The organism is Leuconostoc aquikimchii, from assembly GCF_040838325.1.
GTDB classification, from domain to species: Bacteria; Bacillota; Bacilli; order Lactobacillales; family Lactobacillaceae; genus Leuconostoc; species Leuconostoc aquikimchii.
Genome location: NZ_JBFPER010000001.1, coordinates 346,028 through 403,698 on the forward strand (window position 1 = coordinate 346,028; position 57,671 = coordinate 403,698).

Below are 57,671 nucleotides of genomic sequence, written 5' to 3' on the forward strand. Positions count from 1 at the left end.
GGGCGTCAGTACTATGCTGATTTTTTGATTGAACAAAACGAATTGGATAAGGCAGCACAAATATTAGAAGAGGGTTTGTTAGCATTACGTAAGCGTGTTGATTTGTTTTGGGTGCCGGATTTGAGTGAAATTTTGGCTAGTGTCGAGCAAAAACGTGGCAATGAGCTTTCTGCTAAACGTCACTTGCACTATGCCAGAGTTGCAGCATATTTGTCAAATCGTCAAACAGCAGAAGAACATTTGTTAGCTTTAGATACTGTTGAATTTTAATTGAAATTATATGTGTCAAAAAGTCGCCCATTTTTTATAAAAAATGGGCGACTTTTTTACGTAGCATTACAATTAATGATGGCTGCTAATATAATCTGTTAAAAATTATCCACGAACGACTAATACATCAACATTTGCTGTGCGGGTCACAAATTCAGTAACAGAACCAATAACTAATCGTTCTACGGCGTTCAAACCAGTGGCACCGATAACGATAATATCAGCGTTAACCTCATTTGGCACATCTTTAGCAATCAATGCTTTTGGTGAACCGTATTCAATCAAATAGTCAACATTTTTTACACCAGCATCAATTGCTTGTTGCTTGTACTTATCAAGAGTTTTACGAGTTTCATCAGAGACAGCTTCGACCATTGTATCATCAAAACTGGCTACATTCTGAAAAGCACGCGTATCAATGACATTCAAAATTGATAAAATACCATTGTCACCGGCATCTGTTGTCAATTCAATGGCGCGAACAAGTGCTGCTTCTGATTCTTTTGAACCATCCATCGGCACCAAAATATTGTTGTAGTTTGCTGTCATAAGAGTTCTCCTTTGTATTGTTTATAACTTAAGTATACCGCTTACATGACAAAATTACTATAGCTTTTAATAGTATCATTACTAGACAAAAAAACGTCCACCAAGGTGGACGCGCGGGATATACCCGAGACACTCAAGATACCGTTAATCGTTACGCAGGTTTTCCTCGGAATTGTCGAGGTGGATGGTTCATAAGGCTTGTTAGATTACCGAATGAAAGGGCTTATCTTTCAAGTCAAAAATTCCCATCCGAGAAATAAAAGTTGTAAGGAAAAAGCTGATGATGTAACAATGCGTATATCAGAGGAATCTATTATATATTATAACGCGAAAATTTAGTAACGACCAGTCTTGACATTTTCCATCTAGTACATATTGCGCTATGTCGATGCTAAGTGTCATTATTGTAGGCCCTTTTTTTGTTGTGACTTTAAAGAATGATATATATCGTTGAATGATTGTTCGATTTTTGAGTTACCTTTGGATTGAAAATACGAGGTAGTTTGAATACTATCGGGTAAATATTGTTGTGGGACCCAGTCGTTATCAAAATCATGCGGATAAATATAAGAGGTACCATGACCTAGATCAGTTGCACCTTGATAATGTGCGTCTTTCAAATGTTTAGGAATATCTGAAACTTTTCCAGAACGAACATCGCTAATTGCCATATCCATCGCTTGGTACGCGGCATTCGATTTTGGGGACAGTGCAAGTTCAATTATTGCATTTGCTAAAGGAATTCGTGCTTCAGGGAACCCGAGGGTTTGAGCTGCCTGAATGGCTAGTATGGCATGTTGTACGGCAACTGGATTAGCTAAACCAATATCTTCATAGGCGATAACAGTTAGGCGGCGTGCCAAAATTTGTAAATCACCGGATTCAATGATTCGTGCAGCATAATGTAATGCGGCATCGACATCAGAACCGCGAATAGATTTTTGGAATGCTGAAATAACATCATAATGCGCATCACCATCTTTGTCAGCAGACATTGCTTTGCGCTGTACCGTTTCTTCGATAATTGGTAGTGTTATATGAATCATATTATCTGATTTATTGGGCAACGTTGATAGCACGGCCAATTCTAAACCATTTAGCGCACTACGGAGATCGCCATTTGTTGCTCGAGATAATTGTATCATCGCATTTTCATCAAGTGTGACGTTGTAATTACCGAGCCCTTTTTCCTTGTCAACTAATGCGCGTTGAACAGCAATTTTTATGTCATCTTCAGTGAGTGGCATGACTTGGAAAATTTGAGTTCGCGATCGAATCGCTGGTGTCACGTTAATATACGGATTCTCTGTAGTAGCGCCAATTAAAATAATGGCACCAGATTCCAAATGAGGCAACAAAAAGTCCTGCTTAACTTTATTTAATCGATGAATTTCATCCAGTAGTAAAACGACTGTGCCGGACATTTTAGCTTCTTCGGCAACAATTTGAAGTTCTTTTTGGCTGTCTGTAGCAGCATTCAACATGCGAAACGCATATTTTGAAGAACCAGCAATGGCTGATGCAATTGAAGTTTTTCCGGTTCCTGGCGGACCATACAAAATCATTGAACTTAGGCGCTTAGCATCAACCATACGTCGAATAATTTTTCCGCTACCAACTAAATGTGGTTGGCCGACAATGCCTTCAATTGTAGTTGGGCGCATACGATATGCGAGAGGTTGTTGCATAATATTACCTAGTGGTAGCAATTATTACTGACATGACTAAACGTAATTTGGTAAACAGACCGTTTGACGTTTAGTCAGTAACAATGCGAGCGCATTCCTTTTTTTAGATATAGTTTTGCGTTAATTAGTTTAAATAAATGTTGTCGATATCGACAGCGGTATCTGCTGCTAATAAAATAGCAATCGGATCGTCTTGAAATGAGACATCTGATGTATGAGATAGTAGTGTGAATGGATGCTTTGTGCGTGTTGCAATAGCGACGTAAGCAGAGAAATTATCCCCAGCAATACTTTGATCAATTAAAACTTTACCCATACTATGAGACCTCAAAGCAGTTTCAAATTGGGATTGAATGTGTGTATTTCCAAGTTGCGAAGCTTTAACAGCAACTACCACGCGTTCACGAAAAGTCCCAAGGTAACGTCGTTGTTCATCGGGATTGATTTGTGATTGACCACCAAGCTGTTCTTTTTGTAAGCGTTCATTGATATCCATGATTTATTCTCCGATACGTTGTAATAATTCTATTATACGATATATTTAAATGGCAACACAAACAAAAGAAAAAACGCCACCAAACGGTGACGTTTTCAACCAAATGAATTAAGTTATTAACCCAAACGGTTGTAATATTCGACGATTAATGATTCGTTAATGTCAGCATCTAATTCTTCACGTTCTGGCAAGCGAACTAATGAACCTTCAAGCTTTTCAGCATCAAATGAAACGAATTGTGGATGACCCACAACTGATTCAACAGCTACTTGGATAGGGACAATAGTTTTTGACTTGTCACGAACTGAGATAACTTGACCAGGTGTTACGCTGAATGAAGGAATATCAACACGTTTGCTGTCGACCATGATATGACCATGGTTAACTAATTGACGCGCTTGTTGGCGTGTTGTTGCCAAACCAAGACGATAAACGAGTGAATCCAAACGTTGTTCCAATAAAATCATAAAGTTAGTACCATGTGTACCCTTACGAATCTTACCAGCTTTGTTAAACAATGAATGGAATTGACGTTCTGTCAAACCGTAAGTGAAACGCAACTTTTGCTTTTCACGCAATTGTGTGCCATATTCAGAAATTTTAGCGCGACGGCCAGAACCATGATCACCAGGTGCGTATGCACGACGTGATAATTCTTTACCAGTACCAGACAATGAAACTCCTAAGCGACGCGAAATGCGCCACTTTGGACCTGTATAACGTGACATATATATGTCCTCCAAAATGTAGTTTGTCGTACATTTGAGGGGTAAGTACCAGATGCGTGCAGCGCCGAACTTGACGTTTCTCAGAGCCAGTAGCTATGGCCTTACTAACGATTTGGGGCGTTGTTGACGCGCTTCTTTACTTACTGCTACTCAATTAACAACTTCTTTTAATATTAACAGAAACAGACATGATAAGCAAGTTATTAAGAAAGATGTAAACGATTTGAGATTTGGCAAAATACATTGTGATACTCAGCATGACATCTAATCACGTGATAGAATGAGGATATCAATTAAAAATGGGAAAAAACACATGAATTTGACTATCTTAGCAATTATTTTGGGTATTGTTGTCATCGCGTATTTAGCAATATTTGTTATGCAGCGTACAACAGTAAAAAAAGTGAACACGTATCAATCTAAAAAAGAACAATTAGCCTCCTTAAAGGTTCGTGATGAGTTGATTGAAGGTCGAAAGTTAGCACTAACAGGACAATCTTTGAAACAATATCAAAGTTTGGAAAGTAGTTTTAATGATGTTAAAAATAATAAATTTTTGAAAATTGACCAACAAGCAAATCTTGTTTTATTTGAGGCACGTGGCATTAACTTTATTAAAACAAGGCATGAATTAGCACGTTTAGAAGAGATGGTTGTAGATACCGAGCATACCATTAATTCTGTTCGTAGTGGGTTAACAGAACTGAAGAAAGTTAATGAAGCACATCGCGAAGCAATCAATGATTTGAAAAAGAAATATGATGATTTACGTAAGCGATTGTTGGCAGAAAACTTTAAGTTTGGCCCAGCAAATTCAGGACTAGATAAATTTCTGAAGCAGCTTGAAGGGGATTATGATGAATTCACACGTTTAACAAAGAACGGTGATCATGCAACGGCGTCAGATATTTATGAGCAGTTAGCTATGGAAACAACGCAAATGGAAAACATGATGGCTGACATCCCAGCGTTATTTGAAAAGCTAGACACCGTGTATGTTGAGCAATTAAATGAATTATTACAAGGACATGCAGACCTCATTGAACAGGGTTATGTATTTCCAAATGATACATTGACGCAAGAACTTGAGGCAATTGATGCACAACGGCAACAAGTGTTGAAATTACTTGGCGAGCTCAAATTAAAAGAAGTTTCAGAACAAAATAGTTATATTAGTCGTCGTATTGATACATTGTACGACACGATGGAAACAGAAGTAAATGCCCGGAAACAAGTGATTCAAAACACTGATCAATTATCATCAAATTTGTTGCGTGTACGCGAACAAAATGGGCAATTATCAAGAGCATTAGATCAGTTAGGACAAAGATTCCAATTTAATCATAAAGAACTCGAAACACGACGGACGTTATTAGAACAAATCAATGCGACTGAAGAACAAGTTAAACATAACGATGACTTGATTGAATCTGCTGAAATGTCCTTTAGTGAATTGCGTGCAAAACAAGATGGCCAATTGAAGCGTTTTTCTGAAATTGAAGCTCAGCAAGTTGAAATTTGGGAAAAAATATCAGGACTTGAAAAAGCGCAACATTCTGCGCGACAATTAGGGGGACAATATCAACAAGAAATTGAGAGCATTAAGCAAGCAGTTGAACGTATGAATTTACCAGGATTACCAGAAAACTACATAGAATATTTCTTTGCAGTATCTAATGAATTGGATAGACTAGCTAAATCGTTGCAAGCGCATTTAATCGATATGGATGAGGTGCAAAGGCAACTGAATATTGTTTCGGCTGATATTGATACTTTGAAAGAGAAAACAGAAACGCTTGTCGATCAAGCAGCCTTAACGGAACAGTTACTTCAGTACGCTAATCGTTATCGTACAACCAGCGATCGTGTTGCCGCTGCTAGTGAACAAGCGCGGATGTTTTACGAACGAGATTACACCTTTGATAAAGCGATGGATGTTTTGGGACCAGCATTAGATAGTGTGGAACCTGGTATTTATGAAAAATTAGTTGATTCGTATATGCGCCGTAAGACGTCGTTGTTATAAAATAGTTAAAAAACCAACGTTTTGAAGTGATCCTAAGAATTAGATTAAAATCTAATATCAGAGGTACTTCAATCGCTGGTTTTTTAATACATAGAGGGGTTCAAAATGAACACAATTGATAATTATAAGGAAATAGTGACAGAACGCTTATTATTGCGACCTGTTTTACTAGTAGATGCCTCGCAAATGTATCTTTGGATGAGTGATGAAGATACTGTTAAGTGGTTAACAGGAACATTACTTACTAGCGTGAAAGCTGTTGAAGATCAGGCGATTAAATCTTATTTTTGGCACGATATTACAAATACACAAAAATATGGCATTGCATTACGAGAAACAAACGAATTGATTGGCAGTATAGATTTTCGGCAAAATGTTTTAAAAAATAATGCTGAGATTGGTTATGTATTAACGCCAGTACAACGCGGTCAAGGTTTCGTTCATGAGGCGGTTGTTAATTTGCTGAATATTGGTTTTAATCAACTTAATTTAGATGACATTTGGATTAGTCATGACATTGACAATACTAGCAGTCGTCATGTGCCTGAACGTTTGGGATTTGTGCAATCCGACCAGCACGACAGAGAACACATGATTTGGCATATGTCGTCTGAACGTTACAACGAGGGAAAATAAAAAGATTGGTTGAATATGTGTTATGAACTTCATAACACGTTTTCAACCAATCTTTTTTTATGATAACTTAGAATGACGGATGCCGTAGGCGAAATACCATATGATACCAAGAACCACCCAAAGGGCGAATAGCTCAAGTGTTTCAGACGGTAGCTGTGTCATTAAGAGTAAGCTAATCACACCAGCAATAAATGGTATTACGGGGTAACCAGGAACTTTGAAACCTTCATGTGATAAATCTGTTCGACGGCGTAAAAACAAGATACCAAAATTGATAAACATAAAGGCCAGTAGTGTCCCTGCATTGATTAAGCTAGCTAAAGTGTTTAGTGGAATTAAGCCAGCAAAGATGGATTCAATAATGATGGCGACAATTAAAGCATTTACCGGTAAATGTGAGTGGGTTGAAATTTTACCCAACGACTTTGGCAAAAGACCATCACGACCAAATGAATAGGTTAAGCGCGAAGAGGCATAAATCAATGCTAATATGGCAGTAAACATACCAATCAAAGCACCAACCGTAATGACGACAGAAAATTGTGTTTGATGTATTGCTTGCAAAGCGAATGCAGCAGGATCATCAACGCCCAGTCTTTTATAATTGACGATACCAGTTAAGACGATTGAGAATAAAACATACAGCAAGGCTGAGATAATAACTGTGCCGATAATACCGCGAGCCATTGTTTTTTGTGGGTTTTTAACTTCGGCAGCATGTGCTGCAATTGTGTCAAAACCAAGAAAGGCGAAAATAATACTAGCGGTCGCTGCGGAAAGACCACCAAGACCACCAATGCCAGTTTGAAATTCTTTTGGATAAAACGGAACATAATTAGCGTGTTTGATGAAAAATGACCCACCAATAATGAATAGCACAAGAATAGCAACTTTTAAAATAACAGCGCCATTTTCAATTTTTTTAGATGCGTTTAATCCGCGCGATAGTATAACTGTCACCAGTAATATGATCAGGATGGCGAAAATATTAATAATGCCGCCTTCCATAGGACCAGACATTAAAGCCTTAGGCATATGAATATTAAATATCGTTAGCAGATTACCCAGATAGGCAGAAAAGCCAGTTGCGATGGCTGAAACGGCTAAAAAATATTCTAAAATTAAAGACCAACCAAGTAACCAACCGATAATTTCGCCATAAATGACTGTGCCATAAGAATAGGCAGATCCAGCTACAGGCATTGCTGATGAAAATTCAGCAAAAGACATACCTGATAAGCCTGAAAATATTGCAGCGATCAGAAAAGCGATAGATACAGCAGGACCGGCGTGTTGTGCCGCCTCATGGCCAGGTAGTATAAATATTCCGGTACCAATCACTGTACCAACACCTAGACCAATCAAGTCACGTGTTGTTAACACACGTGTCATGTGAGAATCAGCCTGTATATAGGTATTAACAGATTCACGTTTAAATGCTCTTGTAAAGATAGACATAAAGTTTCTCCCATGTTATTTTAATTAAGCCATAACTATTATTCTAACAATTTAGCACATGAATGTCTAACTTTGAATGCCAAGATACGTTACAATAGAAAAGATAAGGAATATAGGATATATGAAAGACAATAAAGTATTTGTAATTACAGGTGCAACTGGGGTTGGTAAAACAACGATTGCACGATATTTACAAGATAATTATCGTATGCCGCGGGTTATTACACACACGACACGATCACCACGTGACAGAGAAGTAGATGGTGTATCATATTATTTTGAAGATGATTTAACGTTTGAACAACGGCACTATTTAGAGCGGGTAAAATACGCTGGATCACAGTATGGTTCTTCATATGAGGCGCTTGAACGTGCTTGGGAAAAAAATCCTTACATCACAATAGTGCTAGACACGGCAGGTGCAATAACTTATGCTCGTGAACTTAGGGAACATGTCGTGATTATTTTTGTAACGGTGACGCATCCTGAAGTATTAGTTGAACGTGTGCAAGTGCGCGGTGATGATCCAACGGCTGTTAAACAACGTATAGCGTCACCTGAGTTTTTGCGTGATGTTTTGTTACCGACTGAGTTAAAAAATAAGGCATACGAATTAGCTAATGATGACTGGTCAAAAACAAAAGTAAGACTTGATCTCCTTGTAAATGACATCATGAATGGCCGCAGTTTACCTCAAAAAAAGTAATCAGGATTTCATACATATGAAATGATCTATTTTTGTTGGCAACAGGTGTTTTATTATTGACAAAGAGATTAAAAACCATTATAATTATCTCATATATTAGTTGAAGGTTTTTAACAAATGGCAAACATAATCAATACAATTACAGATGAATTTTACTTTTGGTATTTGGGTTAGATATCCATATACCAAAGGTAATTTGTATTGGTATTCGGATAGTAAAACTGCCGAATGCCGTAGTGAGTTCACTTGTAGAACAAACGCACATTCGGTTAATGCCGAATGTGCGTTTTTGTGAAAACGGGGTTTATAGAGGAGAAAAAAATATGCCTAGAGCAAAAAAAGCTTTGTTAACAGCGTTCAATCGCAATCTGGATCTTGTGCAGCCAAGTGCAATTCGGGCGTTTGACAATGAAGTGAGTGATATTCCTGATATTTTGAAGTTAACGTTAGGGGAACCAGACTTTAATGTACCAGAGCACATTAAGCAAGCTGCAATCACATCTATTATTGAAAATGATTCTCATTACGCTGCTTCAAATGGCACGATTGCGTTACGTCAAGCCATTACAGGTTTTTTAGAAAATCGTTACGGATTAAAATATGATGCATCACGTGAAATAATCGTTACAGTAGGTGCCACGGAAGCCATTTATACTGTGTTGACATCACTATTAAATAAAGGGGACAAAGTCATATTGCCGACCCCGATATTTCCACTATATATACCAGTGACGTTGGTTGGTGGCGGGGAACCAGTATTTATTGATACATCAAGTAATGATTTTGTTCTAAGTCCAGAAATGCTCAAAGCGGCCATTCAAAAGTATGGTGATAGGATTAAGGCTATTGTATTAAATTTCCCCTCAAATCCCACTGGTGTGACATACAGTGAAGAGGAAGTGAAGGCACTTGCAGATGTCTTGCGTGAAACGAATATTGTTGTTATTTCTGATGAAATTTATTCAGAGTTAACCTATGAAACAACACACGTTTCAATGGCAAAATACTTACCTGAACAAACAATTGTGCTAAATGGTGTGTCTAAATCGCATGCAATGACAGGTTACCGTATTGGTTTTCTAGCTGGGCCAGCAGAGTTAGTGTCTAAGTTTAGCTTAATTCATCAATTTACAATTACAACACCTACTAATTCAGCGATGGCCGCAGCCACTGAGGCGCTAGGCAGTAATTTAGGACAACAAGATACATTACAAATGAAGGCAGAATATAAAGTGAGACGTGATTTTGTTTATCAAAGTATGACTGACCTTGGGTTTCAAATACCTAAACCAGATGGTGCATTTTATATTTTTGCTAAAATTCCAACAGGCTATAATCAAGATGATTTTGAATTTGCCCGTGATTTGGCACATAAAAACAAATTGGCGGTGATTCCAGGTGCGTCGTTTGGCCCTGGAGGAGAAGGTTATATTCGTTTAAGTTATGCTGATTCAATGGCTAATTTAAACGAAGCCATGACACGTTTAGCACGATATATGGCGGAAAATAAACATGATTAAAATTTTGATAACAACTGTACAAGACGAATAGAAGTCAGTTATTGATTGATATGCTGAACAGCATGATTGCACTGAACCATGTTTTAGATAGCATTAAGCATAAGGTATCTGAGACACGAGATTTAAACACGCGCATTTTGCGCATACATAATTAAGGTAGAAAATATGACGATTAGTGCAGCAAAAGTGATTCCGGTTCAGAAACATTATGGCGTACGTATTAAAAAGTTTATTGTCGCTGTTTTAAATGGCACGAGTTTAGGAATTGTGATGACGTTAATTCCAGGTGCCTTGGTTAATCAGTTACTTCTGCTCTTTTCCGGCACACCTCTTGCGACAAATGTTAGCTTCATGACAACGTTAATACAGAGTATGTTGCCAATTGTGGCAGGGTTTTCTGTTGGTCAAATTTTCAAGTTGTCTGCTATAGATTCTGGATCAATAGCTTTGGCAATATTTGTCTCGTCTGGCGCGGTGACACAGACTAAAGCAGGTTTGGTTATTAGCGGAACAGGTGTTATTTTAAATATTTTATTAATAGCTGTGGTTGCCACCGCACTAGTTAAAGCAACCGGGAACATGTTTGGCCACTTAAAAATCTTGCTACAACCGTTGATGGTATTACTCATTGCAGGCGGTTTTGGACTAATAACGTTAACGCCATTAAAAGCAGTTCAAACTTTGATTGGGGAAACCGTTGCCTATGCGACAGACTTAACCCCGCTACTATTAGGAGCATTTTTGGGTGGTATTTTTGCATTCTTAATTGTGTCGCCCCTGTCTTCGGTGGGGATTGCTATGGCAATTAATTTAACGGGTGTCGGATCTGGGGCAGCTAATGCCGGCATTGTTGTTGCTAGTTTTACTTTGGCTGCTATGGGATCAAGGGTAAACCCGATTGGCGCAACTTTGGCACATTTTATTGGGTCGCCAAAAATTCAGATGGCCAATATGCTAACCAAACCGAAATTGTTTATACCAACGACAATTGGGGCTATGATCATGGGGATGGTGGCAACTATTCTTAATATGACGGGCACACCATTTTCAGCAGGTTTTGGTTTTTCCGGATTAATCGGGCCATTAACTGCGTATACGACATCAGACAAATCGCTTACAGCAATAGTTAGTGTGATTCTGACGTTTGTTATTTTACCTCTTGTTCTTTCTTTTTTACTTAAATGGCTCTTTATGACCAAAATAAAGTTAATACGATCAGAGGATTTAAAGATAACAGGACTATAGAAAAGGATAAGAAAGCGTAAAGTGGGAATAAAAAAGAAGAACGAGAGTAAGAATGTCAGGAGGAGTAAGGGGATAAAAGCGAACGGGAAGTGAGGAAAAAAGCAGATAAGAGGGCAAAAAGCGAAAGTAAAGAAAAGGTAAGAAAAAAGCGTTAAAAAGGTATTGACGAGGGAGGAAAGAGTTGGTATATTAGTATATGTTCTAACGCAGGACAACGCGAAGCAAGAGCGAGCGACTATGAAGTAAGAAGCGAAGAAAAATTGCTTCAGAAAGTAGTTGACAGAGCGAAATGAGCGTGGTAAGATAGTATAGTTGTCTCAGAGAGAGATAGCGCGTAGCACATTGAAAACTGAACAAAACTTTGAACAAACGAATCTGTTGCTGTAATGCGAGAGCATTAAGAAGTAACAAATTTGCGAAGTCAATTCGTAACAAACAAAAAAACGGATAAACGTTATAGAGATATAGCAAAAGTCAGTTTAATCGAAGAGTACATCTTCAAGCGATGAATTTAAATTCATTTAAATTGAGAGTTTGATCCTGGCTCAGGATGAACGCTGGCGGCGTGCCTAATACATGCAAGTCGAACGCGCAGCGAAAGGTGCTTGCACCTTTCAAGCGAGTGGCGAACGGGTGAGTAACACGTGGATAACCTACCTCAAGGTTGGGGATAACATTTGGAAACAGATGCTAATACCGAATGAGACGAGTGATCGCATGATGACTGGTTAAAAGGCGCTACGGCGTCGCCTAGAGATGGATCCGCGGTGCATTAGTTAGTTGGTGGGGTAAAGGCTTACCAAGACAATGATGCATAGCCGAGTTGAGAGACTGATCGGCCACATTGGGACTGAGACACGGCCCAAACTCCTACGGGAGGCTGCAGTAGGGAATCTTCCACAATGGGCGAAAGCCTGATGGAGCAACGCCGCGTGTGTGATGAAGGCTTTCGGGTCGTAAAGCACTGTTGTATGGGAAGAACAGCTAGAGTAGGGAATGACTGTAGTTTGACGGTACCATACCAGAAAGGGACGGCTAAATACGTGCCAGCAGCCGCGGTAATACGTATGTCCCAAGCGTTATCCGGATTTATTGGGCGTAAAGCGAGCGCAGACGGTTGATTAAGTCTGATGTGAAAGCCCGGAGCTCAACTCCGGAAAGGCATTGGAAACTGGTCAACTTGAGTGCAGTAGAGGTAAGTGGAACTCCATGTGTAGCGGTGGAATGCGTAGATATATGGAAGAACACCAGCGGCGAAGGCGGCTTACTGGACTGTAACTGACGTTGAGGCTCGAAAGTGTGGGTAGCAAACAGGATTAGATACCCTGGTAGTCCACACCGTAAACGATGAACACTAGGTGTTAGGAGGTTTCCGCCTCTTAGTGCCGAAGCTAACGCATTAAGTGTTCCGCCTGGGGAGTACGACCGCAAGGTTGAAACTCAAAGGAATTGACGGGGACCCGCACAAGCGGTGGAGCATGTGGTTTAATTCGAAGCAACGCGAAGAACCTTACCAGGTCTTGACATCCTTTGAAGCTTTTAGAGATAGAAGTGTTCTCTTCGGAGACAAAGTGACAGGTGGTGCATGGTCGTCGTCAGCTCGTGTCGTGAGATGTTGGGTTAAGTCCCGCAACGAGCGCAACCCTTATTGTTAGTTGCCAGCATTCAGATGGGCACTCTAGCGAGACTGCCGGTGACAAACCGGAGGAAGGCGGGGACGACGTCAGATCATCATGCCCCTTATGACCTGGGCTACACACGTGCTACAATGGCGTATACAACGAGTTGCCAACCTGCGAAGGTGAGCTAATCTCTTAAAGTACGTCTCAGTTCGGACTGCAGTCTGCAACTCGACTGCACGAAGTCGGAATCGCTAGTAATCGCGGATCAGCACGCCGCGGTGAATACGTTCCCGGGTCTTGTACACACCGCCCGTCACACCATGGGAGTTTGTAATGCCCAAAGCCGGTGGCCTAACCGTAAGGAGGGAACCGTCTAAGGCAGGACAGATGACTGGGGTGAAGTCGTAACAAGGTAGCCGTAGGAGAACCTGCGGCTGGATCACCTCCTTTCTAAGGATAAACGGAAAGTAGCAGGGGCATTAGATTGTCAAATTCGAGAAGTTCAAAGTTTTGTTTAGTTTTGAGTGTGATACCGACATAGGGATCATGGTCAAAGATGACACCTATGGGGAATTAGCTCAGCTGGGAGAGCACCTGCTTTGCAAGCAGGGGGTCAGCGGTTCGAACCCGCTATTCTCCATAGGCAGTGTCAAAGCTGCCGGAGTTGCACATTGAAAACTGAATAGTAACAAATTCTTTTAAAGATAAGTAAAATTATTAATAAATTAAGCCGAGAAACAAAGCAAAAAAGAAATTCTGTAACAGGAATGGATAAAAAACGCAGGTCTGAAAGAAGACCAACTCATAAACTTAAAGCACAACTACGGTTGTGACGGTTAAGTTAATAAGGGCGCGTGGTGGATGCCTTGGCACTAGGAGCCGATGAAGGACGTGACTAACTACGATAAGCTTTGGTGAGCGGTAAGTACGCTATGACCCAGAGATTTCCGAATGGGGAAACCCAACTCGAAAAGAGTTGTCAATAATTGAATACATAGATTATTGACGGAACACGCTGTGAACTGAAACATCTCATTAGCAGCAGGAGCAGAAAGAAAAATCGATTCCCCAAGTAGCGGCGAGCGAAACGGGAAGAGCCCAAACCAGAGTGCTTGCATTCTGGGGTTGTAGGACTGATAAATAGGAGTTACAAAAGTGTTTTATAGCAGAACAAGTTGGGAAACTTGGCTAAAGAGGGTGATAGCCCCGTACGCGAAATAAAGCACACTTCTTTCAGGATCCTGAGTACGGCCGGACACGTGAAATCCGGTCGGAATCTGCGGGGACCATCCCGTAAGGCTAAATACTCCCTAGTGACCGATAGTGAACCAGTACCGTGAGGGAAAGGTGAAAAGCACCCCGGAAGGGGAGTGAAATAGTTCCTGAAACCACGACGCCTACAAGAAGTCAGAGCCCGTTAATGGGTGATGGCGTGCCTTTTGTAGAATGAACCGGCGAGTTACGGTATCGTGCGAGGTTAAGGTGGAAAGACCGGAGCCGCAGCGAAAGCGAGTGTGAATAGCGCGAATAGTACGATGCTGTAGACCCGAAACCAGGTGACCTACCCATGGTCAGGATGAAGGTGAGGTAAAACTTACTGGAGGTCCGAACCGGTGCATGTTAAAAAATGCTCGGATGAACTGTGGGTAGCGGTGAAATTCCAAACGAACCTGGAGATAGCTGGTTCTCTCCGAAATAGCTTTAGGGCTAGCCTCATTATAAGCATACTGGAGGTAGAGCACTGTTAAGCCTAGGGGCCCATCTCGGGTTACCAAAGTTTGATAAACTCCGAATGCCAGCTATGTATGAATGGGAGTCAGACGATGAGTGATAAGATCCACCGTCGAAAGGGGAACAGCCCAGATCGCCAGTTAAGGTCCCTAAATATATGTTAAGTGGAAAACGATGTGATAGTGCATAGACAACTAGGATGTTGGCTCAGAAGCAGCCACCATTTAAAGAGTGCGTAATAGCTCACTAGTCGAGTGCCATTGCGCGGAAAATGTACCGGGGCTAAACATATTACCGAAACTGCGGGTGTACTTAAAAGTACGCGATAGGAGAGCGTTGTAAGGGCAATGAAGGTAGACTGTAAGGACTACTGGAGCGCTTACAAGTGAGAATGCCGGTATGAGTAGCGAAAGACAGGTGAGAATCCTGTCCACCGAATGACTAAGGTTTCCTGGGGAAGGCTCGTCCTCCCAGGGTTAGTCGGGACCTAAGGCGAGGCTGAGAAGCGTAGTCGATGGATAACAGGTTGAGATTCCTGTACCAGTAGTAATGCGTTTGACCGATGGAGGGACGCAGGAGGCTAACAGAAGCGCACCGATGGATGAGTGCGTGCAAGCAGTAAGTTTGGCGAAGAGTGAAATGCTTTTTACTGATAAGAACAAGCTGTGATGCGGATCGAAATAAAGTAGAGAAGTCTGAGATGTCACACTGCCGAGAAAAGCTTCTAGGAAGTATTACACTGCCCGTACCGCAAACCGACACAGGTAGTCGAGTGGAGAACACTAAGGTGAGCGAGAGAACCCTCGTTAAGGAACTCGGCAAAATGACCCCGTAACTTCGGGAGAAGGGGTGCTCATTGTAAAAGATGAGCCGCAGTGAATAGGCCCAGGCGACTGTTTATCAAAAACACAGGTTTCTGCAAAATCGTAAGATGAAGTATAGGGGCTGACGCCTGCCCGGTGCTGGAAGGTTAAAAGGAGTGCTTAGCTTCGGCGAAGGTACGAATTGAAGCCCCAGTAAACGGCGGCCGTAACTATAACGGTCCTAAGGTAGCGAAATTCCTTGTCGGGTAAGTTCCGACCCGCACGAAAGGCGTAACGATCTGGGCACTGTCTCAACGAGGGACTCGGTGAAATTTAAATACCCGTGAAGATGCGGGTTACCCGCGACAGGACGGAAAGACCCCATGGAGCTTTACTGTAGCTTGATATTGAATGTTTGTGCTGCTTGTACAGAATAGGTAGGAGACGAAGAGGATTGGACGCCAGTCTAGTCGGAGTCACAAAGTGGGATACTACCCTCGTTGTATGAACATTCTAACACTGGTCACTCAACGTGATCGTGGACAGTGTCTGGCGGGCAGTTTGACTGGGGCGGTCGCCTCCTAAAAGGTAACGGAGGCGCTCAAAGGTTTGCTCAGAATGGTTGGAAATCATTCGTAGCGTGTAAAGGCATAAGCAAGCTTGACTGCGAGAGCAACAACTCGAGCAGGTACGAAAGTAGGACTTAGTGATCCGGTGGTTCCGCATGGAAGGGCCATCGCTCAACGGATAAAAGCTACCCTGGGGATAACAGGCTCATCTCCCCCAAGAGTCCACATCGACGGGGAGGTTTGGCACCTCGATGTCGGCTCATCGCATCCTGGGGCTGTAGTCGGTCCCAAGGGTTGGGCTGTTCGCCCATTAAAGCGGTACGCGAGCTGGGTTCAGAACGTCGTGAGACAGTTCGGTCCCTATCCGTCGCGGGCGCAGGAAATTTGAGAGGAGTTGCCCTTAGTACGAGAGGACCGGGGTGAACAAACCGCTGGTGTACCAGTTGTTCCGCCAGGAGCATCGCTGGGTAGCTATGTTTGGAAGAGATAAACGCTGAAAGCATCTAAGTGTGAAACTCGCCTCGAGATGAGATTTCCCATTCGTAAGAAGTAAGACCCCTTAGAGATTATGAGGTAGATAGGCTAGAAGTGGAAGTTGAGCGATCAATGTAGCGGACTAGTACTAATAGGTCGAGGACTTAACCAAAGTCAAGAACGGAAGTTCAAGAGAAGATATGAGTGGCAAAATTTAGAAGAAGAATTTGATACTATTTAGTTTTGAGTGTAAAACTCAAAGGTGTCGTGTTGATAGCATAGAGGACACACCTGTTCCCATTCCGAACACAGAAGTTAAGCTCTATCACGCCGAAAGTAGTTGCCGGATCGCTGGCTGCGAGGATAGGAAGATGCGGTGCCGTACATAGAGAGTACTCTGAGAAGGGTATTTTTGGTTTCAAGAGAAAGAAAAGTAACACGAGGGTAAGGAAGAATCGGGAGAGGTGTCCGAGTCTGGCCGAAGGAGCATGGTTGGAAACTATGTAAGCAAGGAATTGTTTCGAGGGTTCGAATCCCTTCCTCTCCATTATGGACGCTTAGCTCAGCTGGGAGAGCACCTGCCTTACAAGCAGGGGGTCACAGGTTCGATCCCTGTAGCGTCCATTGGTCGCATGGTCCAGTTGGTTAGGACGCCTGCCTGTCACGCAGGAGATCGCGGGTTCGAGCCCCGCTGCGACCGCTAATTACTGACAAACATGAACAGGCCAGTGTTACGTGAGGTGCGACTCCTTACCATGTTATATCAGCTTTTGCTGATTTTATGATTGTAGGGATATAGTTAAACGGTAGAATAGCGGTCTCCAAAACCGTTGATGGGGGTTCGATTCCCTCTATCCCTGCCATGGCGGTAGTGGTGAAGTGGTTAACACACTGGTTTGTGGATCCAGCATACGAGGGTTCGATCCCCTTCTACCGCCCTATAAGCTTAAACGCTTTATAATTGAATTGCCGTTGTGGCGGAATTGGCAGACGCGCTGGACTCAAAATCCAGTGGTGGCAACACCGTGTGGGTTCGACTCCCACCGACGGCATAAAAAGGTTGTAGTATCGTTAAGATACTACAACCTTTTTAATTTTTATAAATTTTGCTTTTATTTATGATGCGTAGGACAGATTACAAAAATTAACTGAATACTTGCCGGGTGTCACTGTCATGACGAATAACCTGGTGGTAGCTTTAATTGTTTAGTAATTAACTAACACATCGTCACGTGTGTTACATATTGCATGGTATCCACTTCAGACGCGTCAAGGTCAATGAAAAAGATGGCAATTTCAGGTGTTAAACTGTTATGACGACCACGTCGATGCTTGTATTGCTCGGATACTTGAACTGCTATTTGAGCATTATAAGGCGACATGCGCTTGATTGTATAAGCAATCATTGTTGGTGAGCGTTTCAAAAAGTGCGCGATGCACGCATTGAATAGTGAATTCTAAGCAAAATTTGAATGGTAAAACGTTCCTGAGATGATAAATTAGATAAGAGTTGCAGATCCTTTATGGTTAATTTTAGTTAATTACCATTAAAGCCTCTGTAACTTTTTTGTATAAATGTTCGGTTATATTTTACAATCTAACATATGTAATTTTACGCTATTTATCAATAAGTTAAGTCATTATAAACAATATTGACCAACTATGCCAAAAAGACGACACGTTAGGCTATTTTCATTGTGTTAAATCCGAATATAATTTACAATTTTATTATTAACTAATTAGGAGATATTCGCATGAATGATAAGAGGAATAGTACGTTTACAACTTTGTTGTGTTTTTTAATGGTAAAGGGTGTATATTTAGATTTGAACGATTTATTAACATATGACATTAATCATCCGAAAAATCATGATTTGGTGAAATCGACACATTTTGATACAATAGAGACATGATAATTGGAATTGGAAATGATACAGAGTCAATCAGTCGTGTGGGCATAATTGTTGAACAAAAAAATAAATTTATTGACACTATTTTAACTGAAAATGAACGTCAACAGGCTGCTAAACGTAAAGGCAAACATTATAATGAGTTTATTGCAGGGCGCTTTTCTGCCAAAGAAGCTTTTTCTAAGGCAACAGGATTTGGTATTGGTGAAAAAGTACATTGGCATGATATAGAAATTTTAAATGCGCATAATGGGCGACCAATTATGCATGTCAAAAATTTTTTGTATAAAACACATGTGGCCATTACACACAGCGGTGACAGAGTTAATACAGTGGTAGTTATTGAACGTTTGACGATATGGGAACGAATGAGTTTAAAATTTTTTCCTAAACGTGGGGTTTTATGATGAATAAAAAAATTGATATCTTACGCACTAGACCATCTTGGATTGAAATTAATTTAAAAAATGTTCAAGAAAATGCGCAAACAATCATGCAATATACTGGTGCGAAGAAATTGATTGCTGTTGTAAAAGCTAATGCCTATGGGCATGGTGCAGTAGCGACTGTGAAAGCTTTGTATGCCATTGGTGTGCGTGATTTTGCAGTCGCAACAATTGCTGAGGCAGCTTTATTGCGGCAAGAAGTTGCGTATGATGATTTTCAGATACTACTATTAGGCGTGCAAGACGTGTCGTTTGTCGATATCATGTTAGCCTATCATTTATCTCCAGCAGTTGGTAATTTAAGTTGGTTACAAGAAGCGGTTAAATCGATACCTGAAGGTAAAGTTTTAGATGTACAATTAGCAATTGATACAGGCATGGGACGTATGGGAGCACATTCTCAATCACAAGTTACAGCAATGTATGCGTTCATTCAATCTTCAGATAAGTTACGTCTTAGGGGTGTATTTACACATTTTGCTACTGCGGATGATAGTAATCAACAATATTATGATGAACAAGTTGCTAATTTTTATAACTGGGTACGAGGAGCAAATATACCAAACAAGTATTGGCATTTAGCGAACTCTGGATCAGCTTTATGGCATTCAAAAGAAATTGATATCCAAACGTTACGTGTGGGATCGGTACTTTATGGTTATAACCCTGGTGCACCTAAACTCAAGATGCCGATTCAATTAAAAAATGTATTATCACTTAAATCACGAATTGGGTTTGTTCACGAATTGGGTGTTGGAGAATCAGTTAGCTATGGTGCAACTTATACGGCAGAAAAGCCACAATGGGTTGCGACCTTACCAATTGGTTATGCAGATGGCTACTTGAGACGCATGGCTGGTATGAAGGTATTAGTTGCAGGGCATGTTGAGCATGTTATTGGACGTATAACAATGGATCAAATTGTTATATCCTTAAATAAAGAATATCCTGTTGATACGGAAGTAACGTTGATTGGACGAGATGGTCAGGAAGAAATAACTGTCGAAGAGTTTGCAGAGTATGCTGATACAATTCCACATGAAATTTCAACAACATTTAGCGCAAGATTACCAAGAATATACGATTAAAAGCGCTACGGCGCGTACATAGTAAGTGGGACATTTTATGACAGAAGAATATCAAGCAGTGATGCGAGGTGACGTGTTTTATGCGGATCTGAAGCAAGGCATTGGTTCAGAACAATCTGGTGTTCGACCAGTGTTGATTGTGCAAAACGATGTAGGCAACGCAAATTCACCAACGACTATTGTTGCTGCAATAACATCACAAATATCGAAGCCAAAGTTGCCGACGCATGTTTTACTACCAGCGCATATGGGAGGCGTGAAGCGTGATTCTGTTATTTTAGCAGAGCAGGTGCGAACGATTGATAAACGACGACTACGCGACAAAATAGCTCATATTAATGCTGCCTCTTCTGAAATGCAACAAGTTGCGCATGCATTAAGAATTAGTGTTGGACTCAAGTAGTTTTTTTATGATCAATTTTTATAAGCGATTCATAATTATCCCTATTTTTGTTGCTATAACTAATTAGGAGACAAACGTGGCTAAAAAGAGGATCATGTGGTTAGATCTAGCAAAGAGTATGACGGTATTTTTGGTGGTCATAGTCCATGTCGTTGAGGGCATTTATAAAACGGGGATATATCATCAATTTGACGTGTTTTCGGAACTTACGATGGATATGCTATTTACAATCGTGATGCCCATTTTTTTTGCTTTGTCAGGATATGTCTACAAACCGTTACCCAGTGCACAAGAGCTTTTAAAAAAATCAGGTGAAAAATTAATTAAGTTAGCCGTGCCATATGTCATATTTTCAATTGTGTATGTTATGTTGCAGCATGTTAGTCCTGATGTCCATAATCTCAACTCATGGCATGATTTAACACAAATTTATGTGATGCCAATAGGTTACTTATGGTATTTATATGTCTTGTTTCTAGTTTATGTATTTGTGGGAATAATGCATCTTATTCATATGCCGCCTTATTGGCAAATAATATTGTATGCAGGTTTGTTATTATATAGCGTGATGCCATTTTCAAATCTTCCTTATCCAATTAAAAGTTTATTTATGTGGCTGGGATGCTTTTATATAGGTTATATATTTAAAAAAAATCCGTTAATTTTTGACAATAAATGGGTCATAATAGTCTGTAGTTTATTATTTTTGGGTAGTATTTTTTGGCAATCTAGGCAGGGTGGCACTTGGTTCAATACAGACATGATGTCACAAGAAAATTTTATTTCAAAACTTACAAGCATACCAATATTTTTTTATCTATTTTCACATGTTAAAAATGGTGTCGTCGCACGCTATTTTATAAAATTTGGGCCTTATTCTTTAATTATTTATCTTGTTCATGCACCAGTTGCGTCAATTGTTCGCATTTTAATTCTAAAATTAGGTGTACCACCGTATGGCTTGCTAGTCATTAGTACACTAGTTATTTGTTGGTATATCAGTATTTTTGTCATTTATTTGTCTCGTAAATTATTTTTGGTGCATCTTATTTTTTATCCTGATGACTACTTTAAGCGCATGAAATAATAATGAATAAAGCCTTGACGAATGCATAATTTTCTAGTAACATTAGCGTTATCTTAGAGGATTAAGCAAACACGTGTACAGAGAACTGATGCTAGTGGAAATTCGGTGATGTTAATGCCCAAGGTTACTAAGTGTTAAAATATAAATAGATAAAGTGGTTGTTGATATTTGTGTATCAGCGACAATACAGGTGGTACCACGGTGAAAATCGTCCTAATTTTAGTTTTTTAGGACGATTTTTAAGTGTAACCATAATTAAAAAGGAGAAAAGTATGCGTGAAATTGATATGTCAACTAAGTACGAACCAACTGCAGTTGAGTTAGGGCGCTATGATAAGTGGCAAGAAAAGAAGTTATTTGCACCGGAGTCAAATCAGGCTATTCAAAAAAATGAACCCGAGTCTTATGCAATTGTTATTCCACCGCCCAATGTCACAGGCAAGTTACATTTAGGACATGCTTGGGATACAACTTTGCAAGACATGATTATTCGTCAGAAAAAAATGCAAGGCATGGATGTGCTGTGGTTACCGGGCATGGATCATGCGGGTATTGCGACACAGGCTAAAGTTGAACAACGTTTACGCGCCGAGGGAACTTCTCGTTATGATTTGGGTCGTGAAAAGTTCGTTGAACAAGTTTGGGATTGGAAGAACGAATACGCAGCAACGATTAAAAAACAATGGGGTAAGATGGGGTTGTCTCTAGATTTTGATCGCGAACGTTTTACTTTGGATGATGGTTTGAATAAAGCAGTCAACAAAGTATTTATTGATTTATACAAAAAGGGTTTGATTTATCGCGGAGAATATATTATCAACTGGGATCCGCAAGCAAGAACTGCCTTATCAGACATTGAGGTTATTTATCAAGATGATGACGGTGCCTTTTACCATGTCAAGTATCCATTTACTGATGGGACGACAATTGATGGTAAGAATTATATTGAGATAGCGACAACGCGTCCAGAAACAATGTTTGGTGATGTTGCGGTTGCTGTACATCCAAGTGATGAACGGTATAAAGACTTAATCGGTAAAACTGTCATGGTGCCACTTGTTGGTCGTGAAATCCCAATTATTGCTGATGAATACGTTGAAAAAGATTTTGGTACGGGTATGGTGAAAATTACACCTGCACATGATCCAAATGATTTCCAAGTGGGAAACCGTCACGATTTGGAACGCATTAACACGATGACTGATGATGGACATCTAAATGATAAAGCAGGCAAGTACAGTGGCATGGAGCGCTTCGAGGCACGCAAGGCAATTGTAGCTGACCTCGAATCTGAAAACTACATGTTAAAGGTTGACCCTATTGTGCATTCAGTTGGCCATTCAGAACGTACTGGCGTTCCTGTTGAATCACGTTTGTCAACACAATGGTTTGTTAAAATGGCGCCATTGGCTAAACAAGCGTTGGACATGCAAAAAAATGCTGATGAAAAAGTTGAATTTGTGCCTGCGAGATTTGAAGATACGTTTACACGTTGGATGGAAAACATTCGTGATTGGGTTATTTCGCGACAACTATGGTGGGGACATCAAATTCCAGCGTGGTACAAGAATAAAGGGACAGATCAAGAAGAAATTTATGTTGGCACGGATGAACCTTCGGGTACTGGTTGGAAGCAAGATCCTGATGTATTAGACACGTGGTTTTCATCAGCATTATGGCCATTTTCAACAATGGGCTGGCCAGAGAATACAAAAGATGGTGATTTTGCACGATACTATCCAACGAATACATTAGTAACAGGATATGATATCATTTTTTTCTGGGTAGCGCGTATGATGTTCCAAGGAAAAGAGTTCACTGGGCAGCGGCCGTTTAAAAATGTGTTAATTCATGGCCTAATTCGTGATGGCGAAGGACGGAAAATGTCTAAGTCGTTGGGGAATGGTGTCGATCCGATGGATGTCATTGAAAAATATGGGGCAGATGCCTTACGCTGGTTCTTGGCCACTGGTTCAACACCAGGTCAAGACGTGCGTTTTACTTACGACAAAATGGATGCTGCTTGGAACTTCATTAACAAAATTTGGAATGCTTCACGTTATGTTATTATGAATTTAGATGACAACACGCCAGCTAAATTGCCTGATTTAGACAAATTGTCATTGGGTGATAAATGGATTTTGTCACGATTGAATACCACAATAGAAAACGTCACCCGTAATTTTGATAAATTTGAATTTGGTGAAGCAGGACGTGAATTGTACAATTTTATTTGGTCGGATTTTGCCGATTGGTACATCGAAATGACCAAAGAGGCGCTGAATGGACATGCTGATAAAGCACCTGTGCAACAGACATTGGCCTATGTATTGGATCAAACGTTACGTCTGTTACAACCAATTATGCCGTTTGTGACGGAGGCGATTTGGCAAGAAATGCCTGATCAAGTTGGGAAAAATGTTGATTTTTCTGTGACACGATATCCAGTCGTACATGCTGAATTAGAAAATAAAGCAGCTGAAGCGGCGTTTAAATCCCTGCAAGATTTAATTATTGCAGTGCGTAATATTCGTGCTGAAGCACATGCACCGATGTCAACAGAAATTGATTTATTGGTTAAAACTACTGATGACAAATTGATCAATGTTTTTAATGATAATGCTGATTACATTAAACGTTTTGCACATCCAAAATCATTGCAAATTTCTTCAGAAATTGAGGTGCCAGCCTTGGCTATGTCACAAGTTATTTCTGGTGCTGAAATTTATGTGCCTTTGGCTGAACTAATTGATATCGATGAAGAAATTACGCGTTTGACTGGTGAAGTTAAAAAATTCGCCGGTGAAGTGAAGCGCGCTGAAGGTAAGCTTGGGAATGATAAGTTTGTCAATTCAGCGCCGGAAGCTGTGGTTGTTTCTGAAAAGCAGAAACTTGCTGACTGGCAAGCAAAATTAGTTGCAACACAGGAACGCTTGAGTGCTTTGCAAGTGGCAAAGTAGGTGTTTATGGTAAGCACTCAGTTAGTTGATCTGTTTTTAAAATTGGTGCTGAAAATATGATGGCTGAATTTTACAAAATAAATCAAAATCATCCAAATAATTACGTTCTAACACAAGTCGCAGATATGGATGTAGAAACGGTTTGGGGATTACAAACGCAAGCAGCGTCAAGCCATAAAGGACTTGTTGCGCAAGTATATGATCAAATTACACAAGGATTTTTGGAAGATAGGGGATTTAATATCATTGGCACGACCTATTTTGCCAAGTTGAACGTGCGTGATTATGAAGGTGAGCCGGTTGTCACTGTAAATGAATTAGAGCCTGATTTAAGGCAAGAATTATTGCTGCTTCTGCGCGATCATTATGAACGTATTCATCGTTCTAATCCAGCATCTCCGAAAATAAACTATGAGAAGTGGTTATTTGATAATAGTAGTTTTGATGGTGCGTACAGCATTGTGCGCCTGGAACAACAACATATTGTCGCAGCGATTTTGATTTTCAAAGACAAAAATGATTTTAAACTCGGCTGGACATTTGGGGATGATGTGCCCACATTGCTTGGTCTTTGGCGTGATTTGTTAGGTATATTACCTGTCGGAAAAGTAGTATACGCTGAATTTGAAAGCAATGATTTGTTAGCAATGAGTGTATATCATGCGTTTATTTGGCATGATATTGATACGGTGCAACAGACACTACTCTGGGAAGATACAGCAAATAGCTTGCGTAATATATAAAATCCGTTAAAATAATAGAAGTATAAATATAAGAGTGATTGATATCGCAGGCTTTAGAAGCACGTTATAATAATGCTGATTATTATAACATGCTGTGTGTGAAGGTCAGTTAACAGGTTTAGAAGGGGGAACACATGCCCGGAAGTAAAATACTGGCAAGCGCGCATTATGTACCAAGCGACGTAGTGACTAATGCTGATTTGGCAAAAATAATGGATACCAGTGATGCGTGGATACGAACACATACGGGTATTGAAACACGTCATATATCTTTACAAGGTGAAAATACCAGTGACTTAGCAACACAAGCTGCACGATTAGCATTGGCACAAGCTGACATGGCACCGGAAGCTATTGATTTAATTATTGTCACGACTTTTACACCGGACGGTTTAGCACCATCAACTGCGGCGCTAGTTCAACGTAATTTAAAAGCTAAAAATGCTTGGGCCTATGATATTATGACAGCCTGTGCAGGCTTTGTATTTGGTTTGAGCACAGCAGACAAATTTATTCGGTCAGGTGTTTACAAAAATGTACTTGTCATTGCTGCAGAAGTTAATTCAAAGATGATGGATTTTTCAGATCGAACAAGTACCGTTTTTTTTGGTGATGGTGCAGGCGCTGTGGTTATGACTGCAGATATGCAAAGAAGTGTGGTTGCAGGGGAAAAAATGAACACAGTTGGTAATGCTGATGTTGTTCATTCGGGCCGGATTGCACCTTTAACCAAACTATCACCAGATAATTATCCTAAGACAGATGCTTTTTCGCAACGGGGTCATGAAGTTTTTGATGAAGTAACTAACTTAATACCGCATCATATTCGGACGTTTCTATTAAGCAAAGACATGAAGCCGAGTGATGTGGACTATTTTATCCCACATCAAGCGAATTTAAGATTAATTGAGTATATTGCTAATGAACTCAATGAACCGATGAGCAAATTCTCAACGAATATTATATATAATGGCAATACTTCTTCCGCCGGCATTGCTATTGGTCTTGACGAACTTCGCAATTCAGTAAATTTGAGTGGTAAAAGTGTGTTACTAACAGGATTTGGTGCAGGATTTACCTATGGCAGTATATTATTGAAATTCTAAAGTAAATATTAAGGCCTTTAACTAAATATAATCAGTGTCAATCAGGTTAAAAACACAGTAATTTTGTGATTTTTGACCTGATTTTTATTTTTTTAAAAAACAAAAGTCACTGTAGATGCGCAAATGACAAGCGCTATGATGTTTTTTGTCCTTGTAACAAAAATGACATATTGTTATAAAATTGAAAAAAATGAACAATGCGTATGTTATACAAAATAGATATACTTAAAACTGTTATTAAGATTTGTATAACAACAAGTCTAAAAATTAATGATTATAATAAAATATAAATATTTGGAGCTTATATCAAAATGACTAGTAACTTGACGAAAACATTATTAGCAACAGCCGCTGGTGTTGCTACCTTAGTTGGCGGGCATGCAGCCGTATCAGCTGACACTGTAGAGGTTCAAACAGGGGATACCTTAAGTGGTATCGCTCATGAAAACAATACAACAGCTGAAGATCTAGCAAAAACAAATGGTATCACTGATAAAAACTTAATTATGTCTGGCCAAAAGCTAACAGTTTCTGCACCAACACCTTCAGCAGTTTCTGCAGATGGTACGACGTATACAGTGCAAACAGGCGACACATTATCAAAAGTTGCACAACAAACTGGTGTTAACATAACAACATTATCTAGTTTAAATAGTTTGTCAAATGCTGATCTCGTCATAGCAGGGCAAGAATTATCTTTGAAGCAAGTGACGCCTCAAGCGGTTGCACCAACTATTACTGCAACAGAACAACAAGCTGATAATAATCAAACAACAACTGAAAAGTTGTCATATATTGCTGGTGCGGACACAGATAAAGACGGGTTTATGTCAATAACTGAATATAATGCTTATCAGGCAAATGGTGGCAATGTAGCTGCCACACCAGCACCACAAACAAGCACACCCACGCCTGCACCACAAAATGTTCAATATAACAGTGCTGCAGATACTAACAAAGATGGTTATATGACAGCCGCAGAATATGCTGCTTATCAAGCAAATGGTGGCCAAAATCAGGCACCAGCAGCTGCTACACCAGCACCAGCCAATCAAATAACACCAGTATCAACAAATAATGTTGCGCCAGCACAAGCGGCTCCAGCAGCATCATCAGATGCGCAAGCATTAGTTAATTCTATGAACGCAAAACGTGCATCATTAGGATTAGCCCCTGTTACATTAGACGCCGGTTTGTCTGCACGTGCACAATCACGTGCGCAAGATGCAGCCAGTAATGGTGGTATTCCAACAAACCACTTTTCAACAAATGGTGAGGTAGTTGCTAATGGCTTCTCCACTGGAACTGTTATTGACGCATGGTTTAATGAAACTAACATGATGACACCAAACGGTCAACCCGGGCATCGCATGTGGGTTGCTAACGCACGTGCATCATCTGTAGGCTTTGGTATCGTTGGTGGCATCATCGTCGGCGAATCAAATGCTGGTCAATTTTAATAACGACGTTCTATGGCAGGCAAATGGCTTGACGTCGCACTAACGCAGTTGGGGAATTCTTATCATTCTTCAAGTGCGTTTGTTGCGTTCGTTATGAATACATCTAAAATTGGAACAAACAATAAAAATAGTCTTTGGTCACCAACGCTTATTGATCTTGTACATGAAGTGCATGATTTAAAAAAGATAGAAACTGCACGTCCGGGAGATTTGCTGTTTTGGGGTAAACCAGATCACCCTTATAGCGTTGGTATTTATGTTGGAGGTAAGCACTTTATTTCAGTGACTGAAAAAGATGCAATGGTTAAAGTACAAATATTAAATGATAATTGGTATCCGGAATTTGTGGGAAGTGTTTTCTGAAACACAAATGACATGATTTTGAGTTTATTTAGTAACATAAAGTGTTCAAAACGCTTTTTTGTAACATAAATACTACTTTGATAACAAAGTGCAAAATTTATAAAACATATATGTTATGCTATTTTGGTACACTTATCACTGTTGAGGAAATCTCAAATAACAATAATCTAAGAAATCTTACTAGTCAATTAACTTTAAGGAGTGTACTACCATTATGAAGTCATCTACTATTATCAAATCAGCTGTTGCTGCCGGTGCTCTTGCCGTTGCTGGTGTTACCTCGGTATCTGCTGATACAATTAATGTTAAATCTGGTGATACACTAACTAAACTTGCTGCAGCAAACGGTACATCAGTTGCTGAGTTAGCCAAAGCAAATGGTATTAAAAATACTAATTTAATTTTTATTGGTCAACAGTTAAGCACGCAAGTATCAACTAAAACAGACTCACAACAAACGACTCCTTCAAACAATTCTGGCGCTGCTGGATCATACGCAGTTAAAGCCGGTGATACATTATATCGTATTGCAGCATCAAAGGGTATATCGGTTGCCGATTTAGCAGTTGCTAATAGCATTCAAAATATTAATTACATTGGCATTGGTCAAGTATTAAATCTTGCACCAGCGCCTGCTGCACAAACACCAGCACCTGTTGAACAAACACCAGCACCTGTTGAACAAACACCAGCACCTGTTGAACAAACACCAGCACCTGTTGAACAAACACCAGCACCTGTTGAACAAACACCAGCACCTGTTGAACAAACACCAGCGCCTGTTGAACAAACACCAGCGCCTGCTGCACAAACACCAGCACCTGCTGCACAAACACCAGCACCTGCTGCACAAACACCAGCACCTGCTGCACAAACACCAGCACCTGCTGCACAAACACCAGCACCTGCTGCACAAACACCAGCACCTGCTGCACAAGATGTTAAATATATTAATGCTGCAGATGCTAACCAAGATGGTTATATGACAGCTGCAGAGTATGCCGCTTATCAAGCAAATGGTAGTCAAAAGCAGGCATCTGCTGCTACACCAGCACCGGCACCAACGAATCAAGTAACACCAGTATCAACAAATAATGTTGCCCCAGCCCCAGCACCTGTTGCGACGACAACAGCGCAAACATTAGTAAACTCTTTGAACGCCAAGCGCGCAGCATTAGGTTTGAGTCCGGTAAGCTTGGATTCAGGTTTGTCTGCACGTGCCCAAGCACGAGCTCAAAATGCTGTTGCTAATGGTGGTTTACCAACAAATCATTTCAACACTAATGGTGAAGTGGTTGCAATTGGTTGGAGTGTTGGTGAAGTTGTTGAAGCATGGTATAACGAAACAAATATGGTAACTAATGGTACACCAGGTCATCGTATGTGGGTAGCTAACGCTCGTGCATCATCTGTTGGCTTTGGTATTGTTGGTGGCACAATTGTTGCTGAATCAAATGTTGGACAATACTAATAATTTCTAAAACGCCCGCAAGGCGTTTTTTATTTTGTATAATAGTAGATAGAGGATAATAATTTCATGACGTTGCACTTTACTGAACTATCACCAGACGAGTATGGCCACTTTGAGGCACAACATATTCTAGGAACCTATACACAATCAATCGCACAATATAATTTGCTGGTGGCACGTGGATATAAACCATTTCTATTAGGAGTGAAGGATAATGAAGTGGTTGTTGCTGCAGCTCTTGTTATGACAGAAATGACAAGGTTAGGACCTGTTTTTTTATTTGATCGTGGGCCGTTATTAGATTTTGACAATACAATGTTGTTAGCTTTCTTTGTTCGTGAGGTGCGTAAATTTGCAAGAAACCATAAGGTGCTTTATATACAATGGGAACCTAATGTCACTTATGTCAAAACAGATAATAAGGGTAATTTAATTAAAGCACCAAATGATGGTTTCTTGAAATTGATGGCAGCACGTGGATTTAAACACCAACCATTTGAATTTGGCATGTCGACCACAGGCTCGCCAACATGGGAATATACAAAAGATTTATCCAACCTAACTGACAAAGATTCAATTAATCAATCTTATGGCAAAAATGTGCAATACTATCTCAAAAAGAATCGTCAGTTTGGCATCAAACTACGTGAACTAACGCGAGAAGATTTACCAGACTTCAAAGCATTAACACAAAAAACAGCTGACAGATTAAATTATCATGATAAAGATTTAGCGTTTTACAACACGGTATATGATACTTATGGTGAAGACGCAACGTTTGTTTTTGCTGAATTAAATTTTGAAACTTATATTGCTGAAGAAAATCAAAAAATAAGTGCCTTAAATCAAAAATTAGCTAAAATACAACTAAAAATTGATAAGTATCCAACGCAAGATAAGTTTAAGCGGCAATTTCAAGAGTTTGATGATCAAAAACAACATCATATCACACGCGTTAATAAGGCAACGCAACAAATGCGTACAGCTGGTCAAAAGGAAGTCGTGGTGGCGGGTGCTTTATTTATTGAACAACCACAAGAAATGACGTACTTGTATTCAGGGACCTATGAAACGTATATGGACTATTATGCCCCTTACCAAATCCAAGATAAAATGATCCAAAAGGCTGTATCACACGGTCTGAAGAATTATAATTTCTATGGTATTTCTGGCCGATTCAATGGTTCAGATGGGGTATTAGGTTTTAAAACAGCATTTGAAGGTGAAGCAAGGCAACTTGCGGGTAGTTTTATATTACCTGTGAAACCAATGAAATATAAGGTATATCGTCTTTTGAAAAAAATAACAGGTCGAAAATAATTTATTGTATTAATGTTATATTTTTTTAAGTGTACTTGATTTACTTCTTGGTTATAAGTCTGTCTCGTTGGAAAATGCTTTTATTACTATATTAAATGATAGATTTTGGTCAACATATGGCAGCCGTTTAATTTTTAATGGTATAATATTTATTATTGAACGGGGGCATTATGGATAACCAAAATTTGAGTCGCGCTTCGCGACGTGAACAAAATGACAGCAATCCACAAAAAGCACGAGGGCCAAGACCACCGAAGCCACCGCGTAAACGTAAAAAAATATGGCGGTGGCTAGTGATCGCTATTGTTATCATTGCTCTAATTGGCGGGTTTGTTTTTGCGAAAGCGCTGAATAATATTCATAAGTCAGTTGATAGCATGCAACGGAGCGCAAATATCACTAAAGCACGTGATGTCAAACAAGTTATTAAAGAGGGTAAGCCGTTTTCAGTACTGGTTTTGGGTACTGATACTGGCGCGTTGAAACGAGATCGTACGGGACTAACGGATTCAATGATGTTAGTCACGATTAACCCAAAAACCAAAACAACAACGATGATGTCAATACCACGTGATATCATGATGGCTATTTCTGGTGCTGAAAATACTTTTCCGCAAAAATTAAATGCGGCTTTTCCAATTGCTGGTGTGGGCGCCGCAATAATGACCTTGCAAAATTATCTTAATGTGCCAATTGACTTTTATGTTTTAGCGAATATGGGTGGCTTAGAGAAAATGATAGATCAAGTTGGCGGGGTTAAAATCACATCACCGTTGACATTTACCTATACACCTGAAGCGGATACGACACCGGAAACGTATAAATTTGTTAAGGGCCAAGAAAAATTTGAATATGCAAAAGATGGTAAAAATTTCAAGTCCTTTACAACAATGAATGGTAATGCAGCATTGTCGTTTTCACGCATGCGATATGACGATCCGCAGGGCGATTATGGGCGACAGTTGCGCCAACGATTAGTGCTGAAGGCGATGTTAAAGAAATCAGCTAGCATTTCAACGCTATTCAATTCAAAGTTCATGGCGTCTATTTCAAAAAACGTTGAAACAGATATGAGCTACAATGAGATGATGAACGCTGGAAAGAAGTACATGTCCGCGACAAAAAATCAAAATTCTGATTATCTGCATGGTGTTGGCGATATGTATGATGGTGTTAGTTATCAAATGGTACCTGAATCTGAAAAGCAGCGTGTAACAAATAAATTACGTCAATCACTAGCGTTGGCTGCAAAAAAGACGGGCACACAATTTGGTAGTGCAGTACCAACACTATCATATGGGGTAGCTGAAACAAATTTGAATACAATTAATGAAACATTGGACCCACAATAAAAAGTTTACAGATTAAAAAATCGATTACAAGTTAATCGATTTTTTTACGTTATCTAGATAAAATATTGACGTGATTAATATATTTTATCGGTAAGATAGAACTATTGGAAGGGAAATGGTATATTGATTATGCAATTAACAGGCAACGATGCGCGTCAAACAGGTTATGACATGGGGGATGAGAAACGGAGTACAAACTTTCGGACAACTGATCGTGAAAAACAGGTTGTGCTAATTTTATTGGGTATCGGTATTGTATCATTATTGGTTGCAACGTTTTTTGATAAAAATGTGACGCAAGCTGTGATGAATCAGAATTCAATTTTTGGGAATATTTTTCAAAATTACGCAGATCAAGGGGCACAAGTTGTTACTTTTGTATCAGCAGAAGTGATTGCCTGGTATATTTGGCGCCGACTTAACGACTACTTGATTAAGTACATTATGACAGGTGGCATGCTGTTACTGGCGTTAAATCAGTTACTTTCATTGTTACAAGATGCGCTCAGTTATACATTTTCGATGTTAAACAATATAGCGAATGGTGTACCAATGGGGTTGGCAAATAATACAGCCGCTGTTCAGAATTATCCTGAAATATTGCGTTGGTCACTGGCAATTATTGCCTGGCTTGTTTTATCATGGCTATTTGCTAATTGGTTAAATAAAAAATCAGATATAGATATGAATTATCTGATCATTGTTGCGGTAGTGGGTATTGCGGTTGTCTTCATCGCTCAAACAACGATAGGTGACATGAAAACTTTGTGGGGACGTTTTAGACCTTATGAAATGACGACCGTTTCAGGTCAAACAATGAGTGAATTTACACCTTGGTATCATATGAATGGTATAAATGGTCATAATTCTTTTCCTTCAGGTCATACGATGTCGGGTTGGTTATTCTTATATTTAGCTTTCTTTGTACCACGTGATAACATAGCTACGCAAAAGAAAATGGTCATTTTTGGCCTAGCCATGGGCATTTTAACAGCTATGAGTCGTGTGAGAATAGGCGCACACTGGTTGAGTGATGTGACTGTGTCAAGTATTCTAGTTGGTTTGTTAATATTTGCTGCCAGCAGACTGATCGGGGCACATTTTGTAGAAAATCACGAATTGTAGTTACAACTATTGAAAAAACGCGCGTACTCAATTTTCTGAGTAGGCGCGTTTCATATTTTTTGTAAAAGGGATACCATCACGCCATAAATACCCGCGGTAATAACTTTCCATCGCTGTTATTTGTGTGAGTGAGGTGAGTGGCAGAACCAATTTTAACCACAACATGTCAGTAGTGAAAAAAGGAATGGCCATCATTGAAGCGGTGATGAGGTAGATAATAATGCGACCCTTTAAAGGTAATTGCCGGTCAAAAACAGCTTCATCAACATATTTAATGTAATAACGGTTACTATGAAGCCAATTTTCCAAACGTGGGGAAAATTTTGACCATAGAATGGCAGTTAAAACATAAAAACCAGTGGTTGGTAGACCTGGTATCCAAATTGCAATGGTACCGATTGTGAAGCTAATGATACCGAGGACAATATAAATTATTTTCATAATCATATTGTAACATGTTTAAATCCCCGTGCTAGGGCTTTTTTTGATATACTAGTAAGTAATAAATAACAGCTAGGATGCCAACATGAGCTATTTAGCAATCGTCGATCTTGGTAGTAATTCAGCACGTATGGTTGTTGAAGAACTACATGATGACGGCACATATACGGAATTAATCCGTGAAAAACAGGATACACGTATTGCGCAAAACATGGGACACGAGCTCGTGTTAAAAGAATTACCGATTGCTCGCACAATTGCGACGTTGAAGTATTTTCAAGCGCAATATGCTAGCTTCAAGCCAGAGGTTCGGGCAATTACAACGGCAGCGGTCAGATTGGCCACTAATCAGGCCGAATTTTTGGCACGTGTAAAAATTGAGACAGGGCTTGAATTTCAGGTGTTAACAGGCGAAGAAGAAGCATATTATGATTATCTTGGGGTAATGTCTACGTTAGCTGTCGATGATGCAGTCATATTAGATACTGGGGGCGCATCAGTAGAGATTATTGCTGTCACAGGGGGCAAAAATATGGCTGATGTTAGCTTGCCATTTGGCGCGGTGTCCTTGTCAGAACAATTTAATTTGGCCAATGATATTAATCAAGCTGATGTCAAATTAGCATGTGATAGTGTTTTAGAGCAATATAATACCTTACCATGGCTGTCACAAAATCAAGATAAACCAGTTATTTTGTTAGGTGGTGCGAATCGCTCGTTAGCACGCATGTCTATTGGCACGGAGGCAGTTAACAATTTTCATGGCTTTAATATGACAGTGGCGCGGGTGACAGCTATTTTTGAAACGATTAGATACATGACAAGATCCGAACGGGAACATATTGCTGGTCTTGAAGTATCAAGGGCTGACATTATTATTAGTGGTTTGTTACCATTATTAAACCTGATGCATACTATTAATGCACCAAGAGTAATTTTTTCAGAAAGCGGCGTACGTGAAGGTTTGATCGTCGAAACAATAAAAAACAATGGCTAAAAAATATTATGAGTTGACGCCAGATGAACGTTTGGCGTTTTTGAATTTAGCTGATCATGTAAAAGCAGAATTACATGATCAGCAAAGTATTAATAATGAGCAAATTATTGAGAATTATATTAGTGATTTTCGTGTGCCTATGGGTATGTTAAAAGCCATTATTATTGACGCACATCAAGTTAATGTGCCCATGGCCATTGAAGAACCAAGCGTCATAGCAGCAGCAAATAATGGGGCTAAACTCTTGAATAGTGGTGGTGGTGTTGTTGTTGATATGCCAGAACGTACGGCAATGATTGGTCAAATCATGTTTAATGGTGGGAATTTTGACACACTTGATCAGTTTGTAAGAACACATCAAAAAGAATTATTTGAGATAGCTAAACAAACAAAACCTTCTATTTACAAACGTGGTGGTGGGTTAGTGGCCATTAAAACACGCAAAATTTCAGAAGACGAAACAAGCATTGATTTCAAAATTGACACAAAAGATGCCATGGGTGCAAATATTGTTAATACAATATTAGAGGCAGAGGTTAGTTTATTTGCTGAATTTGACAAACAAATTTTGGGCGCAATTCTCACGAATTATGCTACGGCACAATTGGTGACCGTAAGCGGGAATGTCAATTTTGCAGCATTAGGAGGTCGAGAAGTAGCTGAAAAGATTGTTGCGTTGAGTCGCTTTTCTAAAAATGATCCTTATCGTGCGACAACTGAAAATAAAGGATTATTTAATGGGATAGGTGCTGTAGTATTAGCCACTGGCAATGACTGGCGTGCCGTAGAGGCTAGCGGTCATGCTTATGCGAGTCAAGATGGACACTATCGTTCATTGACACGTTGGACGATTAGAGGCGAGCAATTGCATGGTGAATTGACGTTGCCAATATCTGTTGGCACAGTTGGCGGTGTGATATCAGCAATGGATCAGGCAAAAAATGTACTTGATATTGTTAAGCCGAAATCTGCTGATGAGCTACGTGGCATTATTTTAGCAGTAGGGTTAGCACAAAATCTTGCGGCTTTAAAGGCGATTGCGGCCGGTGGTATACAACGAGGACATATGCGTATGCAATATCGCGCGCTAGCTTTGCAGGTAGGTGCGTCACCAAAAGAGTTACCAATGTTGGTATCCAAGTTAAAGACCATGTCACAAGTTGATGCCACAAAGGCAACTGAAATATTATTGGAGATGAGAAAATGAATGCTAAAATAGACATGTTATTAAATGCAGTAAATGATATATATCCAGGAAAAGTCATAACACGTGTTTCTGGGGAACAAACAGGCGAGTTGCACGTAGATCGCGTTGCCCAAGAAATATTAGGGGACAGATTGTTGATTGAATTAGCAGAAGGTACGGAGTCCGATTTTTTGTTTGGCAATGAGTTGTTGAAAATGTTACTCACCTTGAATGGCGTGGTACCGCAAATATTTTTTGCGTTAACATTTCAGGATGATATACTTGATCAACAATTAATTCAAATTGCAACGCGTATGCATCGAACAGTTGTGCATACAATTACCTATCGTGAACTTAAAAAGCAAGACGTTTTAACAGCGGACACAGTAACAGCGTATTTAGCAGGCGTAAAGTCAGAATTAACCGCTGAAAATGGTGAGTTAGATGATGAAAGTCTGTGGCGATTATTGGTGATGTTAGATGCCTTAGTTTTTGCTGATGCGAGTGGTGCAGATTTTTCTGAACTAGCGACGTTGTACCCGTTAGCCTATACGGCAGCAACACAATTAGTGTCGCCAATTCTGACAGCAGACCTCAAGCAATCTCGTCATATTCGTCGTCAGATCACGCAATTATTTGCTGGGGTCGATGACACATTAAAGGCATGGGGAAAACCAACCGTTAATGCCAAAGAATATGTCACAGTGACAAGTGTATTTTCCAAACGTCAATTAGAGTTGCCGGTTAGTCAGGTATTTACAATTTTCCACTCTGAAATGACTGATTTTCAAACGAAGAAAACAGCCTACGTTGGGCTAGGTCAAGTAGATTCGCAGAATAGCTTTGTGATTACAAAACCAGATGATCAAGATTCAGCCGCTTTTTTCAAGGCACTCTATAAAATGACAGTAAGCGACTTGTTTAAGCAGTTGGCCTTGCCATATATTAATAGAAAATAGATTAGAAGGAAGATATGTTAGTTACACCAAAAATTCAAGAACGTTTTGATTCAGCTAAAAATATTGTTTTTATGACAGGTGCCGGTGTATCAACGCCTTCGGGTATTCCAGATTACCGTTCTAAAAATGGTATATACAATAGTGTCAATTTGCAACCAGAATATCTATTGTCGGCAACAGCCTTTCGCGATGAACCAGAGAAACAGTATCAATTTATGATTGATAATATGTATTTTCCTGCTGCAAAACCGAATATCATTCATGATAAAATGGCTGAATTGACACAACAAAATAAAGCTAAGATTATTACACAAAATGTGGATGATTTACATGTTAAAGCCAACAGTAAACCAGAAAATTTAGTACGTTTTCATGGCTCTTTGTATGATATTTATGCACCAATTGATGGTAAAAAAACAGATGTGATGACATATCTCAAGTCGATGACACGTGTAGATGGTGCTATGTTACGTCCGAACATTACGTTTTATGAAGAAATGCCATTTGATGTTAATAAATCAGCATTGTGGGTGCAATCAGCAGATTTAATTGTTGTTGTCGGCACAAGTTTTCGCGTTTATCCGTTTGCAGGCTTGTTAAATTATGCTAATTCGAAGGCCATGATTATGTCAATTAATCTTGAGCACATAGCGACATCTTTTAATGTTGATCAAATTATTGGAGATGCGACAGAATTTTTTAAGGAATTGAAAATATAACCAGCGCAAGCTGTTTTTTTTTAATTTTAAAATTAGAACAATTCTAATTTGATTAAATATCGTAGCCATTAATAAATGGGTATGGTAATATTATGTTAGATTGAGAATTATCATCTAGTTGTGTCAGCCAAGAAGCAACCAGATGATAGTTCATCAATTAAAAAATAGAAAAATGTAGCGACGCACTTATTTCGATTGTAGATTTTAAACGCGCCATTTTTGCGTACCAGAAAGTTTTGGCTGAAGCATTCTAAATTTAAAAGTTTACACTCGAGATAATGTCGAAAGCATTAGGAGAGTATGAGCAATGATAAAAGTCCGAGATATGACGGTGGCCTACAGTGGGACACCGATATTTACGAACCTATCAATCACCTTTGAACCTGGGAAAATTACTGGGATTATTGGCCCAAACGGTGCCGGTAAGTCAACGATGATTAAAGGTATTTTGGGATTGATTCACAAGCAAAGTGGTGACGTGACTTTGCATAACAAGCCTGTTGCTAAGCAACTAAAAAATGTTGCGTATGTTGAACAACGTGCAGCACTAGATTTAACATTTCCAATTAATGTTTTTGACACTGTTTTAACCGGGACTTATCCTAATCTTGGGTTATTTAAGATTCCAAGTGAAAAAGATAAAAGTGCAGCACGTCAAGCGCTGGCTGATGTCAATTTATCGGAATTTTCACAACGCCAAATTGGTGAGTTGTCAGGTGGACAACTACAACGTGTTTTCGTTGCACGGGCAATTGTACAAGAAGCAGATGTGATTATCTTAGATGAGCCGTTTGTAGGTATTGATATGAAATCCGAAGCGGAGATTATGTCAATTCTAAAGCGCTGGCAAATGGCTGGGAAGACAATTATTGTTGTGCACCATGACCTTAATAAAGTGACCAAGTATTTTGATAATTTGGTCATTATCAATCGAGGGATTGTTGCTGCAGGTCAAACGACAGATGTCTTTACCAAAGAAAATATTACAACGGCATTTAGTGGGGATTTGTCAACGATATTATTCTCAGACAAGGAGCCCGAACATGCATAGTATAGGATTATTTATTGATGGTTTGATGCAATATAACTTTTTACAAACCGCGCTAATTACCTCAATTTTAGTGGGAATTATGTCTGGTATTATTGGATCATTCATTATTTTAAGAGGTATGTCGCTAATGGGAGATGCCATCTCTCATGCTGTTCTGCCCGGTGTTGCTGTGGCGTATATGTTAGGGATTAATATTTTATTTGGGGCTTCGGTATTTGGTATCTTAGCTGCATTATTAATTGGTCTAGTCACATTAAAATCGAAGTTGAAGAATGACACGGCTATTGGTATTGTATTTTCTGCATTCTTTGCACTAGGATTTATTCTAATTTCATTAGCAGAATCAGCAACAAATCTACACCATATTTTATTTGGTAACGTATTAGCAGTATCTGATAGCGACTTAGTCACAACAGCAATTGTTTTAGCAATCGTTTTGATTTTTGTTGTGGTATTTTATAAAGAGTTATTGATTACGTCATTTGATAATACTTTTGCGCAAGCATACGGCTTAAAAACACAAGTTATGCATTATGCCTTGATGCTGGTGCTAACTTTGGTGACTGTAACTGCACTACAAACTGTTGGTATCATTTTGATTGTGGCGATGCTTATTACACCAGCTGCAACTGCTTATTTACTAACAAACCGTCTCTCGCATATGATGATTGTAGCGGCATTGTTTTCAGTTGTTTCATCCGTTATTGGGCTATATATGAGTTATACATTTAATTGGGCATCAGGTCCAGCAATTGTTTTGACAGCAGCAGTCTTCTTTAGTTTGGCATTCTTGTTTTCACCAAAACAAGGTATTATTTTTAAGAAAAAGATAAATTAATTCGAGTTTCAAAGTTAAAATAAGGTGGAGAAAAAGTTATGATTAAGCGTTTAAGTATTATTATTGCTATAGTAGTTGTTGTTTTGGGTGGTGTATTATGGTTTGTGAATGGGACTCACGGTGGTCAAACTCAAAAACATAATAAGTTACATGTGGTTGCAACCAATTCAATTATTGGTAATATGGTTGAGGAAGTTGCAGGAAATAAGGTAGAGTTATACACGATAGTTCCTCGTGGTACAGATCCACATGAATATGAACCTCGTCCCCAAGATGTATCAACAACCCAAGAGGCAGATGTCTTATTCCACAATGGTCTTAACCTGGAGACAGGTGGTTCTGGTTGGTTTAAAAAAATGTACCAAAATGCGGGTAAGAAAAACAATAAAGAAGTTTATTCTGTTTCAACAGGTGTTGTTGCTAAGCATTTGACAGATGCTGGAAAAGAAGATGAGTTAGATCCACATGCTTGGTTAGATATCCAAAATGGTATCAAGTATGTTAAAAACATCGAAAAGGTATTGATTGATAAGGATCCTGACAACGGCGACACGTATAAGAAAAATGCACAGGCTTATATTGCAAAACTGACGGATCTAGATAAGAGTGCTAAAACAAAGTTTAATGATATACCAGAAAACAAAAAAGTATTAGTCACTTCAGAAGGTGCATTTAAGTATTTCTCAGCAGCATACGGTGTTAAACCAGCATTTATCTGGGAAATTAACACAGAATCACAAGGTACACCAGAACAAATGAAACAAGTACTGGCTAAAATTCGTGCGAGCGAAGTGAAATCACTCTTCTTAGAAAGCTCAGTCTCACCTAAGGCAATGGAAAAGGTTTCAAAGGAAACAGGGTTGTCTATATATTCTAAAATTTATACTGATTCACTTGCCAAAAAGGGAACCAATGGGGACACTTATTATAGCATGATGAAATGGAATTTGGATAAAATCGCTGAAGGTATGGCGAAATAAATGTAAAAAGTCATCAATTACTTAATTGATGACTTTTTATTATGTTTATATATGAAACATAATTCATTTAAAAGTGGTATATTTAGTATATAAAAAAGATTGTGAGGAGAAAACATGACACCGATGAAACAAAAACCTTATATTATTGGGATTACGTTGAACTTAATATTCGTTCTAACGGAAATCGTCTTTTCTCAATTAGCGCATTCAACCGCTTTGTTTGCCGATGCATTTCATAATTTAAGTGACGTGCTAGCACTTGTTATTGCTTGGTTAGCTGTTGTTGTATTTGGGTTAAAGGCGACAAAACGACATACATATGGCTGGCATAATTTATCAATATTGGCCAGTATCTTTAATACGATACTGTTGATATTTGCGGTAGTTATTATTTTCTATGAAGGCATTTCTGACTTGATTAATCCACCATCAGTATCAACAAGTGGTGCTACAGTGATGATTGTTGCTGCAGTGGGTATTGGTATTAACTTCTTCACTGCAATGCTATTTAAAGCCAGTGGTGCCCCAGATGAACACGGACATCACCATGAGCAAGATTTAAATTCAAAAACGGCCTATATTCATTTATTAGCTGATGCTGGTGTTTCTGTTGGTGTGATTGTTGGTGGTCTGTTGATCCAGTTAACAGGTTGGAATATTATTGATGCAATTATATCGATGATTATAGGCGTGATTATTATCGTTACATCATGGCCAGTAATGGCTTCCACCTTTAATTTGGCAATTAACGGCGTGCCGGATAGTGTCGATGAAGAGGCAATTTTTAATTATTTAACGACGCATCAAAGTGTATCTAATTTACATGATTTACACATTTGGCCACTATCTACGACAGAAACAGCATTGACAGTTCATTTATCCGCCACAAAAAATGCTGATTCCCAAGAATTATTAGAAGATATTGCCATGACGTTACGTCGGGATTATCATGTTGATCATGTCACAATTCAAATTGAAAAAACTATAGTATCGGAACCATGTAATTTAATTTGATAAGTAATACAAATGTAACATTCTCATGAAAGGGTTTACAAAAACTGATAAGCTCGATTTTTTTCACATTTAAAGTGAGTTAGCGTTAAAAATGAAAGTTGGAGCTAAATAATGTCGATATTTTGTGTTGACGAATTAAAAAAAAAGTGTAGTATGTATTATGTATTAGGGCAGAAATAGTCGAGTTAGATACCTTTCATAAGCTTTCAACAACCCAGTTGAATGAAATCCTTTATGAAAATTATTTAGCACTTTAATACGTGTTTAGCTCACCGTTAAGTAGCTTAAAAGTGAATATTAAATGCGTATTTTAGTCAAAATTCGTTTGTTTTTTGTCTTGGAGAGAAATCTAAAGGAGACTTAGAATGGATAATTCTAAAAAAACACAAGATCATCACATCGTTCAAGATGCGACTGATACTTTAAGTTTGAGCGATGTCAACGGCTCAATCGAAGCACCAAAGAATGGGTCTTTCTGGCGCAAATTATTGGCTTTTTCAGGGCCAGGCGCTTTAGTAGCTGTTGGCTACATGGATCCAGGTAATTGGGTAACATCTGTTGGTGGTGGTGCTCAGTACCATTATGTTATGCTATCCATTGTTTTGATATCAAGTTTAGTGGCAATGATGTTACAGTATATGGCTGGTAAGCTAGGTATTGTTAGACAAGAGGATTTAGCGCAAGCAACACGTGATCGCACCAATAAGCCTGGTGGTATTGCCTTGTGGATTATGACTGAGCTAGCGTTGATGGCAACAGATATTGCCGAAGTTATTGGTGGGGCGATTGCCTTGCATTTGTTATTTGGTTGGTCAATGATTGCCTCAGTTTTGACAACGGCGTTTGATGTTGTTTTGCTATTACTCTTGATGAAGTTCGGATTCCGTAAAATAGAAGCGATTGTCATGACACTAATCATTACAATCTTGGTTATTTTTGGTTATTTAGTTGTTTTATCAAATCCTAACTTGGTTGATTTGTTTGGTGGCTACTTGCCTCAACTTCAGGCAGTTTCAACCCATGGTCCAAAGGGCGTTGATTCACCGTTGTTGATGTCATTAGGTATTATTGGTGCAACGGTTATGCCACATAACTTGTACTTACATTCGTCGATTTCACAAACACGTAAAGTTGATCGTAAAGACAAGGGCGCTGTGAAAGAAGCTGTGCGGTTTATGACGTGGGACTCTAATATTCAATTATCACTGGCTTTTGTTATTAATTCATTCTTGTTAATTTTGGGAGCATCACTATTCTTTGGTAAGGCTGAATCCGTTGGTACTTTTGGTGATATGTATAATGCCTTAGGTAATACTAGCATTGCTGGCGCCATTGCTTCACCGGTACTGTCGACGTTGTTTGCTGTTGCGTTGTTGGCTTCTGGTCAAAACTCAACCATTACCGGAACACTGACTGGTGAAATTATCATGGAAGGTTTCCTTCATATGCGTATTCCAATGTGGTTGCGTCGAATGGTGACACGTGGTTTGGCTTTGATTCCAGTTATCGGCTTTACACTGTATTATGGTGGGCAAGAAAGTGAATTAGATAAACTATTACTCAATTCACAAGTATTCTTATCTATTGCGTTGCCATTTGCAATGGCACCATTAATTCTGTTTACCTCTTCAAAAAAGATTATGGGTGAATTCGTGAATCCAAAGTGGATGATCGTTTTGGGCTGGTTAACATTCATTGTACTAACTGGATTAAATATTAAATTGATTTTTGATATGATAACAGGCTGGATTGGATAATTACTAAGATTAAGGAGATTAATCATGAGTGAATTAAATTTAAACATTGCACCGATGCAATTTAAAAATGTTGTTGTTGGCGTTGATGAATCAGAGCAAGGGTATTTTGCTTTGGCAAACGCCATACATCAAGCACATGAAGATGATGCAAATCTGATTATTGCTTCGGTTTTGGAAATGGGAGATTTATCTACAATTGATGCCTTACATTTAGACGTCATTAAAGAAAAACGTGCTGAAGTTGAAGCAAATTTGGCAAAATATAAGGCCTATGCTGAGTCACAAGGCGCTACAAACGTTACAACGATTTTTGCTGATGGTGCTAAAGCGGGCGAAGCATTGTTACAAGATGTTGTGCCTAGAGTTCATGCCGATTTAATCATTGTTGGTGCGCATTCGCGTGAGGGTTTCTGGGACTCATTGGGATCACAAGCAGCATACATTGCGCGTCACGCCAAGATTTCTTCGATGGTTGCCCGTAGCAGTAAATAATATTTATCATTGATTAAAAGTCGTCTCTGGACGGCTTTTTTATGTCAAAAATGAATAGGAATAATATATCATTTGCTACGCCTGTTATAATAGGATTATGGAAAAAGAAATTATTATTGAATTGGAACAAATTTTTAAAGTACTGGGAAATAAACAGCGTTTAATAATTCTTGAATTATTACGCGAGCGCCCTTATGCTGTCTCGGAAATTATTGTGCGTTTAGGGATGGAACAATCAGCCGTTTCGCATCAATTAAAAGTGCTTCGTGAAGCGCAGTTGGTTGAAACGAAGAGAAAAGGGCGTGAAATGCTATATTGTTTGAGTGATTCTCATATTTTAATTTTATTAGATAATGCATTAAAACATGTAGCGCACGCCTTTCAACATGAAATTAACTAGAAAAATAAAAAAGCTTGACGCGGTTTACTATATTTGGTATTCTTATGTAGTTGTTTAGATTAATAAAGCAACCTAGGCATGTTTGCCGTTGTGGCGGAATTGGTAGACGCGCTGGACTCAAAATCCAGTGATGGCAACATCGTGTGGGTTCGACTCCCACCGACGGCATGAATTAAAAGCACTAAGGGTTAAGTTTTAAAACTTAACCCTTAGTGCTTTTTAAGTAGTTTAAAGGTAAACAAAGAAATACTTATTGGTGTTTAACGTCTAGCAAATTAGTGTAAGAAAAAACACACTTACCTAGGTAGGAATTTTTTTCTTACTGTCAAGTTGCTTAAGCTAACCAGCCATGTGATTGGAAATCGCTTAAAATACGATCAAATTCGTTGATTTTCATGTCATTATCCAATTGATGCGCAGTATGGAAATCATCCCATAATTGTTGCACACGCGTTGGAACGTGTGCAAGTGCCATGTCACCAGTGGCTTGGACGTATATTTCCCGACGCCATTCTGAAATAATGTTATATTCTAATCCGTTCATGATAATGTCTACCTTCAATGATAAAATTTTAGTTAGATATCTAATATAACACATAATTTAATATTCGCATATATATTAGCTATATAAAAATGAAAATGAGTTTTTGAAAAATAAGTCGAAATACACAGTCTTGTTTATTCCGAGTGTATAGGCTAAGAGACGGTAATATATAAAAATAATAAGTGTAATATAACACACTTTTTTTATTGTTTTGTGATGGGATAAAAATGAGCTTAAATTAATATTCTCAAAGAAATCATCTAAATAAAACTGGGTAAGTTAGGTAGTAATACAATGGCAATACTGTGAGATCTAGCACAGGATTAACCTTAATTAGAACTTGTTTACGCCAAATTTTACCGTCGAAATTAATATGAAAAACCACGATACAGTTAGCATCGTGGTCGCTGCAATCGCAATGACCGCTTTTCCGTTAAGCGGCCAAAACGATTGAGTTTGGTTCAATAGAATGACTCAAAAGTTATGACCCCCTTTCCTAGATTGATTATAGTATACAACCGTAAGTGTTAGAAATCAACATATTTGATTTCTAAATATGTTGAAGTTTATAAGTGTGAGACTAAAATTTTGTCAAATAATAGCACGCAATTGATTATGAAATAACAGATAAAAAGCATGTGTTGATGGGCAGCGGTTATAAGGGCCTAATTTAAGAATAATTATCAAAACTAATAATGGTATAATTAAAGCGTCAAAGCTTGAAAATTAGGGCTTTTTCAGGTATTCTAGTATTAGTTGTAATTGGCGCTTTTTGTGCTGAACAAACTTGAAACGGAGTAGAAAATTGACAGTCGAAGAGTTTATTTTAGCAGTAAAAAACGCTGGTATTAATTTAACAAAACAACAAATACAGCAGTTTGAACAGTATTTTGACATGCTGGTAGCCACCAATGAACATGTGAATTTGACGGCTATTACCGAAAAAAAAGATGTCTATCTCAAGCATTTCTATGATTCGCTAACGGTCGCATTTTATGAAAAAGAACTTGCAACAACTGAAAAAACGTTAATCGATATTGGAACAGGTGCTGGTTTTCCATCGTTGCCACTAAAAATTGTTTTGCCACAATTGAAAATAACAATGGTTGATTCACTTCAAAAACGTATCAACTTTTTACAAGAAGTAGTAACAAATCTTGGATTGTCTGGCGTTGAAATTATTCACGGTCGTGCTGAAGATATTGGTCAAGACCGAAAATATCGTGAAGCTTTTGATTATGCTACTGCACGTGCTGTAGCGCGAACAAGCGTACTGGCTGAATATACCTTACCATTTGTTAAAGTTGGTGGAAAATTCATTGTGATGAAGGGTGCTGCTGCGCAACAAGAACTGGCAGATGGTAAGAAGGCATTGGCCATTTTAGGTGGTGTTTTGCGTGACGAATTTGAATTTTCGTTGCCAAATGGGGATGCACGTGATATTCAAATTGTTGATAAAAACAAAAAAACACCAAAACAATATCCTAGGCAGGCAGGAACGCCTAGCAAGAAACCGATCGGATAACGAGCATATACATTAAGTATAGATGCTGATAGAAAGGACGCCAAACCACATGGCACAAATAATTGCATTAGCCAACCAAAAAGGTGGTGTCGGAAAAACAACGACCAGTGTTAATTTAGGGGCAGCACTGGCACAAGCTGGCAAGCGTGTGTTGCTTGTAGATATAGATGCACAAGGGAACGCAACCAGTGGCTCAGGCGTTGACAAATCTGAATTAGAACGTGATAGTTACGATGTGATAGTTGATCGTGTACCGATAAGAGAAGTTATCGTGCCAACAGACAATTATGATTTAGTGCCAGCGACAATCCAATTGTCGGGTGCAGAAATTGAACTAGCAGGTCAAGAGAAGCGTGAGTATCGCTTAAAAAAAGCGTTATCAGAAGTGAATGATGATTACGATTTTATTTTGATAGATAATCCACCAGCCTTAGGTTTATTGACTGTTAATGCTTTTACAGCTTCTGACGCGATTCTTATTCCCGTTCAAACAGAGTTTTATGCACTAGAAGGACTTGGACAGTTGTTGAATACAATTGAACTTGTGCGACAACAATTTAACGCTGATCTTGATATATCAGGCATCTTGCTGACAATGTATGATGGCAGGACAAACCTAGCTAAACAAGTCTCTGAGGAAGTACGTAATTATTTTGGTGATAAAGTTTATACCACAGTTGTTCCGCGGTCGGTACGTTTGAGTGAAGCACCTTCATATGGACAGGCAATTATTGATTTTGATCCGCGCTCGATTGGGGCGCAAGTCTATAACGAGCTCGCACAGGAGGTCTTAAAACAATATGGCAATTAAAAAAGGTGGTCTTGGAAAAGGTTTAGGCGGGCTTTTTAACGCAAATAATGTGACTGAAGAAGCATTGGAACATACAAAATCAGTTACTAAAAAAGCAACCGACAGTGAAAGTGTTGTGTTACTTGAATTATCTGATATTGAAGCCAATCCGTTTCAACCACGTCATCATTTTGATGATGAAAAACTGCAAGAATTATCTCGGTCTATTAAAGAAAATGGTGTATTAACACCAATTATTGTTCGTCACTATAATAATAAGTATCAAATTATTGCCGGTGAACGTCGTGTTCGGGCATCAAAATTAGCCAATTTATCAAAAATCAGCACCATTATTCGCGATGTTGATGATGATACAATGGCAGCTGTTGCTTTAGTTGAAAACTTACAGCGTGATGATTTAGATGCGATTGAAGAGGCAAAAGCTTACGATGGCCTAATGAAGCAGTTACAGTTGACACAAACGCAAGTGGCTGAAAAAGTTGGGAAAGATCGTACAACTGTGGCAAATGCGCTGCGTTTGTTGAAATTACCACAAACGATACAAATATTAGTAGAGGTTGGCGACCTGTCGATGGGGCATGCACGTGCCCTGTTAGGTTTAAAAGCTAAAACACAAATAGAAAAAGTAGCGCAAACAATCGTTGCACAAGGTTTGAACGTCCGTCAAGTTGAAGCGTTAGTTAGAAATATGAATGCAGGGACTACTGATAAGTCGGTAAAAGTGACTTCACCTTATGCGATGGCATTAGCAACTCAGCTTGAAGAAAAATTTGGTACAAAAGTCAAAGTTAATGCGGGTAACAAGGGTAATGGTAAGATCGAGATTAATTATGTGTCAAATGACGATTTGAGTCGCATTTTGAATTTACTTGATATTGAGGTTGATTAGTATGGTAGAACCCTTAATTTACAAATTAAATGATATTGTCGAAATGAAGAAACCACATGCTTGTGGTACTAACGCATGGCAAGTTACCCGTGTTGGTGCAGATATTAAATTGTTATGCACAAGTTGTGGGCGCGGCATCATGATGTCACGTTTTGATTTTAATAAACGATTAAAGAAAATTTTAATATCAGCCGAGGCTGAATAAACGTTTTTAACTAGGAAAGGAAACGTGATTCAAATAGTAGTGATGTCGTCAACGTGTTCTGACCGCGGTTTGGTCTATTAAAAATGATGCGTTACGTATCGCAAACTATTAGTCACATATTTAAAACATGGCACTTACAGCTGGAATTGTCGGCCTCCCAAATGTCGGCAAGTCAACATTATTTAATGCAATAACCAAAGCGGGCGCAGAGATGGCGAATTACCCATTTGCCACGATTGAACCGAATGTCGGTATGGTTGAGGTGCCTGATGATCGCTTAGCGCGTATTCAAGAAGTAGAACCTGCTGACAAAATTATACCCACAACATTTGAATTTACTGATATTGCGGGTATTGTAAAAGGCGCCTCGCAGGGTGAGGGACTTGGCAATAAATTCTTGGAAAATATTCGTCAGGTGAATGCCATTATACATGTTGTGCGCGCTTTTGATGGGGATGATATCATTCATGTTAATGGCGTTGTCGATCCGTTAGATGATATTGATACAATTAATACTGAATTAATTTTAGCTGATCTTGAGACGGTAGATAAGCGATACGCTAAAGTCGTACGTGCAGCTAGAGGTTCGGATAAGCTGGCTAAAGCGGAGTTAGTGGTGTTAGATAAGATAAAGCCTATGTTAGAAGCAGGCCACTCTGTGCGCTCGATTAGCTTTACTGATGATGAGCAAAAAATTGTTAAAGGATTGTTTTTATTAACAAGTAAGCCAGTACTTTATGTTGCAAATCTAGCAGAAGATGATATGGCTGATCCTGAATCATCACGTTATTTTAACGAAATAAAATCATTTGCTGCGACAGAAAATGCAGATGTGATTGGTTTGTCAGCTAGTGCTGAGGAAGATATTGCCCAGTTAGCAGATGAAGATAAAGCAGAATTTTTGGAAATGGCTGGTGTAACAGAACCAGGCTTAAATAAATTAATTCGTGCAGCATATCATTTGCTGGACTTACGGACCTTTTTCACAGCGGGTGGGAAAGAAACGCGTGCTTGGACTTTTAAAGCTGGCATGAAAGCACCACAAACAGCTGGTGTTATCCATTCTGATTTTGAACGTGGCTTTATTCGTGCAGAAACAATCGCTTTTGATGATTTGAATGCATTGGGTTCCGTTAAAGCAGTTAAAGAAGCTGGTAAGTTACGCTCAGAAGGAAAAGAGTATGTTGTCAATGACGGTGACATCATTGAGTTCAGATTTAATGTTTAAATAACTTGTTAGGTCAAAATAGTTTCAAATACTCTAAAAAATGATTAAGCAGGCTAAAGTCTGTGTACATATCCTCGGAGGAATCAAAATGTCAGAAGAAAAGCAGCAATTAACAAAAAAAAATGAAGACTTTATTTTTCGATTTAAAAGATTAATGATTCAAAACAGCAAATTATCTGCTGAAAAAATTGAAGAAATTACAAATGAAGTTGCGCAACAATTACATGAAGCACAGGGCACTGGTCAGACAGCAGCACAATTGTATGGGACACCAACGCAGGCTGTACAACAATTTTTAGATCCTAAAAAATTGACCAAAAAATTGCATGATTATAAATTTTGGAACTTAGCAGTGGATACATCATTAGCAATTTTAATGCTGTTTTGTGCCGTGTTTGGTTTGTCTTTGTTTTTTTCAAAAAATGCCAACAATCAGGGTGCCGGAATTGTGTCGCTTTTCTTGATTGCAGCTCTTGGTGGTTCGATTTATACAGCAGTGATTCTGAAATTAACACCAGACCCAAAGAAAATAAAAAACGGCGGGCAAAAGAATTATCGGTGGTTATATTTAATTGGTGCCGTCGCAGCATGGATTATTGGTTTCATCGTTCTTGGATTATTGCCACAAGTAATTAACCCCACTTTGCCACCAGTAGCGTATATTATTTTAGTAGTTATCGCTTATGGTGCGTTCCGATGGAATCGCCAATATTCTGGTTTGAAAGGTGGATTTTTAGCCATTAGTCAATTATCACAACAAGCACGTTTGGAAGCAGCACAGGCCAAAAAGTAGAAGGAGCTGAAAATGAAAATTTTAGTTGTCGACGATGATATTGAAATTGCTGAATTACTTGAGATTTATCTTAAAAATGAAGGCTATGAACCTGTTATGGCAGTTGACGGGAAAGAAGCGCTTTCTAAATTAAACACGAACCCGGACATTGCGCTTATGGTTTTGGACGTTATGATGCCAAATATGAACGGCTTAGAAGTTGTCAAAATTGTTCGTAAAGACAGCCGTATTCCAATATTGATGTTGTCAGCAAAGTCCGGCGATATGGATAAGATTCAAGGGTTAATAACTGGTGCGGATGATTATGTTACAAAACCTTTTAATCCACTTGAAGTTATGGCACGTGTTCGTTCACTCTTGCGTCGTGCAGAAAATTCAGTTCAAGATCAGACACCAGATATTTTGGATATAGGATCATTGGTTATTAACAAAGATAGCCATGAAGTGAAAACAGCTGATGGGGATTTAGTTAATTTGACGGCTTTAGAATTTGGAATTTTTTACCTACTAGCATCACATCCCAATCGTGTTTTTTCAGCTGATGATATTTTTGAACGCGTTTGGCAGCAAGAATCGGTCGTGTCTGCTAAAACAGTCATGGTCCATGTTTCTCATTTGCGCGATAAAATTGAAGAAGCAACAAACGGCGACCAGGTCATTCAAACCGTTTGGGGCGTTGGTTATAAGATCGAAGTAAACTAATGAAAACTTTTGCGTTGTTTTTAAAGTACAATCGCACAAAGATTTATTATATGGTAGTAACAATTTTGTTGTTGCTACTTTTTAGTTGGTCAATCATAACAGGCGTTGATAGGTTACGATTATATAATCAATTAACATCGGTTGCAGGGCAATGGCTTTTGATTTTGCTACTCGTTATTGGTAATATAACAATCCTCATTTGGCAGTATGTTCGGTGGCGACAGGCGGAAAGCTTGATTCATTTCATTCACGACATGAACCGTATAGCACGTGAAAATTCTGATAGCATGATTGAGTGGCGTGCTGTTTATGCACCCAAAACGCAAGCCTTAATTGATGTGTCTAATCAAATTGCTAAAAACACACGCAAAATTCGTGAAGAAGAACGAGAAAGTGAACGATCAAAAGATGAAATGATTACAAATATTTCTCATGATTTACGGACACCTTTGACTGCTATTATTGGTTATCTTGGTTTGGTTGAAATGAATGCTGACACACTGGGAACAGCGGAACGAGCAAAATATATTCATACGGCATATGATAGATCAAATCAGATGAAAGTATTGGTTGAGGATTTATTTGAATTTTCAAAAACACAGGCACACGATGCTATCCTACATGTCACGACAATTAGCTTAAGTGATTTATTCGCACAATTGTTAGCCAGCTATGAAATTGAGGCACAAACAAAAAAAATAGCACTCACACAAATTACTAAGCCAGAACTTATTGTACTAGAAGCTGATTCAGATAAATTGGCACGTGTATTAATGAATTTAATTACAAACGCTTTAAAATATGGTGAAGGTGCAACGTTTATTAAATTAACGGCACAAGTACGAGAAACAGATGTTGAAATACGGGTGATTAATGATGGGGTTAAAATTCCCAGCGATGCTATCACTGATATTTTTGATCGCTTTTATCGCGTTGAAAGTTCTCGTAATAGTAAAACTGGGGGGACTGGTTTAGGTTTAGCAATTGTTAAAGGCATTGTTGCACAACATCATGGATCAGTGCGTGTCACATCAGATGACGAACTAACATCGTTTATTGTAGCCATACCGTTAAAGCAGCATTAGGGAGAAGAGAGATAATGAAACACATTAAAGTTATTGGGGCGATTTTTGTTATGTTTTTTTTAATGACAACAGCAGTTTCGGCAAATGCCGACGCCAAGCCGTTGGGAATAAAAGAGGATGTCAGCTCAGCTATTGTTATTGATGCAAGTACCGGTCAGATATTAGCCGAAAAAAATGCTGACAAGTTGGGACCGATTGCATCACAGTCTAAGTTGTTAACAGCATATGCCGTTCTGAAAGCAATTGATACCAAAAAAATAAAGTGGTCAGATAAAGTTACAATTTCTAAAAAAGCTGATTTGTTTAAGCAAGATAGTCACATGTTTTCTCATTTGGCAGTGAAAGCAGGGGATCAATTAACTGTACGTGAATTGTATAATACCATGATTACTTTGTCAGCGAATGATGCTGCATTTGCACTGGCAGAATATCTAACACCTAAAAAAATGACCACCGCACAAGCTTTACAAGCTTGGGCTGCAGAATTACATTTAACACAATCAAAATGGTATAATTCTGCTGGACAAGTTAACCAAGATGCGTTTGACAATAAAGTTGAAAATGCACCAGATGATGCAGTAAACTTGGCGAGTCCAAAGCATGTTGCAATCATCGCACGAGAAATAGTCAAATTAGATCCAAATATTCGTGAATTAGCGACAAGTAAGCAGGTTTCATATCATTTGACAAAGAATTATATTGTTAATGAGCCAACAGAAATGACAAAAAATTGGCCGTATTTAGTTAACCCGAATCACCTCACGATTGAAGGTTTAAAAACGGGGTCCACGCCAGAATCAGGCGCAGCTTTCACAGGAATCATTAAGGATACTAACGGGCATGAATTTATAACTGTTGTTAACGGCGCTGCTAGTTATATGGATGAGGTACAACGTTATCAAAAATCGTTGAATATTGTTAATGCCGTTTTAAGTGCTCAAAAAGCCGTGACTTTTAAAAAAGGAACAGTTTTGCCACATGCTAGCCAGGTTGATTTGCCGAATATGAAGCAGTATCATATGCCAGTTACAGTTGCGCAAACAAAGACGATTTGGATCAATAATGGCGCCAAATTATCCTCAAAAATTGTAGCGCTTGATATAAAAGGAAAGTCAGTGAAAAAAGGCCAGAAAATTGCGAATGTCAAATTTAATTTAAATAACGCACAATATTTGTCAAGTAGTTATGATGTTGATCAATCAGTACAGTTGATTGCGACGCACAAAACAGCAAAGGCTAATTTTATCGTACGTGCATGGCGATCAGTTGTGCATTAATAGTGGTTTTTTAGCAACTTGAAAAAGTTGCTTTTTTTTAACTTTTCAAAACGCAAATATTGTGTTATTATATTGGTATAGACCAATTAAAAGTAAACGCATTGTGAAGGAGAAAATTATGAAAATTATTAAAGTTAAAAATCCAGCAGAGGGGGCTCAAAAAGCTTTTGATATATATCAAGATGCATTAAATCATGGGGTTAAAGTACTTGGATTAGCAACAGGAGCGACACCTATTGCTTTGTATGAGAAGTTGTCGGATAGTACGTTAGATTTTTCAAATGTTACATCAATTAATTTAGATGAATATTTAGGATTAGATGGCAATAATGAACAAAGTTACCGCTATTTTATGAACCAGCATCTCTTTAATAAGAAGCCTTTTAAAAAATCGTATGTCCCTAATGGTATCAGTGAAAATCACGAAGCCATGGCCGTGCAATATGATCAAATCATTTCAGAGAATCCCATTGATTTACAATTATTAGGCATTGGGCGTAATGGACACATTGGGTTCAATGAACCTGGCACACCATTTACGTCAACGACACATGTCGTTAATTTGACACAATCAACGATTGATGCAAATGCACGTTTTTTTGAAAATGAATCTGATGTACCGACGCAAGCAATTTCCATGGGAATTGCGTCTGTCATGACGGCAAAAAATATTTTATTGCTTGCTTATGGTGCTGATAAAGCAGATGCAGTTGCGGCGACAGTAAACGGGCCTATAACTGAGCAGGTACCAGCTTCTGTTTTACAGAATCATAAAAATGTCACAATTATTATTGATGAAGCAGCAGCGATGAAATTGTGATAGAATAATCTTGTAAGCGCTTAACAAACCTAAGGAGGAATGCGTTCATTTGGATAGATTTTGAAAAATGAACGCGCGAATAATACTATGGCACATATCACATTTGATACAAAGAACATTGAAAATTTCGTGGCCGATCACGAGTTTTCTGAAATGCAACCATTGATCACAATGGCGGATCAACAATTGCGAAATCGCACAGGGGCTGGGGCGGAATATTCTGATTGGGTGACATTACCAACCGACTACGATAAAGAAGAGTTTGCTCGTATTCAAGCTGCTGCAAAAAAGATTCAATCACACTCAAAAATTTTGGTTGTTATTGGGATTGGTGGCTCGTATCTCGGTGCTAAAATGGCCGTTGATTTTCTAAACCCAGTGTTTAATAATGAGTTGTCAGATGAGCAACGTCACGGCGTAAAAATTTATTTCGCTGGGAATTCAACATCGGCATCATACTTAAATGATTTGGTACGTGTCATTGGTGATCAAGATTTTTCAGTTAACATCATTTCAAAATCTGGGACAACGACAGAACCATCGATTGCTTTCCGTGTTTTCAAACAATTACTTGAAAAAAAATATGGGGCAGATGCAGCTAAAAAACGTATTTTTGCAACAACTGATGCGAAACATGGTGCGTTACATGATGAAGCCATTTCAGCAGGGTATGAAACATTTACTATCCCTGACGGTGTTGGTGGCCGTTTCTCAGTTTTGACTGCTGTTGGATTGTTGCCAATTGCTGCCTCAGGCGCTGATATTCAAGCATTAATGACGGGTGCAAAAGATGCCCAAGTTGAATATTCAAGCGACGATATTACTAAAAATGAAGCTTATAAGTATGCTGCGGCTCGTCGTATTTTGTACGATAAGGGTTACACAACAGAATTATTGATTAATTGGGAACCATCAATGCAGTATTTATCAGAATGGTGGAAACAATTAATGGGTGAATCTGAAGGTAAAAACCAAAAGGGTATTTATCCATCATCAGCTAATTTCTCAACAGATTTACATTCACTTGGACAATATATTCAAGAAGGGCGTCGTGATTTGTTTGAAACAGTTGTGAAGCTTGATAGTCCAGTTTCAAACTTAGATTTGCCACATGAAGCAGGTAATAATGATGGTTTGAAGTATTTGGAAGGTATTACGATTGATGAAGTGAACACAAAAGCTTCTCAAGGTGTGACATTAGCACATATTGACGGTGGAGTGCCTAACTTAGCAGTCCACATGCCAACACAAGATGCCTATTCATTGGGTTATTTGATTTATTTCTTTGAAATGGCTGTCGGTGCTTCTGGTTATACATTTGGTATTAATCCGTTTAACCAACCAGGTGTTGAAGCATACAAAACAGCAATGTTTGCCTTATTGGGTAAGCCTGGCTATGAAGAAGCAACTAAAGCATTTCGTGCACGTTTAGATCAGTGAACATAGGCTAATTTAATGGCCATTTAAAGAACACTCAGAGAAATCTGAGTGTTCTTTTTGTGAGAAAAAACGCTTACGGCCGTATGATGTTATGTGATTAAGAAAGGTGTCAATATGAATGAAATTTTAAAGACAGCAATAGCACAACAAGCCAATGATGTTTATATACTGCCAATAGCTGACGCACAATACGTCATTAAATGCCATGTGGATGGCCAATTGTTTGAACTCAAAAATATCAGTGAAGAAGACGCGCAACTTATGGTATCCGCTATCAAATATCGTGCAAAAATGAATATTTCAGAACGACGTCGGCCACAGTTGGGTAGATTCCAATATGATGATGTTTGGATTAGAGTGTCGACAGTAGGCGATTTTTTAAATCGTGAAACGGTTGTGCTACGCATGATTTATCAAAGGCAACAGCAGCAAAAATGGTTGGATGCGAAACAATTTGAACAAATGCAGGCATCTTTGCCAAGTGCAGGCTTGTTTTTGATTTCTGGACCAACTGGATCAGGTAAAACAACAACACTTTACCGCTTACTAGAAGAAATCTCTGATGACAAATTAGTGTTAACGATAGAAGACCCAGTAGAAATGCAGCAACCAAAATTTGTGCAACTTCAAGTCAACGAAGATGCAGGTATATATTATGAAGACTTGATTAAAGTCGCTTTGCGACATCGCCCTGAAGTTTTACTAGTTGGTGAAATTAGAGATGGGACAACAGCAAGCGCAGCAGTTCAAGCGGCATTAAGTGGTCATTTAGTTTTAAGTACGGTGCACGCCATGTCTGCACGTGATGTTATTTTGAGGTTGCTTGATCTTGGTGTGGATCAAAGTAAGTTAGCTACAGCGCTGTCTGGGGTCGTATATCAACGTTTGGTGCCCACGTCTGACAAGCAACAAGCGGCGATTATAGATAGGTTACATGGTATAGATATTCAGCGTGTATTAAACGGTGAATACATGCCAAAGTTCTCAGAAAAATGGCAGGAGGTCTTGAACAATGCAGTTAAAGATAACAAAATTTCAAAGGCAGCGCATCAAACGTACAACACACTTTAAAACAAGTGAACAAGTCTTGTTTTTTCAAGAGTTAGGTGAGTTGTTACAATCTGGTTATAGTATTTCACAAAGTTTGGATATTTTAGCCAGTGCACATACGAAATGGCAACATTGGTTAAAAGAGGTGATAAAGAATTTAAATCGCGGGTTAGCCCTACATGTCATTCTCAAACCAAATGTGAGTAATCAAGTATTATTACAATTAAAATTGGCTGATCAACATGGTAATTTAACCGAAGCGTTGGTAGCAATTGGTGAAAATATGGCGCAACTTCAGCAGCAACAAAATAAAGTTACGCAGGTCATGCGTTATCCGATAATATTGTTGGCTATTCTTGGGGCAATGCTTGTTGGTTTGAAATTTTTTTTGTATCCTATTTTGAATCAGTGGCAAGACACAGCGACAATAGGAACTAAAGGCAACTATCATTATTTATATCTTATTGCTGGTATGAGCAGTTTTATTCTCCTAATAGGGGTAGCCTTTTGGTATCGGAAGAACGCGCGGCAAAAACTTATTTTATTAGCACATATGCCAATCATCGGCATAATTGTGAAAACAATTGTAACCTATCAAGTAACGCAACAATTAGCCACCTTATTATCAAGTGGTTTGACCGTGCCAGAAATTTTAGATGAAATGAGTCAAAGTGATGAAAAAGGCAGCATCATGATGTTTAGCTTAACAAGTCATGCGCGGCAACATTTAAAACAAGGGCACACGATCGAAAGTTATATTTTAAAACAGCCATATTTTAATCGCTCTTTAGCCGGTTATTTTTCACGTGGACATCAGCCTAAAATGTTAGCTGATTATTTATCCTATTACGCTAAAACGCAGTTTCAATTACTCATGCAACAGACAGACCGTTTGATTGGCACATTGCAACCACTATTTTTTGGTGTTATTGGTGTGGCAATTGTTGGATTATATATGTCGATGTTATTACCAATGTACCAATCTATTGGAGGGTTATATCAATGAAATTTTTTAAGAAGAGTCGCAAAGCATTTACTTTGATTGAAGCAGCAATTGTCTTATTCATTATTAGTCTGTTGATGTTACTTATTTTACCCAATCTCGGGGCACAA

53 protein-coding genes, 8 tRNA genes and 3 rRNA genes (2 of these 64 running past the window's edge) are annotated in these 57,671 nt (G+C 38.9%); 56 read left to right on the forward strand and 8 right to left on the reverse strand.

Features of this window, described 5'->3' with window-relative positions:
* Positions 1-270, forward strand: partial view of a helix-turn-helix domain-containing protein gene (locus AB3K24_RS01740; RefSeq protein WP_367973511.1) — the 3' end only. Its footprint begins 597 nt before the window's first position; only the last 270 of its 867 coding nucleotides appear in the window; the start codon falls outside the window, past its left edge; it ends in the stop codon at positions 268-270.
* A gap of 105 nt (positions 271-375) precedes the next feature.
* Here AB3K24_RS01740 and AB3K24_RS01745 read toward each other — a convergent pair whose 3' ends face one another.
* The 4 genes from AB3K24_RS01745 to rpsD form a co-directional block, all read right to left on the reverse strand.
* A complete protein-coding gene (locus tag AB3K24_RS01745; RefSeq protein ID WP_367973512.1) occupies positions 376-819 on the reverse strand; it encodes a universal stress protein in 444 nt (147 codons plus the stop codon).
* A gap of 401 nt (positions 820-1,220) precedes the next feature.
* Positions 1,221-2,507, reverse strand: coding sequence for a replication-associated recombination protein A (locus tag AB3K24_RS01750; protein ID WP_367973513.1), 1,287 nt, complete (start codon positions 2,505-2,507; stop codon positions 1,221-1,223).
* 124 nt (positions 2,508-2,631) lie between these two features.
* Positions 2,632-3,003, reverse strand: a complete 372-nt coding sequence (locus AB3K24_RS01755; protein ID WP_367973514.1) for a DUF1694 domain-containing protein — start codon at positions 3,001-3,003, stop codon at positions 2,632-2,634.
* Between the two features lie 116 nt (positions 3,004-3,119).
* Positions 3,120-3,731 (reverse strand): 30S ribosomal protein S4, encoded by a 612-nt coding sequence (gene rpsD / locus AB3K24_RS01760; protein ID WP_367973515.1) that lies wholly within the window; start codon positions 3,729-3,731, stop codon positions 3,120-3,122.
* Positions 3,732-4,044: 313 nt separating this feature from the next.
* On the opposite strand from rpsD, the gene ezrA reads away from it, so the two are divergent.
* Both ezrA and AB3K24_RS01770 read left to right on the forward strand, forming a co-directional pair.
* Positions 4,045-5,757, forward strand: a complete 1,713-nt coding sequence (gene ezrA, locus AB3K24_RS01765; protein ID WP_367973516.1) for a septation ring formation regulator EzrA — start codon at positions 4,045-4,047, stop codon at positions 5,755-5,757.
* 105 nt (positions 5,758-5,862) lie between these two features.
* The gene (locus AB3K24_RS01770) at positions 5,863-6,393 is read left to right on the forward strand and encodes a GNAT family N-acetyltransferase (RefSeq protein ID WP_367973517.1); all 531 of its coding nucleotides are present in this window, start codon (positions 5,863-5,865) and stop codon (positions 6,391-6,393) included.
* Between the two features lie 57 nt (positions 6,394-6,450).
* On the opposite strand, the gene AB3K24_RS01775 is transcribed toward AB3K24_RS01770, so the two are convergent.
* The gene (locus AB3K24_RS01775) at positions 6,451-7,851 is read right to left on the reverse strand and encodes an APC family permease (RefSeq protein WP_367973518.1); all 1,401 of its coding nucleotides are present in this window, start codon (positions 7,849-7,851) and stop codon (positions 6,451-6,453) included.
* Between the two features lie 121 nt (positions 7,852-7,972).
* On the opposite strand from AB3K24_RS01775, the gene AB3K24_RS01780 reads away from it, so the two are divergent.
* From AB3K24_RS01780 to AB3K24_RS01840, 13 genes are all read left to right on the forward strand, one after another.
* Complete coding sequence (locus tag AB3K24_RS01780) at positions 7,973-8,557, forward strand: AAA family ATPase (protein WP_367973519.1); 585 nt, start codon at positions 7,973-7,975, stop codon at positions 8,555-8,557.
* Positions 8,558-8,880: 323 nt separating this feature from the next.
* Entirely contained in the window at positions 8,881-10,077 is a 1,197-nt protein-coding gene (locus tag AB3K24_RS01785; RefSeq protein WP_367973520.1) for an aminotransferase class I/II-fold pyridoxal phosphate-dependent enzyme, read from the forward strand.
* A 165-nt stretch (positions 10,078-10,242) separates the two neighbouring features.
* Positions 10,243-11,322 carry a PTS transporter subunit IIC gene (locus tag AB3K24_RS01790; protein WP_367973521.1) on the forward strand — a complete coding sequence of 360 codons (1,080 nt, stop codon included), beginning with the start codon at positions 10,243-10,245 and terminating at the stop codon, positions 11,320-11,322.
* 522 nt (positions 11,323-11,844) lie between these two features.
* Positions 11,845-13,394: ribosomal RNA gene (locus tag AB3K24_RS01795) — 16S ribosomal RNA — on the forward strand.
* A gap of 117 nt (positions 13,395-13,511) precedes the next feature.
* A tRNA-Ala gene (locus tag AB3K24_RS01800) sits at positions 13,512-13,584 on the forward strand.
* 194 nt (positions 13,585-13,778) lie between these two features.
* Positions 13,779-16,693 (forward strand): 23S ribosomal RNA (locus AB3K24_RS01805).
* 91 nt (positions 16,694-16,784) lie between these two features.
* Positions 16,785-16,901: ribosomal RNA gene (rrf, locus tag AB3K24_RS01810) — 5S ribosomal RNA — on the forward strand.
* Together the 16S, 23S and 5S rRNA genes with 7 tRNA genes alongside form the textbook arrangement of a ribosomal RNA operon.
* A gap of 78 nt (positions 16,902-16,979) precedes the next feature.
* Positions 16,980-17,068 (forward strand) — tRNA-Ser (locus AB3K24_RS01815).
* 4 nt (positions 17,069-17,072) lie between these two features.
* Positions 17,073-17,145 (forward strand) — tRNA-Val (locus tag AB3K24_RS01820).
* A gap of 2 nt (positions 17,146-17,147) precedes the next feature.
* A tRNA-Asp gene (locus AB3K24_RS01825) sits at positions 17,148-17,221 on the forward strand.
* 89 nt (positions 17,222-17,310) lie between these two features.
* Positions 17,311-17,384, forward strand: a tRNA-Trp gene (locus tag AB3K24_RS01830).
* 2 nt (positions 17,385-17,386) lie between these two features.
* Positions 17,387-17,459, forward strand: a tRNA-His gene (locus AB3K24_RS01835).
* Between the two features lie 30 nt (positions 17,460-17,489).
* Positions 17,490-17,573, forward strand: a tRNA-Leu gene (locus tag AB3K24_RS01840).
* A gap of 165 nt (positions 17,574-17,738) precedes the next feature.
* Here the strand turns inward: AB3K24_RS01840 and AB3K24_RS01845 are convergent.
* Positions 17,739-17,945 carry a hypothetical protein gene (locus AB3K24_RS01845; protein WP_367973522.1) on the reverse strand — a complete coding sequence of 69 codons (207 nt, stop codon included), beginning with the start codon at positions 17,943-17,945 and terminating at the stop codon, positions 17,739-17,741.
* A gap of 330 nt (positions 17,946-18,275) precedes the next feature.
* On the opposite strand from AB3K24_RS01845, the gene AB3K24_RS01850 reads away from it, so the two are divergent.
* From AB3K24_RS01850 to AB3K24_RS01915, 14 genes are all read left to right on the forward strand, one after another.
* On the forward strand, positions 18,276-18,434 hold the full coding sequence (locus AB3K24_RS01850; protein ID WP_367973523.1) for a hypothetical protein: 159 nt from the start codon (positions 18,276-18,278) through the stop codon (positions 18,432-18,434).
* Complete coding sequence (gene acpS, locus AB3K24_RS01855) at positions 18,431-18,838, forward strand: holo-ACP synthase (RefSeq protein WP_367973524.1); 408 nt, start codon at positions 18,431-18,433, stop codon at positions 18,836-18,838. The genes AB3K24_RS01850 and acpS overlap by 4 nt, the downstream gene beginning before the upstream one ends.
* A complete protein-coding gene (gene alr, locus AB3K24_RS01860; RefSeq protein WP_367975532.1) occupies positions 18,838-19,965 on the forward strand; it encodes an alanine racemase in 1,128 nt (375 codons plus the stop codon). Before acpS ends, alr begins: the two co-directional genes overlap by 1 nt.
* Before the next feature lie 37 nt (positions 19,966-20,002).
* On the forward strand, positions 20,003-20,368 hold the full coding sequence (locus AB3K24_RS01865) for a type II toxin-antitoxin system PemK/MazF family toxin (protein ID WP_367973525.1): 366 nt from the start codon (positions 20,003-20,005) through the stop codon (positions 20,366-20,368).
* A 76-nt stretch (positions 20,369-20,444) separates the two neighbouring features.
* The gene (locus AB3K24_RS01870; RefSeq protein ID WP_367973526.1) at positions 20,445-21,455 is read left to right on the forward strand and encodes an acyltransferase family protein; all 1,011 of its coding nucleotides are present in this window, start codon (positions 20,445-20,447) and stop codon (positions 21,453-21,455) included.
* 272 nt (positions 21,456-21,727) lie between these two features.
* Positions 21,728-24,415 (forward strand): valine--tRNA ligase, encoded by a 2,688-nt coding sequence (locus AB3K24_RS01875; protein ID WP_367973527.1) that lies wholly within the window; start codon positions 21,728-21,730, stop codon positions 24,413-24,415.
* 56 nt (positions 24,416-24,471) lie between these two features.
* Positions 24,472-25,158, forward strand: a complete 687-nt coding sequence (locus tag AB3K24_RS01880) for a hypothetical protein (protein ID WP_367973528.1) — start codon at positions 24,472-24,474, stop codon at positions 25,156-25,158.
* 134 nt (positions 25,159-25,292) lie between these two features.
* The gene (locus AB3K24_RS01885) at positions 25,293-26,264 is read left to right on the forward strand and encodes a beta-ketoacyl-ACP synthase III (protein ID WP_367973529.1); all 972 of its coding nucleotides are present in this window, start codon (positions 25,293-25,295) and stop codon (positions 26,262-26,264) included.
* 311 nt (positions 26,265-26,575) lie between these two features.
* Positions 26,576-27,724 carry a LysM peptidoglycan-binding domain-containing protein gene (locus AB3K24_RS01890; RefSeq protein ID WP_367973530.1) on the forward strand — a complete coding sequence of 383 codons (1,149 nt, stop codon included), beginning with the start codon at positions 26,576-26,578 and terminating at the stop codon, positions 27,722-27,724.
* 12 nt (positions 27,725-27,736) lie between these two features.
* Positions 27,737-28,087, forward strand: coding sequence for an NlpC/P60 family protein (locus AB3K24_RS01895; protein ID WP_367973531.1), 351 nt, complete (start codon positions 27,737-27,739; stop codon positions 28,085-28,087).
* A gap of 214 nt (positions 28,088-28,301) precedes the next feature.
* Positions 28,302-29,558: a LysM peptidoglycan-binding domain-containing protein gene (locus AB3K24_RS01900; protein WP_367973532.1), complete on the forward strand. Its 1,257-nt coding sequence runs from the start codon at positions 28,302-28,304 to the stop codon at positions 29,556-29,558.
* 66 nt (positions 29,559-29,624) lie between these two features.
* Complete coding sequence (locus AB3K24_RS01905) at positions 29,625-30,878, forward strand: peptidoglycan bridge formation glycyltransferase FemA/FemB family protein (protein WP_367973533.1); 1,254 nt, start codon at positions 29,625-29,627, stop codon at positions 30,876-30,878.
* A gap of 170 nt (positions 30,879-31,048) precedes the next feature.
* The gene (locus AB3K24_RS01910) at positions 31,049-32,230 is read left to right on the forward strand and encodes an LCP family protein (RefSeq protein ID WP_367973534.1); all 1,182 of its coding nucleotides are present in this window, start codon (positions 31,049-31,051) and stop codon (positions 32,228-32,230) included.
* Positions 32,231-32,359: 129 nt separating this feature from the next.
* Positions 32,360-33,355 (forward strand): phosphatase PAP2 family protein, encoded by a 996-nt coding sequence (locus AB3K24_RS01915; protein WP_367975534.1) that lies wholly within the window; start codon positions 32,360-32,362, stop codon positions 33,353-33,355.
* A gap of 27 nt (positions 33,356-33,382) precedes the next feature.
* Here the strand turns inward: AB3K24_RS01915 and AB3K24_RS01920 are convergent, their stop codons facing one another.
* Positions 33,383-33,796: a YbaN family protein gene (locus AB3K24_RS01920; protein WP_367973535.1), complete on the reverse strand. Its 414-nt coding sequence runs from the start codon at positions 33,794-33,796 to the stop codon at positions 33,383-33,385.
* 85 nt (positions 33,797-33,881) lie between these two features.
* Between AB3K24_RS01920 and AB3K24_RS01925 the strand changes: the two genes are divergently transcribed.
* From AB3K24_RS01925 to AB3K24_RS01980, 12 genes are all read left to right on the forward strand, one after another.
* On the forward strand, positions 33,882-34,793 hold the full coding sequence (locus tag AB3K24_RS01925; RefSeq protein WP_367973536.1) for a Ppx/GppA phosphatase family protein: 912 nt from the start codon (positions 33,882-33,884) through the stop codon (positions 34,791-34,793).
* Positions 34,786-36,000 carry a hydroxymethylglutaryl-CoA reductase, degradative gene (locus AB3K24_RS01930; RefSeq protein ID WP_367973537.1) on the forward strand — a complete coding sequence of 405 codons (1,215 nt, stop codon included), beginning with the start codon at positions 34,786-34,788 and terminating at the stop codon, positions 35,998-36,000. The genes AB3K24_RS01925 and AB3K24_RS01930 overlap by 8 nt, the downstream gene beginning before the upstream one ends.
* Complete coding sequence (locus AB3K24_RS01935; RefSeq protein ID WP_367973538.1) at positions 35,997-36,938, forward strand: nitrate ABC transporter ATPase; 942 nt, start codon at positions 35,997-35,999, stop codon at positions 36,936-36,938. Before AB3K24_RS01930 ends, AB3K24_RS01935 begins: the two co-directional genes overlap by 4 nt.
* A 14-nt stretch (positions 36,939-36,952) precedes the next feature.
* Complete coding sequence (locus AB3K24_RS01940) at positions 36,953-37,657, forward strand: NAD-dependent protein deacylase (protein WP_367973539.1); 705 nt, start codon at positions 36,953-36,955, stop codon at positions 37,655-37,657.
* A gap of 307 nt (positions 37,658-37,964) precedes the next feature.
* Entirely contained in the window at positions 37,965-38,708 is a 744-nt protein-coding gene (locus AB3K24_RS01945; protein ID WP_367973540.1) for a metal ABC transporter ATP-binding protein, read from the forward strand.
* Positions 38,701-39,546: a metal ABC transporter permease gene (locus tag AB3K24_RS01950; protein WP_367973541.1), complete on the forward strand. Its 846-nt coding sequence runs from the start codon at positions 38,701-38,703 to the stop codon at positions 39,544-39,546. Before AB3K24_RS01945 ends, AB3K24_RS01950 begins: the two co-directional genes overlap by 8 nt.
* A gap of 41 nt (positions 39,547-39,587) precedes the next feature.
* Positions 39,588-40,526 (forward strand): metal ABC transporter solute-binding protein, Zn/Mn family, encoded by a 939-nt coding sequence (locus AB3K24_RS01955; protein WP_367975535.1) that lies wholly within the window; start codon positions 39,588-39,590, stop codon positions 40,524-40,526.
* A 114-nt stretch (positions 40,527-40,640) separates the two neighbouring features.
* Entirely contained in the window at positions 40,641-41,540 is a 900-nt protein-coding gene (locus AB3K24_RS01960; protein ID WP_367973542.1) for a cation diffusion facilitator family transporter, read from the forward strand.
* Positions 41,541-41,905: 365 nt separating this feature from the next.
* Positions 41,906-43,297 (forward strand): Nramp family divalent metal transporter, encoded by a 1,392-nt coding sequence (locus AB3K24_RS01965; RefSeq protein WP_367973543.1) that lies wholly within the window; start codon positions 41,906-41,908, stop codon positions 43,295-43,297.
* 24 nt (positions 43,298-43,321) lie between these two features.
* Positions 43,322-43,789 carry a universal stress protein gene (locus tag AB3K24_RS01970; protein ID WP_367973544.1) on the forward strand — a complete coding sequence of 156 codons (468 nt, stop codon included), beginning with the start codon at positions 43,322-43,324 and terminating at the stop codon, positions 43,787-43,789.
* Between the two features lie 97 nt (positions 43,790-43,886).
* The gene (locus AB3K24_RS01975; protein WP_367973545.1) at positions 43,887-44,189 is read left to right on the forward strand and encodes an ArsR/SmtB family transcription factor; all 303 of its coding nucleotides are present in this window, start codon (positions 43,887-43,889) and stop codon (positions 44,187-44,189) included.
* An 84-nt stretch (positions 44,190-44,273) separates the two neighbouring features.
* Positions 44,274-44,357: transfer RNA gene (locus AB3K24_RS01980), tRNA-Leu, on the forward strand.
* Positions 44,358-44,523: 166 nt separating this feature from the next.
* Here AB3K24_RS01980 and AB3K24_RS01985 read toward each other — a convergent pair.
* Positions 44,524-44,733 (reverse strand): hypothetical protein, encoded by a 210-nt coding sequence (locus tag AB3K24_RS01985; protein ID WP_367973546.1) that lies wholly within the window; start codon positions 44,731-44,733, stop codon positions 44,524-44,526.
* An 805-nt stretch (positions 44,734-45,538) separates the two neighbouring features.
* Here AB3K24_RS01985 and rsmG point away from each other — a divergent pair.
* The 14 genes from rsmG to comGC all read left to right on the forward strand — a co-directional run.
* Complete coding sequence (gene rsmG / locus AB3K24_RS01990; protein ID WP_367973547.1) at positions 45,539-46,258, forward strand: 16S rRNA (guanine(527)-N(7))-methyltransferase RsmG; 720 nt, start codon at positions 45,539-45,541, stop codon at positions 46,256-46,258.
* A 49-nt stretch (positions 46,259-46,307) separates the two neighbouring features.
* The gene (locus tag AB3K24_RS01995; RefSeq protein ID WP_367973548.1) at positions 46,308-47,069 is read left to right on the forward strand and encodes a ParA family protein; all 762 of its coding nucleotides are present in this window, start codon (positions 46,308-46,310) and stop codon (positions 47,067-47,069) included.
* Positions 47,059-47,958 (forward strand): ParB/RepB/Spo0J family partition protein, encoded by a 900-nt coding sequence (locus AB3K24_RS02000; RefSeq protein ID WP_367973549.1) that lies wholly within the window; start codon positions 47,059-47,061, stop codon positions 47,956-47,958. The genes AB3K24_RS01995 and AB3K24_RS02000 overlap by 11 nt, the downstream gene beginning before the upstream one ends.
* A gap of 1 nt (position 47,959) precedes the next feature.
* A complete protein-coding gene (locus AB3K24_RS02005) occupies positions 47,960-48,163 on the forward strand; it encodes a DUF951 domain-containing protein (RefSeq protein ID WP_367973550.1) in 204 nt (67 codons plus the stop codon).
* Positions 48,164-48,290: 127 nt separating this feature from the next.
* Positions 48,291-49,391: a redox-regulated ATPase YchF gene (ychF, locus tag AB3K24_RS02010; protein ID WP_367973551.1), complete on the forward strand. Its 1,101-nt coding sequence runs from the start codon at positions 48,291-48,293 to the stop codon at positions 49,389-49,391.
* A gap of 88 nt (positions 49,392-49,479) precedes the next feature.
* Entirely contained in the window at positions 49,480-50,184 is a 705-nt protein-coding gene (locus tag AB3K24_RS02015; protein WP_367973552.1) for a DUF1129 domain-containing protein, read from the forward strand.
* Positions 50,185-50,196: 12 nt separating this feature from the next.
* Complete coding sequence (locus tag AB3K24_RS02020; protein WP_367973553.1) at positions 50,197-50,886, forward strand: response regulator; 690 nt, start codon at positions 50,197-50,199, stop codon at positions 50,884-50,886.
* Entirely contained in the window at positions 50,886-51,971 is a 1,086-nt protein-coding gene (locus AB3K24_RS02025) for a sensor histidine kinase (RefSeq protein ID WP_367973554.1), read from the forward strand. Before AB3K24_RS02020 ends, AB3K24_RS02025 begins: the two co-directional genes overlap by 1 nt.
* 14 nt (positions 51,972-51,985) lie before the next feature.
* The gene (locus tag AB3K24_RS02030) at positions 51,986-53,248 is read left to right on the forward strand and encodes a D-alanyl-D-alanine carboxypeptidase family protein (protein WP_367973555.1); all 1,263 of its coding nucleotides are present in this window, start codon (positions 51,986-51,988) and stop codon (positions 53,246-53,248) included.
* Between the two features lie 118 nt (positions 53,249-53,366).
* Positions 53,367-54,068: a glucosamine-6-phosphate deaminase gene (locus AB3K24_RS02035; RefSeq protein WP_367973556.1), complete on the forward strand. Its 702-nt coding sequence runs from the start codon at positions 53,367-53,369 to the stop codon at positions 54,066-54,068.
* A gap of 87 nt (positions 54,069-54,155) precedes the next feature.
* A complete protein-coding gene (locus AB3K24_RS02040) occupies positions 54,156-55,508 on the forward strand; it encodes a glucose-6-phosphate isomerase (RefSeq protein WP_367975537.1) in 1,353 nt (450 codons plus the stop codon).
* Between the two features lie 114 nt (positions 55,509-55,622).
* Positions 55,623-56,579: a competence type IV pilus ATPase ComGA gene (gene comGA / locus AB3K24_RS02045; RefSeq protein WP_367973557.1), complete on the forward strand. Its 957-nt coding sequence runs from the start codon at positions 55,623-55,625 to the stop codon at positions 56,577-56,579.
* A complete protein-coding gene (locus AB3K24_RS02050) occupies positions 56,521-57,564 on the forward strand; it encodes a type II secretion system F family protein (RefSeq protein WP_367973558.1) in 1,044 nt (347 codons plus the stop codon). The genes comGA and AB3K24_RS02050 overlap by 59 nt, the downstream gene beginning before the upstream one ends.
* On the forward strand, positions 57,561-57,671 hold the start of the coding sequence (gene comGC / locus AB3K24_RS02055; RefSeq protein WP_367973559.1) for a competence type IV pilus major pilin ComGC. Its footprint extends 201 nt past the window's final position; the window shows 111 of its 312 coding nt (coding positions 1-111); the start codon lies at positions 57,561-57,563; the stop codon falls past the right edge of the window. Before AB3K24_RS02050 ends, comGC begins: the two co-directional genes overlap by 4 nt.

Bases quoted from the DNA above. Each gene is read 5' to 3' on its own strand.
- AB3K24_RS01890 (WP_367973530.1), top strand. From the start codon at position 26,576: ATGACTAGTAACTTGACGAAAACATTATTAGCAACAGCCGCTGGTGTT.
- AB3K24_RS01750 (WP_367973513.1), bottom strand. From the start codon at position 2,507: ATGCAACAACCTCTCGCATATCGTATGCGCCCAACTACAATTGAAGGC.
- AB3K24_RS02005 (WP_367973550.1), top strand. From the start codon at position 47,960: ATGGTAGAACCCTTAATTTACAAATTAAATGATATTGTCGAAATGAAG.
- AB3K24_RS01995 (WP_367973548.1), top strand. From the start codon at position 46,308: ATGGCACAAATAATTGCATTAGCCAACCAAAAAGGTGGTGTCGGAAAA.
- AB3K24_RS01790 (WP_367973521.1), top strand. From the start codon at position 10,243: ATGACGATTAGTGCAGCAAAAGTGATTCCGGTTCAGAAACATTATGGC.
- rpsD (WP_367973515.1), bottom strand. From the start codon at position 3,731: ATGTCACGTTATACAGGTCCAAAGTGGCGCATTTCGCGTCGCTTAGGA.
- AB3K24_RS01910 (WP_367973534.1), top strand. From the start codon at position 31,049: ATGGATAACCAAAATTTGAGTCGCGCTTCGCGACGTGAACAAAATGAC.
- AB3K24_RS02040 (WP_367975537.1), top strand. From the start codon at position 54,156: ATGGCACATATCACATTTGATACAAAGAACATTGAAAATTTCGTGGCC.
- AB3K24_RS01950 (WP_367973541.1), top strand. From the start codon at position 38,701: ATGCATAGTATAGGATTATTTATTGATGGTTTGATGCAATATAACTTT.
- AB3K24_RS01865 (WP_367973525.1), top strand. From the start codon at position 20,003: ATGACAGAAGAATATCAAGCAGTGATGCGAGGTGACGTGTTTTATGCG.
- AB3K24_RS01915 (WP_367975534.1), top strand. From the start codon at position 32,360: ATGCAATTAACAGGCAACGATGCGCGTCAAACAGGTTATGACATGGGG.
- AB3K24_RS01940 (WP_367973539.1), top strand. From the start codon at position 36,953: ATGTTAGTTACACCAAAAATTCAAGAACGTTTTGATTCAGCTAAAAAT.
- AB3K24_RS01920 (WP_367973535.1), bottom strand. From the start codon at position 33,796: ATGAAAATAATTTATATTGTCCTCGGTATCATTAGCTTCACAATCGGT.
- AB3K24_RS01930 (WP_367973537.1), top strand. From the start codon at position 34,786: ATGGCTAAAAAATATTATGAGTTGACGCCAGATGAACGTTTGGCGTTT.
- AB3K24_RS02020 (WP_367973553.1), top strand. From the start codon at position 50,197: ATGAAAATTTTAGTTGTCGACGATGATATTGAAATTGCTGAATTACTT.
- AB3K24_RS01895 (WP_367973531.1), top strand. From the start codon at position 27,737: ATGGCAGGCAAATGGCTTGACGTCGCACTAACGCAGTTGGGGAATTCT.
- AB3K24_RS01965 (WP_367973543.1), top strand. From the start codon at position 41,906: ATGGATAATTCTAAAAAAACACAAGATCATCACATCGTTCAAGATGCG.
- AB3K24_RS02025 (WP_367973554.1), top strand. From the start codon at position 50,886: ATGAAAACTTTTGCGTTGTTTTTAAAGTACAATCGCACAAAGATTTAT.
- acpS (WP_367973524.1), top strand. From the start codon at position 18,431: ATGATAATTGGAATTGGAAATGATACAGAGTCAATCAGTCGTGTGGGC.
- AB3K24_RS01925 (WP_367973536.1), top strand. From the start codon at position 33,882: ATGAGCTATTTAGCAATCGTCGATCTTGGTAGTAATTCAGCACGTATG.
- comGA (WP_367973557.1), top strand. From the start codon at position 55,623: ATGAATGAAATTTTAAAGACAGCAATAGCACAACAAGCCAATGATGTT.
- AB3K24_RS01775 (WP_367973518.1), bottom strand. From the start codon at position 7,851: ATGTCTATCTTTACAAGAGCATTTAAACGTGAATCTGTTAATACCTAT.
- AB3K24_RS01755 (WP_367973514.1), bottom strand. From the start codon at position 3,003: ATGGATATCAATGAACGCTTACAAAAAGAACAGCTTGGTGGTCAATCA.
- AB3K24_RS01970 (WP_367973544.1), top strand. From the start codon at position 43,322: ATGAGTGAATTAAATTTAAACATTGCACCGATGCAATTTAAAAATGTT.
- AB3K24_RS01945 (WP_367973540.1), top strand. From the start codon at position 37,965: ATGATAAAAGTCCGAGATATGACGGTGGCCTACAGTGGGACACCGATA.
- AB3K24_RS01745 (WP_367973512.1), bottom strand. From the start codon at position 819: ATGACAGCAAACTACAACAATATTTTGGTGCCGATGGATGGTTCAAAA.
- AB3K24_RS01885 (WP_367973529.1), top strand. From the start codon at position 25,293: ATGCCCGGAAGTAAAATACTGGCAAGCGCGCATTATGTACCAAGCGAC.
- AB3K24_RS01960 (WP_367973542.1), top strand. From the start codon at position 40,641: ATGACACCGATGAAACAAAAACCTTATATTATTGGGATTACGTTGAAC.
- ychF (WP_367973551.1), top strand. From the start codon at position 48,291: ATGGCACTTACAGCTGGAATTGTCGGCCTCCCAAATGTCGGCAAGTCA.
- AB3K24_RS01935 (WP_367973538.1), top strand. From the start codon at position 35,997: ATGAATGCTAAAATAGACATGTTATTAAATGCAGTAAATGATATATAT.
- AB3K24_RS01850 (WP_367973523.1), top strand. From the start codon at position 18,276: ATGAATGATAAGAGGAATAGTACGTTTACAACTTTGTTGTGTTTTTTA.
- AB3K24_RS01900 (WP_367973532.1), top strand. From the start codon at position 28,302: ATGAAGTCATCTACTATTATCAAATCAGCTGTTGCTGCCGGTGCTCTT.
- AB3K24_RS01770 (WP_367973517.1), top strand. From the start codon at position 5,863: ATGAACACAATTGATAATTATAAGGAAATAGTGACAGAACGCTTATTA.
- AB3K24_RS01985 (WP_367973546.1), bottom strand. From the start codon at position 44,733: ATGAACGGATTAGAATATAACATTATTTCAGAATGGCGTCGGGAAATA.
- AB3K24_RS01780 (WP_367973519.1), top strand. From the start codon at position 7,973: ATGAAAGACAATAAAGTATTTGTAATTACAGGTGCAACTGGGGTTGGT.
- AB3K24_RS02035 (WP_367973556.1), top strand. From the start codon at position 53,367: ATGAAAATTATTAAAGTTAAAAATCCAGCAGAGGGGGCTCAAAAAGCT.
- alr (WP_367975532.1), top strand. From the start codon at position 18,838: ATGAATAAAAAAATTGATATCTTACGCACTAGACCATCTTGGATTGAA.
- AB3K24_RS01785 (WP_367973520.1), top strand. From the start codon at position 8,881: ATGCCTAGAGCAAAAAAAGCTTTGTTAACAGCGTTCAATCGCAATCTG.
- AB3K24_RS02050 (WP_367973558.1), top strand. From the start codon at position 56,521: ATGCAGTTAAAGATAACAAAATTTCAAAGGCAGCGCATCAAACGTACA.
- AB3K24_RS01975 (WP_367973545.1), top strand. From the start codon at position 43,887: ATGGAAAAAGAAATTATTATTGAATTGGAACAAATTTTTAAAGTACTG.
- AB3K24_RS01905 (WP_367973533.1), top strand. From the start codon at position 29,625: ATGACGTTGCACTTTACTGAACTATCACCAGACGAGTATGGCCACTTT.
- AB3K24_RS02030 (WP_367973555.1), top strand. From the start codon at position 51,986: ATGAAACACATTAAAGTTATTGGGGCGATTTTTGTTATGTTTTTTTTA.
- AB3K24_RS01880 (WP_367973528.1), top strand. From the start codon at position 24,472: ATGATGGCTGAATTTTACAAAATAAATCAAAATCATCCAAATAATTAC.
- AB3K24_RS02015 (WP_367973552.1), top strand. From the start codon at position 49,480: ATGTCAGAAGAAAAGCAGCAATTAACAAAAAAAAATGAAGACTTTATT.
- AB3K24_RS02000 (WP_367973549.1), top strand. From the start codon at position 47,059: ATGGCAATTAAAAAAGGTGGTCTTGGAAAAGGTTTAGGCGGGCTTTTT.
- AB3K24_RS01875 (WP_367973527.1), top strand. From the start codon at position 21,728: ATGCGTGAAATTGATATGTCAACTAAGTACGAACCAACTGCAGTTGAG.
- ezrA (WP_367973516.1), top strand. From the start codon at position 4,045: ATGAATTTGACTATCTTAGCAATTATTTTGGGTATTGTTGTCATCGCG.